48 protein-coding genes (1 of these 48 running past the window's edge) are annotated in these 57,671 nt (G+C 67.3%); 25 read left to right on the top strand and 23 right to left on the bottom strand.

Annotated elements, in window-relative coordinates:
- The 3 genes in view from AAF430_21555 to AAF430_21545 are tightly spaced (at most 3 nt apart) and all read left to right on the top strand, a layout consistent with a single transcriptional unit that may run on beyond the window.
- Positions 1-196: the 3' portion of a hypothetical protein gene (locus tag AAF430_21555; protein MEM7412834.1), read on the top strand. It extends 872 nt beyond the left edge of the window; the window shows 196 of its 1,068 coding nt (coding positions 873-1,068); its start codon lies off the left edge, out of view; its stop codon occupies positions 194-196.
- Between the two features lie 2 nt (positions 197-198).
- Positions 199-3,069 carry a hypothetical protein gene (locus AAF430_21550; GenBank protein ID MEM7412833.1) on the top strand — a complete coding sequence of 957 codons (2,871 nt, stop codon included), beginning with the start codon at positions 199-201 and terminating at the stop codon, positions 3,067-3,069.
- A 3-nt stretch (positions 3,070-3,072) separates the two neighbouring features.
- Positions 3,073-3,603 (top strand): hypothetical protein, encoded by a 531-nt coding sequence (locus AAF430_21545; protein ID MEM7412832.1) that lies wholly within the window; start codon positions 3,073-3,075, stop codon positions 3,601-3,603.
- A 516-nt stretch (positions 3,604-4,119) separates the two neighbouring features.
- Here the strand turns inward: AAF430_21545 and AAF430_21540 are convergent.
- The 4 genes from AAF430_21540 to AAF430_21525 form a co-directional block, all read right to left on the bottom strand.
- Entirely contained in the window at positions 4,120-5,427 is a 1,308-nt protein-coding gene (locus tag AAF430_21540; protein ID MEM7412831.1) for an HlyD family type I secretion periplasmic adaptor subunit, read from the bottom strand.
- A complete protein-coding gene (locus AAF430_21535) occupies positions 5,424-7,154 on the bottom strand; it encodes a type I secretion system permease/ATPase (GenBank protein MEM7412830.1) in 1,731 nt (576 codons plus the stop codon). The genes AAF430_21540 and AAF430_21535 overlap by 4 nt, the downstream gene beginning before the upstream one ends.
- A gap of 102 nt (positions 7,155-7,256) precedes the next feature.
- Positions 7,257-10,520 carry a calcium-binding protein gene (locus AAF430_21530; GenBank protein ID MEM7412829.1) on the bottom strand — a complete coding sequence of 1,088 codons (3,264 nt, stop codon included), beginning with the start codon at positions 10,518-10,520 and terminating at the stop codon, positions 7,257-7,259.
- A 60-nt stretch (positions 10,521-10,580) separates the two neighbouring features.
- On the bottom strand, positions 10,581-11,522 hold the full coding sequence (locus tag AAF430_21525; protein ID MEM7412828.1) for a pyridoxamine 5'-phosphate oxidase family protein: 942 nt from the start codon (positions 11,520-11,522) through the stop codon (positions 10,581-10,583).
- 142 nt (positions 11,523-11,664) lie between these two features.
- Between AAF430_21525 and AAF430_21520 the strand changes: the two genes are divergently transcribed.
- The 3 genes from AAF430_21520 to AAF430_21510 all read left to right on the top strand — a co-directional run bounded on the left by AAF430_21520 (position 11,665) and on the right by AAF430_21510 (position 14,373).
- Positions 11,665-12,564, top strand: a complete 900-nt coding sequence (locus AAF430_21520; GenBank protein ID MEM7412827.1) for a LysR family transcriptional regulator — start codon at positions 11,665-11,667, stop codon at positions 12,562-12,564.
- Between the two features lie 238 nt (positions 12,565-12,802).
- Positions 12,803-13,360 (top strand): SRPBCC family protein, encoded by a 558-nt coding sequence (locus tag AAF430_21515; protein MEM7412826.1) that lies wholly within the window; start codon positions 12,803-12,805, stop codon positions 13,358-13,360.
- A complete protein-coding gene (locus AAF430_21510) occupies positions 13,258-14,373 on the top strand; it encodes an alpha/beta hydrolase (protein MEM7412825.1) in 1,116 nt (371 codons plus the stop codon). The genes AAF430_21515 and AAF430_21510 overlap by 103 nt, the downstream gene beginning before the upstream one ends.
- Positions 14,374-14,415: 42 nt before the next feature.
- Here AAF430_21510 and AAF430_21505 read toward each other — a convergent pair whose 3' ends face one another.
- Complete coding sequence (locus AAF430_21505; GenBank protein MEM7412824.1) at positions 14,416-14,829, bottom strand: cytidine deaminase; 414 nt, start codon at positions 14,827-14,829, stop codon at positions 14,416-14,418.
- Positions 14,830-14,923: 94 nt separating this feature from the next.
- Here AAF430_21505 and AAF430_21500 point away from each other — a divergent pair, with 94 nt between their 5' ends.
- The 12 genes from AAF430_21500 to zigA all read left to right on the top strand — a co-directional run bounded on the left by AAF430_21500 (position 14,924) and on the right by zigA (position 28,463).
- Positions 14,924-16,222 (top strand): Glu/Leu/Phe/Val dehydrogenase, encoded by a 1,299-nt coding sequence (locus AAF430_21500; protein ID MEM7412823.1) that lies wholly within the window; start codon positions 14,924-14,926, stop codon positions 16,220-16,222.
- 205 nt (positions 16,223-16,427) lie between these two features.
- Positions 16,428-17,069 (top strand): TetR/AcrR family transcriptional regulator, encoded by a 642-nt coding sequence (locus tag AAF430_21495; GenBank protein ID MEM7412822.1) that lies wholly within the window; start codon positions 16,428-16,430, stop codon positions 17,067-17,069.
- Positions 17,070-17,100: 31 nt separating this feature from the next.
- Entirely contained in the window at positions 17,101-18,900 is a 1,800-nt protein-coding gene (locus AAF430_21490; GenBank protein ID MEM7412821.1) for an NAD(P)/FAD-dependent oxidoreductase, read from the top strand.
- A gap of 73 nt (positions 18,901-18,973) precedes the next feature.
- Positions 18,974-19,435: a cupin domain-containing protein gene (locus tag AAF430_21485; protein ID MEM7412820.1), complete on the top strand. Its 462-nt coding sequence runs from the start codon at positions 18,974-18,976 to the stop codon at positions 19,433-19,435.
- A 90-nt stretch (positions 19,436-19,525) separates the two neighbouring features.
- A complete protein-coding gene (locus AAF430_21480; GenBank protein MEM7412819.1) occupies positions 19,526-20,695 on the top strand; it encodes an amidohydrolase family protein in 1,170 nt (389 codons plus the stop codon).
- 19 nt (positions 20,696-20,714) lie between these two features.
- Positions 20,715-21,131 (top strand): nuclear transport factor 2 family protein, encoded by a 417-nt coding sequence (locus tag AAF430_21475; GenBank protein ID MEM7412818.1) that lies wholly within the window; start codon positions 20,715-20,717, stop codon positions 21,129-21,131.
- Positions 21,128-22,507: a phosphotransferase family protein gene (locus AAF430_21470; protein ID MEM7412817.1), complete on the top strand. Its 1,380-nt coding sequence runs from the start codon at positions 21,128-21,130 to the stop codon at positions 22,505-22,507. Before AAF430_21475 ends, AAF430_21470 begins: the two co-directional genes overlap by 4 nt.
- A 187-nt stretch (positions 22,508-22,694) precedes the next feature.
- Entirely contained in the window at positions 22,695-23,762 is a 1,068-nt protein-coding gene (locus AAF430_21465) for a GTP-binding protein (GenBank protein ID MEM7412816.1), read from the top strand.
- Entirely contained in the window at positions 23,762-24,982 is a 1,221-nt protein-coding gene (locus tag AAF430_21460; protein ID MEM7412815.1) for an FAD/NAD(P)-binding protein, read from the top strand. Before AAF430_21465 ends, AAF430_21460 begins: the two co-directional genes overlap by 1 nt.
- Positions 24,983-25,141: 159 nt before the next feature.
- Entirely contained in the window at positions 25,142-25,954 is an 813-nt protein-coding gene (locus AAF430_21455) for a coniferyl-alcohol dehydrogenase (GenBank protein ID MEM7412814.1), read from the top strand.
- Between the two features lie 16 nt (positions 25,955-25,970).
- On the top strand, positions 25,971-27,158 hold the full coding sequence (locus AAF430_21450) for an iron-containing alcohol dehydrogenase (GenBank protein MEM7412813.1): 1,188 nt from the start codon (positions 25,971-25,973) through the stop codon (positions 27,156-27,158).
- A 72-nt stretch (positions 27,159-27,230) separates the two neighbouring features.
- On the top strand, positions 27,231-28,463 hold the full coding sequence (gene zigA, locus AAF430_21445; protein ID MEM7412812.1) for a zinc metallochaperone GTPase ZigA: 1,233 nt from the start codon (positions 27,231-27,233) through the stop codon (positions 28,461-28,463).
- 42 nt (positions 28,464-28,505) lie between these two features.
- On the opposite strand, the gene AAF430_21440 is transcribed toward zigA, so the two are convergent.
- The 7 genes from AAF430_21440 to AAF430_21410 form a co-directional block, all read right to left on the bottom strand.
- Positions 28,506-29,762 carry an FtsX-like permease family protein gene (locus AAF430_21440; protein MEM7412811.1) on the bottom strand — a complete coding sequence of 419 codons (1,257 nt, stop codon included), beginning with the start codon at positions 29,760-29,762 and terminating at the stop codon, positions 28,506-28,508.
- Positions 29,759-30,436, bottom strand: a complete 678-nt coding sequence (locus tag AAF430_21435; protein ID MEM7412810.1) for an ABC transporter ATP-binding protein — start codon at positions 30,434-30,436, stop codon at positions 29,759-29,761. The genes AAF430_21440 and AAF430_21435 overlap by 4 nt, the downstream gene beginning before the upstream one ends.
- Positions 30,433-31,044, bottom strand: a complete 612-nt coding sequence (locus tag AAF430_21430) for a hypothetical protein (protein MEM7412809.1) — start codon at positions 31,042-31,044, stop codon at positions 30,433-30,435. Before AAF430_21430 ends, AAF430_21435 begins: the two co-directional genes overlap by 4 nt.
- On the bottom strand, positions 31,041-31,514 hold the full coding sequence (locus AAF430_21425; GenBank protein ID MEM7412808.1) for a hypothetical protein: 474 nt from the start codon (positions 31,512-31,514) through the stop codon (positions 31,041-31,043). Before AAF430_21425 ends, AAF430_21430 begins: the two co-directional genes overlap by 4 nt.
- A 236-nt stretch (positions 31,515-31,750) precedes the next feature.
- Positions 31,751-32,305, bottom strand: a complete 555-nt coding sequence (locus AAF430_21420) for an FABP family protein (GenBank protein ID MEM7412807.1) — start codon at positions 32,303-32,305, stop codon at positions 31,751-31,753.
- A gap of 70 nt (positions 32,306-32,375) precedes the next feature.
- Positions 32,376-32,801 (bottom strand): VOC family protein, encoded by a 426-nt coding sequence (locus AAF430_21415; GenBank protein MEM7412806.1) that lies wholly within the window; start codon positions 32,799-32,801, stop codon positions 32,376-32,378.
- A gap of 35 nt (positions 32,802-32,836) precedes the next feature.
- Complete coding sequence (locus tag AAF430_21410; protein MEM7412805.1) at positions 32,837-34,501, bottom strand: NAD(P)/FAD-dependent oxidoreductase; 1,665 nt, start codon at positions 34,499-34,501, stop codon at positions 32,837-32,839.
- Positions 34,502-34,653: 152 nt separating this feature from the next.
- Here AAF430_21410 and AAF430_21405 point away from each other — a divergent pair, with 152 nt between their 5' ends.
- The 3 genes from AAF430_21405 (at position 34,654) to AAF430_21395 (ending at position 37,679) form a co-directional block, all read left to right on the top strand.
- Entirely contained in the window at positions 34,654-35,703 is a 1,050-nt protein-coding gene (locus tag AAF430_21405; GenBank protein MEM7412804.1) for a zinc-binding dehydrogenase, read from the top strand.
- Positions 35,704-35,768: 65 nt separating this feature from the next.
- On the top strand, positions 35,769-36,191 hold the full coding sequence (locus AAF430_21400; GenBank protein ID MEM7412803.1) for a PaaI family thioesterase: 423 nt from the start codon (positions 35,769-35,771) through the stop codon (positions 36,189-36,191).
- 60 nt (positions 36,192-36,251) lie between these two features.
- Entirely contained in the window at positions 36,252-37,679 is a 1,428-nt protein-coding gene (locus tag AAF430_21395) for a wax ester/triacylglycerol synthase domain-containing protein (GenBank protein MEM7412802.1), read from the top strand.
- A gap of 63 nt (positions 37,680-37,742) precedes the next feature.
- Here the strand turns inward: AAF430_21395 and gloB are convergent, their stop codons facing one another.
- From gloB to AAF430_21355, 8 genes are all read right to left on the bottom strand, one after another.
- Positions 37,743-38,513 (bottom strand): hydroxyacylglutathione hydrolase, encoded by a 771-nt coding sequence (gene gloB, locus AAF430_21390; GenBank protein MEM7412801.1) that lies wholly within the window; start codon positions 38,511-38,513, stop codon positions 37,743-37,745.
- Positions 38,514-38,595: 82 nt separating this feature from the next.
- Positions 38,596-39,465 carry a hypothetical protein gene (locus AAF430_21385; GenBank protein ID MEM7412800.1) on the bottom strand — a complete coding sequence of 290 codons (870 nt, stop codon included), beginning with the start codon at positions 39,463-39,465 and terminating at the stop codon, positions 38,596-38,598.
- Positions 39,466-39,549: 84 nt separating this feature from the next.
- Entirely contained in the window at positions 39,550-40,740 is a 1,191-nt protein-coding gene (locus AAF430_21380; protein ID MEM7412799.1) for a thiolase family protein, read from the bottom strand.
- A 3-nt stretch (positions 40,741-40,743) separates the two neighbouring features.
- Positions 40,744-41,190 (bottom strand): zinc ribbon domain-containing protein, encoded by a 447-nt coding sequence (locus tag AAF430_21375; protein ID MEM7412798.1) that lies wholly within the window; start codon positions 41,188-41,190, stop codon positions 40,744-40,746.
- Between the two features lie 201 nt (positions 41,191-41,391).
- Positions 41,392-43,314: a hypothetical protein gene (locus AAF430_21370; GenBank protein ID MEM7412797.1), complete on the bottom strand. Its 1,923-nt coding sequence runs from the start codon at positions 43,312-43,314 to the stop codon at positions 41,392-41,394.
- A gap of 111 nt (positions 43,315-43,425) precedes the next feature.
- Positions 43,426-45,240, bottom strand: a complete 1,815-nt coding sequence (locus AAF430_21365; protein ID MEM7412796.1) for a hypothetical protein — start codon at positions 45,238-45,240, stop codon at positions 43,426-43,428.
- Positions 45,241-45,725: 485 nt separating this feature from the next.
- Positions 45,726-47,018 (bottom strand): zinc-dependent metalloprotease, encoded by a 1,293-nt coding sequence (locus AAF430_21360; protein MEM7412795.1) that lies wholly within the window; start codon positions 47,016-47,018, stop codon positions 45,726-45,728.
- Between the two features lie 211 nt (positions 47,019-47,229).
- Positions 47,230-48,423 (bottom strand): D-alanyl-D-alanine carboxypeptidase, encoded by a 1,194-nt coding sequence (locus tag AAF430_21355; GenBank protein MEM7412794.1) that lies wholly within the window; start codon positions 48,421-48,423, stop codon positions 47,230-47,232.
- A 58-nt stretch (positions 48,424-48,481) separates the two neighbouring features.
- Between AAF430_21355 and AAF430_21350 the strand changes: the two genes are divergently transcribed.
- Positions 48,482-49,267, top strand: coding sequence for an SDR family oxidoreductase (locus AAF430_21350; protein MEM7412793.1), 786 nt, complete (start codon positions 48,482-48,484; stop codon positions 49,265-49,267).
- 97 nt (positions 49,268-49,364) lie between these two features.
- Here AAF430_21350 and AAF430_21345 read toward each other — a convergent pair whose 3' ends face one another.
- On the bottom strand, positions 49,365-51,074 hold the full coding sequence (locus AAF430_21345; protein MEM7412792.1) for an amidohydrolase family protein: 1,710 nt from the start codon (positions 51,072-51,074) through the stop codon (positions 49,365-49,367).
- Between the two features lie 178 nt (positions 51,075-51,252).
- Between AAF430_21345 and AAF430_21340 the strand changes: the two genes are divergently transcribed.
- The 3 genes from AAF430_21340 (at position 51,253) to AAF430_21330 (ending at position 54,673) form a co-directional block, all read left to right on the top strand.
- Positions 51,253-51,882, top strand: coding sequence for a TetR/AcrR family transcriptional regulator (locus AAF430_21340; protein ID MEM7412791.1), 630 nt, complete (start codon positions 51,253-51,255; stop codon positions 51,880-51,882).
- A gap of 69 nt (positions 51,883-51,951) precedes the next feature.
- The gene (locus AAF430_21335) at positions 51,952-53,163 is read left to right on the top strand and encodes an acetyl-CoA acetyltransferase (protein ID MEM7412790.1); all 1,212 of its coding nucleotides are present in this window, start codon (positions 51,952-51,954) and stop codon (positions 53,161-53,163) included.
- Positions 53,164-53,200: 37 nt separating this feature from the next.
- A complete protein-coding gene (locus AAF430_21330) occupies positions 53,201-54,673 on the top strand; it encodes a carotenoid oxygenase family protein (protein ID MEM7412789.1) in 1,473 nt (490 codons plus the stop codon).
- Here AAF430_21330 and AAF430_21325 read toward each other — a convergent pair.
- Entirely contained in the window at positions 54,670-55,296 is a 627-nt protein-coding gene (locus AAF430_21325; GenBank protein MEM7412788.1) for a PEP-CTERM sorting domain-containing protein, read from the bottom strand. The genes AAF430_21330 and AAF430_21325 overlap by 4 nt on opposite strands.
- A gap of 183 nt (positions 55,297-55,479) precedes the next feature.
- Positions 55,480-57,450 carry a DNA/RNA helicase domain-containing protein gene (locus tag AAF430_21320; GenBank protein ID MEM7412787.1) on the bottom strand — a complete coding sequence of 657 codons (1,971 nt, stop codon included), beginning with the start codon at positions 57,448-57,450 and terminating at the stop codon, positions 55,480-55,482.
- Between the last annotated feature and the right edge of the window lie 221 nt (positions 57,451-57,671).

The raw sequence follows: 57,671 nt of genomic DNA, 5'->3' as shown, positions 1-57,671 counted from the left end.
CGCGCAATGGGACCGCAAAGCCCGACTTCTCTTGACTCTCTACGGTGCGACTTCGGGAAGACACCCCACTGCCGAGTCGGCTCGACTGGGGGTGACCGAGCGAACCTACCAGGGCTACCTCAAAGCTCTGGCGCGCATTTCTATCGACGAGATGGCCGGAATGCCGGCCATCAAGCAGTACATGCGGAGCAGCTAGCCATGACCACATCAACCGTGTTCGGACGTATCCTTCGCCTCTCCCGCTCAGAAGACTTGATCCGATGGGTCATCATTGCGGACGTGGCGGACCGCAGCCTTGTCGCAGTGGCCCCGATGGACACGCTTCCTCTGGTGCGCCCATCCGACGTCCACGTCGACAGTGGAACGGACAGGCCTACGCATCTACGGGTGAGCGACGTAGCTTGGCTCCCTCGGAAGCCGGTTGCGGCGCTCGTGTCGACGACACGAGCCCCCGAGCAAGCGCTTGCCGCCGCACTTGGGAGATTGTGTGAGGAGCAAGCGGGCCTTACGCAGATTCGCGCTACGGGCGTTTTCTCAGACTCGTTCGCCTCAAACGCTCCCTGGCTCAACGCGATCTATCAGTCCCGCCAGAGCCTCCTCCATGAACTCCGTATCGAGGACCGCACGGCTTCAAGCGAACACAACCTCGCCGCGTCCATCTCCGCGGCCCTCGCCTCGCCATTCGATGACACATCCTCGGCCCTCATCGCAGGGTGCGCGCCTGAAATGGTGGTGTCTCTCGCGATCGACCAACTTTCTGACGCGGTGGAACGAGCGCGTATCGTGAAGGCCGTACTCGCGGGAATCAGCGAGGGGCTTCCGTCCACAGCAAGCCCGGCGATCCATGGTGACCCCCTCCGACAAGCCCGAGTGATTTCCAGGATCGGAGGTCAAGTGGCTGGGTTCGCGGACCTCGAAGCGCTGTTCAAGAATTGGTACGCGTCGCTTCTCGAGCATTCGTTCGTAGAATCCGACACGTTTCACTTGGCGCTCGCTCTGTCGTTCATGACCGACAGTCCGCGTCCCAACGTCGTAGACCTTGCGGCTTCTGTCTGTTCCGCCGCGGCACGCAAACGAACGCTTCCCGAACACGCCCATGCTGCGCTCTGGGCTCTAGGACAGACGCACGCTCAACTTCGCGTTGGCCTGATCGAGGCAAACTACGACTCGCGCGGTTCGGGAGTAGATCGCGCCGATCGGATCGAACGCATCTTCTCATCTGCACACGACTCGTTCTCCTTGTGCTGGTCGCGAGCAACCGATGCGGACAGACCGATCTCCGAAGGAATAGCTGCCAAGATCCTCAGCGACGTCGAAGAGACAAAGGATGTATTCGCGCTAGTTCGTGAGTGCAACGCTGGAGAGTCCATGGCGTCATTGCTCGCGTCTTGCCTCTTTCGGCTGTTGCTGTTCAAGGTGCGAACTGCTCTGGAGCGAACCGGTGAGGCGTTCGACCCGGTAGCGGCCGCTCTCTCGCAGCGCATCTATTCAGAGGACGGAGGCTCCCGGTTGTCTGAGTGTCTACTCATGGAGTCGGTGTACAGAGAGGTCTCGGATTCGGCCGGCGCGACCTTCATGGAATCAGAAGTGGCTAAGCGAGCCGGACTCGCGCTGGCGATCCCTGCCAGCATGTCACCGACCCGGAGCTCCCCAATCCGACTCGACGAGCCGACAGCGCTTCGGATCCCTTCGGCGATCGCGCTGTTCTTGGACGAGCGGGCGAAATCGCGGACGCAGCCGAAGAAGAGACGTGGAAACTCTGTGGTCGCGCGGAGTGAGCGTACGAGCCTGATCGCGGACCTTCGCACCGCCGAACGCAACACAGATCGGAATCTCCAACCGCGGCTGTGGAGCCAACGCGCTCTAGCGCTCGGACGAGCCGCTCGCGCCGAGGGTTGGCGATGCGGAAACCGCGCAATGCTTGAAGGAGCACTGCAACTTAACGAGTGGTGCCTTGAGACACTTAGCGCCATCGAAGCGCCCACACCGATGGCGTTGCGCGAACTTGGTTCCACCCGGGTCTCGCTCGGAGAACTCACCGGAGATGCCGATCATCTAGGTCCTGCCGACCGGCTCTTGGTGACAGCGGGCAACAAGTTCCTCGAGACTGGCGAGACCGATTTCGCAGCGGATTGCTTCGTCCGGTCTGCTCGAGCGATGCAGCTTCAATGGGAGCTCGCGATGACTGACTCCTTTGGCCGTCTGTCTCGCGGTGCCATGCGGAGCCCGTGGGCGACTCGCAAGGAGCCGGATGCGAAGCTTGCAGATGCGACTACTAGAATGGCGGAAAGAGCTCTCTCATTCGTCGAGCGAGCACGGGGCCTCGTCAGCGCCGAAGAGAGCCCCGGCATTTCTATCGCGTGTGATCTCGTTGCCGGCGATGTGTACCGGCTGATTGGACTGGTCTCTGACGAGCGAGAGTGCTTTGCGCATGCACGACAGGAACTCGCCAGGGCGTTGTCCAGGTCTGGAAGGGCTGGACAGTCGGCGCGATGGGCACTTGCCATTCTTGGCCTGGCGCGCGTGGAGTTCGCAGTCGGAGAGACGGGAGCCGACGTCTTCGCGTATCGAGCTGGGATTACCTACACGAACAAGGCCGTAGAGGGCTTTGGTGTCCGAAGACGTCCCCTTGAGCTGGCGCGGTCGATTCACCTCATGGGTCAGTGTCAGTTGGCGCTCGGCGAGATGACCCAGACGTCGGAGCACCTTAGGCACGCGAAGAGATCGTTGAGGAGAGCGGGAAGGCTGTTCAGCCGTATCGACGCCCCCAGAGATCGGATTCATACGTTGATTGACTCTGCCAGAGCGCGGGGAACGCTGGGCAGCATCGAACTCTCGATCGATGAGGCCGGCAAGAGTCTCCGCGAGGCGATCGAAGCGACCGCGATCGCTTCAAGTGCGTCGCCCGCGAACAAGGCGATTGCCGAGGGGGCGGCGCTACATGCTCGCCGACTTATTGAGCGGCGTTTTGGGCGTGAGCAGCTCGAAGCCCTCGGCGACGACTTGAAGGACCTAGCGTGCAGCGCAGGGCTGCTGCCAGTGCACACGGGATCAAAGGTCAGGAGGTGAACCTTGGCTGAATTTCTGAACGTCGAGACTGTTTCGATCTGGGGAGGCCTCTCGAGCTTTCTAGGGTTAGTAGTGGGTGCAGTCGCCTTGCTGGTTGGCGTGCTTTCGTTGGTCTGTGGGTTCTGGCTCAACCAGAAAGCGGCCGTTGCGCTTTCGGAGATGCGGGCACTTCTTGATGAGAGAAGCTCTCATGAGGAAGAGGTCTTTGCGATGATGCGAGACGTAGTCATGAGAGTGCTTCAGCCTCCGCACCCCTCGAATCGCGCCCTCCGCGGTCAGACCGATGTGCGAGTGGGGTCGAGTCGCGGCGCTTCTGCTCGAACCGAGTCCGTTTGTGACGCGATCTTGGAGGCGACCATCGCTGCGTCTAGCGACGACCGCGACCCCACGGCGGCTCAGGTTTGGTCGCTGGTACACCGCTCGTTTGGGTTCCACGAGTTCATCGAGCAGATCTATCGGCTTCGGAACGATGGGCGAGTTTGGTTGTCTGATGTTGAGGTTGCCGCAACGACGCACGTTGCGATCTGTGCGTAGCGTCGGTTCTACGCTCAAGATAACCACGGCTCTGGGCCGGTCTGGGTGATCCGAGCGCTGCCCGAGATCGCACTACGTCGAGGTGGGATCAGCGAGAAGGGAAGGCGTTGACCACCCGGCCGGTAAGCCATTGGACTGATCGATCTCTTCTTTTTGAAAGCCCCCGAAGAGCTCCTGCGGTGCCTCGTACTTACATCGGCCGCGACACAATGGCGATCCCAGTTCTCGGCCATTCTCGTCTCCGGCCGACACAAGGACGCGATGGTCGCGCGCTCGTCTTCTCGACTCCGGCGGGACAGCCGGCCGACCCAGAACGCGATCGGCAGCTCCAGTAGATCGCCCACACCCAGCAGCAGTCGAGCGCCTTGCTCCTCGCACGCCACGGACCCCGCGCTCGCGGCAAGCCGACGCAGCTTCCTGGCGACATCAGTCGCAGACGAGGGCGACTGCATGGTCCTCTACCGTTCCCAACCGTTTAGCACGCGGAGTTCGTGCGAACGGGCCCGAGTGACTCCACTACCCGTCGGTGAAGGCCCGTTCCCAGCTGCTCGTGAGCGGCTCCATCAGGTATCGAACCGCGCTCTTCTGCCCGGTCCGAATCCAGGTTTCCGCGGGCATGCCCGCGCGGAGTTCGACACTCGACAGGTTCGCCACCGCGTGTTCGATGCGGATGCGAGCGACGTAGAAGCCCGTGCGAAGCGCGGGATCCTCGACACGGTCTGCCGAGATCGACTCGACCGTGCCCTCGACCGGCGCGACCGTCTCCACATCGAACGCGGTCAACTGCACGCGCGCCGACTGTCCCTGGGAGATGCGATCGACTTCGTGCACCGGGATCCGCGCTTCGACGATCAACGGAGCCTCGTCGGGCACGATCTGAAGCAGCTCCTGCCCTTCGCGCACCACGCCCCCCTCCGTGTGGACGGCGAGTCCGAAGACATGGCCCGTGGTCGGGGCGCGCACGGCGGTGTAGTGGAGACCGCGCTCGGCCTCGACCAGCGCCCGTCGCGCGTCGAGGAGCGCCCGCCGCGTCGTCTCGAGCTCGCTGGTCACCCGCTCGCGCCACTGGCTTTCGGCGTGGGCCAGCTCCAGGCGCGCTTCCTCGATCTCCTGCGCGGTGCTGTTCGCCTCGGCGAGGCTGCTCGCGGCCTGGCCTCTGGCACGCGCGTGGTCTCGCTCGAGGGCGCGCAGCCGGGTCTTCGAGAGATAGCCGCGATCGAACAGCGCCCGGGCACTCTCGAGATCTTCCTGCACCGCGCTCGCTTCGATGCGGGCCGCTTCCCAGCGCGCCCGGTGACCGCCTCGGGTCGCTTCGAGTCGTGGAATCCGCGCCTCGATCGCCCGGTGGGCCGCCCGACGCTCCTCGCGCCGCGCATGGAATCGCGCCTCCTCCGTCTCGATCGCGCGCTGTGCGCTGGGCTCGCCACTCGATAGCTCCTCTCCGAATGTGATCGTGGTGGCGTCCGAGCGCTCCGCGTCGAGTCGACTCTGGGCTGCGAGCAGTGCTTCGAAGCGCGCGCGCGCGTTCTCGTGGACGGCGCGACTGACCGTGTGGTCGATACGCACGAGCACCTGACCCTCTGTGACGTGCTCGCCGTCGCGAACGAGCAGTTCGCTCACCACGCCGCTGCCCGTGGCTTGCACCGTCTTCCGGCTGCCCTCCACGGCCACCTTCCCCGGCGCGATGACGGCGCCGTCGAGCTCGGCGAGCGTCGCCCAGCCGATGAACGCTGCCGCGAGTCCGAGCAGACCCAGCAGGCCGCCCTTCACGTACGGCTTCGTGTCCGTCGAGACCTCGATCCGATCCGAGTTCTCTGCGTTCATGCCTGGGCCCTCTCCAGCTGGCGGACGTTCGATCGAGTTCGGACCGTGGAAGCCTTGGCGCCGCGCGGGCTCATGATCTCGTCCCGCGGTCCGAATGCGGCCACCTTGCCGCTCTCCAACACGAGCACGCGGTCGACCGCAGCCACCGCGCTGGGGCGGTGTGCGATCACGACGACGGTGCTGCCCTGTTCCTTGAGCGCCTCGATGGCGCGCGTCAGGGCGCGGTCGCCCTCGGCGTCGAGGCTCGAGTTCGGCTCATCGAGGATCACGACTGAGGGGGAGCCATAGAGGGCGCGCGCGAGCGCGATGCGCTGTCGCTGTCCTCCCGAGAGGCTCATTCCGTCTCGGCCGATCTCGGTCTCGTAGCCGTCGGGGAGGTGAGCGATCAGCTCGTGAGCGCCGGCCAGCTTTGCGGCCCGCAGGATCTCCTCGTCGCGCGCGTCGGGGTCGAGGCGCGCAATGTTGTCGCGCACCGTGCCTTCGAAGAGCTCGATCTGCTGCGGGAGGTACCCCACCGCGCGGGATACGTCGTCGGGGTGCCAGTGGGCGAGCGAGGTCTCGTCCAGGCGGACCTCACCTTGCTGCGGTGTCCAGATACCCGCCAGGATCTTCGCGAGCGTGGACTTCCCGGCCCCGCTCTTGCCGATGATCCCGAGCACCTCTCCCTTCTCGAGTGCGAACCGCACCTGCTTCAGGGTCGCGCGGCGCGCACCCGGCGGTCCGGCAGTGACGCCTTCGACCGCGAGATGCCCCGACGGTGCAGGCAGTCGCAGCGCGCCGTTCTCTTCGGCGGCCTCGCCGACGAGGGCCGCCAACCGGCGATGCGCTCGGCGCGCCGCAAGGAAACTCTTCCAGTGCGCGATCGCCTGCTCGACGGGAGACAGCGCTCGACCCAGCAGGATCGAACCGGCCACCATGGCGCCCGCGCTGACGCTGCCCTGGATCGCCAGCGCCGCCCCGGTCCCCAACATGGCGGACTGCAGCAGCAGACGAGACGAGCGCGAGACCGCGGCGAGCAGACCTGCGCGATCCGACGCGAACGCCTGCCCTTGCAGGGTCTCCTCGCGCTCGCGGTGCCAGCGCGTCTTCGCGCCGGAGGTCATGCCCATCGCGATCAGGGTGTCCGCGCCGCGCCGTACGCTCTCGACCCACGCGGACTCGCGATCCTGTGCTTCGGCCGCGGCTTCGAGGGGCTTCCGCGTCCATCGCTCGCTCGCGAGCGCCAACCCGAAGAGCCAGACCGCGCCGGCGAGCGCGATCGCGCCGAGAAGCGGATGCAGGAGCGTGATCACCAATAGGTAGATAGGGACCCAGGGCGCGTCGAAGAAGGTGAAGAGGCCGGGCCCGGTCAGAAACCCGCGAAGCTGTGCGAGGTCCTGTAGGGGCAGGTCGCGATGCTGCGCCCCCGACCGCGGCTCGCGCTCGACGATCTCCTCGAAGACGCGGCTCGCCACGCGCTGGTCCAGGCCGAGTCCCAACCGCACCATCACACGGGATCGCAGGAACTCGAAGACGCCGACCACGGCGACGACGCCCACGAGCAAGAGAGACAACGCGATCAGCGTCGGAACGCTCTGACTCGGGAGGACCCGATCGTAGAGCTGCATCATGTACAGCGGGCTCGCGAGCATCAGGACGTTCACGACGCAGCTGAAGGCGGCCACGCCCAGGAGGGCCGGCCTGGCGTCGCGGAGCATCGCTCCGAGAGAAGCGTCTTTGGCGTTCATCGGGTGGTTCCTTTTCTCTTGGCCGGGCCGTCGAGTGAATCGCGGAAGATCCGGCGAGTGGGGTGGAGGGGCTGCCGAAGCCCCTCCACCCCGGGGCCTCCGCTAGACGAGGAACACGTCCGCGTCGAGGTCGTCAGCCTGCACGCCGACGAGCGTGACACGGTCGCCGGACCCCAGGTCCACGACCGTGTTGGCGCCAACCTGACGCGCCGCTGTCAACGCGTCCTCCGCGGAGTCGAACAGGTCACTCACGTCGAGGCGGTCTCCCTCCTCGAAGTCGGTCACCACGTCTCGGCCGGCGTTGGCCCGGAAGACGAAGGTGTCTTCCCCGTCACCGCCGGTGAGCACGTTGTTCCCTTCGTCGCCTGCCAGAGAGTCGGCGTTGCTCGAGCCGACCAGGTTCTCGATGGAGACCAGCTGGTCCGTCACCGTGTTGCCGTTCGGTGCCGCGTAGCTCGCCTCTCCTTCCGAGAGGTCCGCCGTGACGCTGCTCCCGATGTCGGCGAACGACGCGGTGTCGTTCCCCGAGCCGCCGTCGGTCAGGTCGCTGCCACCGCCTCCCTGCAGGAAGTCGTCGCCGCCGCCTCCGCGGAGCTCGTCGTTTCCGGCGCCTCCGAAGAGACGGTCGCCGAAGCGCCCCCCCTCGATGCGGTCGTCGCCCGCACCGCCGAGGACGTCGCCGTGGATGCGGCCGAAACCGTCGTTCACGAAGACGTCGTCGAAGGCACTGAGCAGGGCGTCGCCGTCGATCCGACCCCGGTTCAGGACCTCGACTCCGGCTTCGGCCTCGGAGGCATCGATGGCGGCGCGGCCGCCCGCGATGATGCCGTGGTTGCGAATCACTCCGTCCACGGCTCCCGTGATCTCGATGCCCGTGTCGTCGCCCACCAGACGACCCGTATTCACGATGTCGCCGTCGAGGGTCACGCCCGCGCGGATGTCGATGGCGTCATCCGAGCCGAGGATGTCGCGGTAGTTCTCCAGATCCCCCTGGAAGATCACGCCATCGGGTGCCTCGCTCGCGCCCGAGAAGATCCGGACGCCGTCGCCCTCGAGGTTCCCTTCGCCGTCCCCGCGCCCGACGATGCGGCCCGAGTTCCGGACCGAAGCCGAGACGATGTCGCCGTTCTCGTCCCCCGTCTGGAGCGAGATCCCCGCGCCGTCGTTGCCATGGCCCGCGTCCACCAGCCCCCGGCGCTCGTTCACGACCTGGTAGTCCTCGGCGGTTGCGTCGGAGTAGATCGTGCCGTTGCGCTGATTCCCGGTGCCGACGATGTCGCCCCGGTTCACGAGCTCGACGCCCGAGCCGTCGATGTTCACGGCGCGGGAGTCCGAACGGATCGTGCCGTCGTTGATCACCCGGGCGTCGTGGGCGGCATCACCGAAGTAGAGGCCGTTGTTGGCCCCTTCGATCAAGCCACCGCGCCGGTTCGCGATCGTGCCGTCGAAGCCGACGCCGTTCGCGATCCGCACCCCGGAGGTCGGCCCCTGGGTGCTCTCCGAGGAGATGCGGCCCGAGTTGATCAGATAGCCCTCGAAGGTCTCGTCTTCTCCCCCGGGCGTGCCCGAGAAGATGCGAATCCCGTCGCCGGCGAGTCCGCTGTCCGCGGCCCCCTGCCCCCGGCCGTCGATCTCGCCGCGGTTCACGATCTGCGCATGCACCGTGTCGCCATCGACGTCGCCGGTCTGCAATGCGATTCCCGCGCCCTGGTTCCCTTCGCCGGCATCCACGTCCCCGCGGCGCTCGTTCCGGATCGAGTAGTCGTCCGCCGTCGCGTCCGAATAGATCGTGCCGTTGCGCTGGTTGTCCGTGCCGAGGATGTCACCGCGGTTCACCAGGTCGACGCCGGTGCCGTCGATGTTGACGGCCCGCGAATCCGACTGGATCGTCCCGTCGTTCACGACGCGCGCGTCGTGCTCGGCGTTGCCGAAGTAGAGACCGTTGTTCGCGCCCTCGATGAGACCGCCGCGCTGATTGGCGATCGTGCCGTCGAAGCCGACGCCATCGGCGACGCGCACGCCCGCGGTCGTGCCCTGGTTGCTCTCCGAGGAGATGCGACCCGAGTTCACGAGGTGACCCTCGAAGGTCTCGTTTTCACCTCCCGGCGTGCCCGAGAAGATCCGGACACCATCGCCCGCAAGGCCGACGTTCGAAGCGGCCTGGCCGCGACCGTCGATCTCTCCGCGGTTCACGATCGAAGCCTCGACCGTGTCGCCGTCGACGTCCCCGGTCTGAAGCGCGATCCCGGCGCCCTGGTTGCCTTCTCCGGCGTCCACGGTCGCGTGGCGCTCGTTCACGATCGAGTAGTCGTCCGCGGTGGCGTCCGAGTAGATCGTGCCGTTGCGCTGGTTGCCCGTGCCGAGGATCTCGCCGCGGTTCACCAGGTCGACGCCGGTGCCGTCGATGTTGACGGCCCGCGAGTCCGACTGGATCGTCCCGTCGTTCAGCACACGCGCATCGTGCTCGGCGTTGCCGAAGTAGAGGCCGTTGTTGGCCCCCTCGATCACACCGCCGTGCTGATTGGCGATCGTGCCGTCGAACCCGACGCCGTCGGCGACGCGCACGCCCGCCGTCGTGCCCTGGTTGCTCTCCGAGGAGATGCGACCCGAGTTCACGAGGTTGCCGCGGAAGCTCTCGTCCTCACCGCCGGGTGTGCCCGAGAAGATGCGGATCCCGTCGCCAGCAAGCCCCACGTTGGAAGCGGCCTGCCCGCGACCGTCGATCTCGCCGCGGTTGACGATCGATGCGCGCACGCTCTCGCCGTCTTCGTCGCCCGTCTGGAGAGCGATGCCCGCGCCCTGATTGCCTTCCCCGGCGTCGATCGTGGCGCCGTGGTCGTTCACGATGGCGTAGCGCTCGGCGCTCGCGTCGGAGTAGATGGTGCCGTTGCGCTGATCTCCGGTACCGATGATGTCGCCCTGATTCACGACGAGGATGTTCTCGCCGCCGATGTTCACGGCGCGACTGTCGCTCTCGATGACACCGCGATTCACGAGCGTCCCGGAGGACTCGCCACCGTTGACGAAGTTCACGCCGTTGACATCACCCTCGAGGCGCCCGTCGTTCGCGACGAAGGCGCGCTCGCCGGTGATCTCGACGGCCGTGTCCTCGGCCTCGATCGCGCCATGTGACGTGTTCTTCACGGCGACGCGATCCGCGTCGACACGCACCGTCTCCGTGTCACCCGTCGTCGCGATTGTTCCCTCGTTGCGGAGCGAGCTCCGATCGTCGTCGAGGACGACGGCGGGTGCGCCGTCGACTTCGACGCGATCACCCTTGTCGACGCGGATCTGCTCCCCGCGTCGACTCGTGGTGACCGTGATGTTGGTTCCGTCGGGAATGTTCGTTCGGTTTCTTCGAGACATGGTTTCTGCTCCAGCGGTTGAATGCCCGCGTTGTGGTTGTTTTGCTGCTTACGTTCTGAGTCACCGTTCGGTGACAAACTTTTTTGCGTAGTTCGTCGATTTCATCGACGCACCCTTCATTCGCACCCGGGCGATCACACCGGGGCGACACACGAAGTTGTCGATATGGATACGGATTCGGCGCGTTGCTCCGTCGCTCGGAGCAGAGGCAGCGCGCCATTCGATCGCCGCCGTTCCGCTGAGCTGCACGAGATCGCCCGTCTCGAGCGACACGAACACCAACCCTGCCATTGGGTCCTTGACCAGGTTTCCGATCGAAGAGAAGAGATCGTTCCCCGTGTAGTCCGGGAAGCTCAGATCGCGCGGACCTTCGATGCGAACGAAACCCCGCTCGCCACCGCGATGAGACACGTCCATGCCGTAGGGGGCTCCGGCATCACACGCGCCATACCCGGTCGCGAGGAAGAACGAGCGCGCCGAAGCGATCCACGCGATCGCGGGGTCGTGAAGATCGGTGACAGCGTGCACGCCAGGCGCGAGCGACGGGCTCGCCCAGAGTTCGCGCAATGAGACGAAGCGCGGACAGTTCGGGAACACCTGGGTGATCGCCACGTCGAAGCCGACTTCCGTGGCGCGGGCGAGACCGTTGACCCGCAGCCGTCGGCCACTGCGGGGATCGATCGCGAGGAGCCCGACATCACCGGAGGAGCTCAGCGTTCGATAGGCCGGATCACGGGGGTCGCGGTGCGTCGTCACCGCGAGCGCGTCCGGGGCCGTCGTGAAGGCGAAGCCAGGTTTGCCGAAGACGAGCGTGGCCCAGGGTCGGTCGGCGGCGTCGCGTGCGGCCACCGCGAGAAAGGAGACCCGGCCGAGGAACGCGGCCTGGGCGCGGGTGAGGGAGGCGCGGAACATCTCGCGCGCGCGGGAGGACGCCTCCGACCTCGTACCGAGCGCCCGCTGGGTCTCGAACTCCCCGAGATGAAAGAGATTTCGACCGTCCATGACACGCTCCGAGGTCACTCCCACCAGAATCCGGTGAGCAGCTGTGGAGCAACTTATCGGTCTCGTATGTGGATATAAACGAGCATGTATGGATATGATTACTGCGCTAATCGCATGAATCGTTTTTGGGGTCTCGGACGAAATGGACAAGCTCGCGGCGATGCAGACCTTCGTGGAGGTCGTCGATCAGGGCAGTCTCACCGCGGCGGCCCGATCGCTCGGGCGGTCCCAGACGACGGTGGTTCGGGGCCTGGCCCAGCTCGAGAGCGAGCTCGGGGTCCGGCTGATCCAGCGGACGACCCGCCGGCACGCCCTGACCGGAGAAGGCAGGACCTTCCTCGAAGCCTGCCGCCGCATCCTCGCGGACCTCGATGAAGCAGAGGCCGCGCTCACCGACGCGGCCGCCGAACCGCGAGGTCAGCTCCGCGTCACCGCCCCGGTCGTCTTCGGCAGCTGGCACGTGGCGCCTCTCGTCGCCGAGTTCGCAAAGCGGTACCCGAACGTTCAAGTGGACGTCGTGCTCAGCGACGGCGTGGTCGATCTCGTCGAGGAATCGGTGGACGTCGCCGTGCGGATCGGCAGCCTCGCCGACTCCTCGATGATCGCGGTCCCGGTCGCGCGGATGCGGCGCGTCGTATGCGCGAGCCCAGGCCTGCTCGAAGAGGTCGGAACCCCGCTGCGGCCTGCGGACCTCGAGACGCGTCCGAGCATCGACTTCAAGCCGCTGACAGCGAGCGGCACCTGGCACTTCGATGCCGAGGGAGACGATGCGACGGTCCAACCTCCGGCGGCGTTCACCTGCAATCAAGCGCTCGTCGCCGCCGAAGCGTGCGCGCAAGGCCTCGGCTTCTGCCTCCTCCTCGGCTACCAGGCCGCCCCCATGGTGCGATCGGGCGACCTGGAGGTGGTGCTCGCCGACTTCGAACCCACGCCGCGACCGGTCAGCCTCGTGTATCCCGGATCGCGTCTCGTCACGGCGCGCGTGCGGGTGTTTCTGGAGTGGATGCGAGAGCAGCTTCGGTCGCGACAGGTGTCCGTCTAGTCACCTCGCTCTGGTCCGCCCGGCTCCGGCCGGCCCGTGAGGGCGCGGTGGCCAGCGATCCGAGGGCAGGGGATCGGAGCGGACCTCGCACCTCCACGCTCAACTGGCCGGCTCCGCTGCGTCTTCTCTCGAAGAGCCGATCGCCGCTCGGGAGCCTGGCTCGAGCGCTCCGGGGAAAAATGGACGAAACCCGCAGGCTGCCTAGCGTAGGGGCTCAGCCCAGCGGGAGGTGCCGAACATGGCCCGATACGTCGACGCGATCGATCTTCCCATCCCGATCGAAGAGGCCTTCGACTACCTGGCCGACTTCAGCAAGACCGCCGAATGGGACCCGGGGGTCGCCCGGGCGCGGCGCATCACCCGTGGCAAGGTCCGAAAAGGCAGCCGCTTCGAGGTGACCGTCTCGTTCCTCGGGCGCCGGGTTCCGTTCGAGTACGAGATCACCGAGTACGAACGACCGTCCCGGCTCGTGCTGACCGGCGGCGACGCCTCCCTTCGCTCGATCGACGAGATCACCTTCGTCGCGAGACCCGATGGCACCCGCGTCACCTATGAGGCGCAGGTCGAGCTCCTGGGCATTCGGCAACTGGCCGAGCCGGTGCTCCAGGTCTTGTTCCAGCGCGTCGGTCGGCTCGCGGTGCGCGGACTGCGCGAACGGTGGGCAAACGTCGACGCACGGGAGTCCGGGCCGCGATGCGTTTCGATAGCGAAGCGCGCTTCGCGTGTGAAACGAACGACGAACACGAAGCGGCGCCCCGCTTCGCCGGGCCCGAAGCGGGCGGCGAGCTCCTCATGAACGCCACTTCTTCTTCTCAGCCGCCGACCGCCCTGTCGACGCTGGCCGTCACGGGCTTGCGCGTCATCGCCACCGCCCTCGGCTTTGCACGAAGCGAAGCTGGCCGTGCAACGCGCGCGGCGCGCTCGCGGTGGCTCCTGCTCGGCGCCCTCCCGTTCCTCGCGGGCTGTGCCGCGCTACCCGAGACGACGCGCCAAACGTTGATCGTCGAGCGCGACCTCGTCTTCGCCGTACGCCAGGGGGGTGCGCTCCGCGCGGACGTGTACCGCCTTCCCGGCCGCGACCGTCCCGCGGTGGTGGTGGTGCACCCCGGAGGCTGGGTCAGCGGCGACAAGTCGAACGTCGGGCGTCTTGCGCGTCGTCTGGCCGAGGCCGGCTACGTAGCGGTCGCGCCGCGCTATCGATTGGCGCCCACGCATCGCTTCCCGGCGCAGCTCCACGACCTGAAGGAAGTCGTGCGGTGGATGCGCGTGCACGCCGAGGAGCTGGGCATCGACGAGCGGCGCGTTGCGGCCTTCGGGTACTCATCGGGTGGACACCTGGCGGCCTTGCTCGCGACGAGCGATCCGGAAGACGGCCTCGAAGGCCCGACCGCATTCCCGGGTGTCTCCAGCGAAGTGCAGGCCCTGGTTGCCGGAGGTTCCCCCACCGATCTCTCGAACCTCGGACCCAACCCGGTCGTGCCCCAGCTACTCGGTGGGTCTGCCGACGAACTGCCCGACCTCGCGGCTGCGGCCTCCCCGGTCTCGTTCGTCACGCCCGACGATCCCCCGGCGTTCCTCTACCACGGACGCTTCGACCTCTTCATCCCGGCGGACCAGTCGCGTCGCCTGCAGCAGGCCTTTGCCCGTGAGGGCGTCCCCAGTCAGCTCGACCTCGGGTTCTTCGGACATTTCAGCACGTGGCTCTTCGGAACCGATCAGGAACGGCAAGCGATCGCCTTCCTCGACCGCTGGATCGGAAAGGACGCCCCCCTGCTCTCGGTGCGCGAGACGCCCGCGCCGGCGCTCTAGGAACCCCCGGCCGGACCCGCGAATCGGCGCTGCGCAGCGCGGCTAGCGCGCTCCCTTGAAGGGCAACTGCACGGCCAGCTCGTGGAGCCGGGCCTGCGCCGAGGTTCCCTTGCCATCCGAAACGAGAATGAGCAGGTCTCGACCGCCGAGCTCGAGGCCCACCTGGAGACACGCGCCGCAGGGCCAGGTGAGTTCGCCCGAGGTGCGGGGCGCCGCCAGCGCCAAGACCTCCGGCCGGCCGAGCCCCTGCGCGACGACCGAGAACAACGCGGTCCGCTCCGCGCACATGGCGAGCCCGAGCGACACGTTCTCGACCAGGGCCCCGGGAACGACCTCGTTCCGCTCGGTCACCACCGCGGCGCCCATCTTGAAGCGCGAATAGGGTGCGTAGGCACGCTGGCGTGCGTGCTCGGCGTCCTCGAGTGCTCCGGCTGCGCGCGGATCGTCGAATTGCATCGAACCGACCCTATCCGAGCGGGAGAGAGTGGCGACACACCCATCCTCTCGTCTGGCCCGGTGCGGCATGCTCCCGAACACACAAGGAGGGGACATGGACGAGACGGCAGACCGCACGGCGACGGCACCCAACCCCCCGGCGGAATGGGCCTCGGGCATGCACGACCTCGCGGTCGCCCAGCTCGATCGCACCGCGGGGCGCATGCAGCTCGACGACAACATCTGGGAGCGACTGCGCTCGCCCCAGCGAGCCCTGGTCGTCTCGTTCCCGTTCCGACGCGACAACTACGACACCGTCGAGACGGTGTACGGGTACCGGGTGCAACACCTGCTCACCATGGGTCCGACGAAGGGAGGTCTTCGGTACGACCTCGACGTCGGACTCGGGCAGGTCACGGCACTTGCCATGTGGATGACCTGGAAGTGTGGCCTGATGGGGCTGCCCTTCGGCGGGGCGAAGGGCGGGGTGCGCATCAATCCGCGCGATCTCTCGCGGACCGAGCTCCAGCGCATCACGCGTCGCTACACGTCCGAGATCATCGACATGATCGGTCCCGATCGCGACATCCCCGCCCCGGACCTCGGCACCGACCAGCAGACGATGGCGTGGATCCTCGACACCTACTCCCAACAGAAAGGGCACGCGGTGCCGGGCGTCGTGACCGGCAAGCCCATCGAGGTGGGGGGCTCCCATGGGCGAGCCGAGGCGACGGGCCGAGGGGTCGTGAGCTGCGTGGTCGAGACGTGTCGAGCGCTCTCGATTCCGCTCGAGGGTGCACGGGTGGTGATCCAGGGGTTCGGCCAGGTCGGACGCGCCGCCGCTCGCATCGCGTGGCACCTCGGCGCAACCATCATCGGGATCTCCGACGTCAAAGGGGGTCTGGTTCGCGAGGCGGGTCTGGACATCGAGCAAGTGGAACGCTGGGTGGAAGAGCACCAGTACCTGGAGGGCTTCCCGGGCGCAGAGCCGATCGACAACGACGCGCTGCTCGAGCTGCCGTGCGAGATCCTGATCCCCGCCGCCGTGCAGAACCAGATCACCGAACAGAACGCCGACCGGCTGCGGTGTCGGGCCGTCGTCGAAGCCGCGAATGGCCCGACGAGTCTCGAAGCCGAAGCCATCCTGAACGCACGCGGCGTGATGATGGTGCCCGACATCCTCGCCAACGCCGGCGGTGTCACGGTTTCCTACTTCGAATGGGTTCAGGGGGTGCAGCAGTTCTTCTGGAGCGAGGAGGAGGTGAACGACCGCCTGATCACGCTCATGCAGCGCGCCTTCCACAGCGTGTTGGAGCGATCGAAGAGCGAAGGGGTCGATCTGCGCACGGCCGCCATGATGCTCGGCATTGGCAGGGTGGCCGAGGCGAAACGCCGGCGCGGCGTGTTCCCGTGAGAAGTCGAGCCGCGCCGCGACCGCGAGGAGCACCACGATCGCGGTCGCGGACGCCTCGAATCGGGGCGGCGTGGCGTCCGCCGGGCCCACTCTGGAACCCGGGCCTCTCGAGCAAGCCCTCGACCTGGCTCGTCTTTTCCGACCCTTGGGAGCCAGGGCCCGTTTCTTTCTTGCAAGATTTTGAAAATCGGTTCAATATTCACCCGTGAGCCAAGCCTCGTCTCTGCCCCCGTCCGAGACCGTCGAAGCCGAAGCCCCGACTTCGGGGTACGCGAAGTCGCGGACTACCCGGGAACGCATCCTGGCGGCCGCCCTCGAGGAGGCCGGCGAGTCGGGCTTCCAGAAGACATCGGTGGCGCGGATCGCGGCGCGCGCCGGCGTCGCCATCGGCAGCCTGAACTACCACTTCGGGTCACGCGCGGAGCTGATCCGCGAGCTGATGCGCCAGCTCATGACGGATTACCAGGCTCGCGTCCAAGCCGCCGAGGCCCAGAGCGCCGGTGACTACTTCGCCCGCGAGCGGGCCGTGCTGCTCGCCTATGTGGCCCACGTGCGTCGCAACCCGGCCTATGTGCGACTCGCCGACGAGATCAAGCTCCACGAACCCGAGCTCTATCGTCGGGGCGCGGCGCTCTGGACGGAGCGCATGGCCGAGCGCATTCGCGCAGGGATCGCCGAAGGGTCCCTGCGCCCGATGGATGCGGGCGAGATCGCGCGCAAGGCGAACTTCATCGTCGGAGCCCGACACTCGCTCGAACAGCTCGTCGACAGCGACGCGAGTCTGAGCGACGAGGAGGTCGTCGACTCCTTCCTCGACCTATTGCGTGACGGCCTGGGTGCGCGATGAGCCCGGCCCACGAGAACAGGGGAGCGGCCCGATGACCGACCGAAGAGAAGAGCTCGGCTTCGATCCCGACGCACTGCGCGCGAAGTACCGCGAGGAGCGCGACAAGCGGCTGCGCACCGACGGGCTCGGGCAGTACGTCGAGATGAAGGGCCAGCTCGACCACTTCGAGCACGACCCTTGGGTCGAGCCGGGCTTCACGCGCGAGCCCCTCACCGACGAGATCGACGTCGCGATCATCGGCGGTGGCTTCTCGGGGCTGCTGACCGGCGCGCGACTCCGCCAGCTCGGCGTGGAAGGCGTCCGTGTCATCGAGAAGGGCGGCGACTTCGGTGGTACCTGGTACTGGAACCGCTATCCGGGTCTGGCGTGCGATGTCGAGTCCTACGTCTACCTGCCGATGCTCGAAGAGATCGGCACGGTGCCTGCCGAGAAGTACAGCCGTGGCGCCGAGATCTTCGAGCACTGCCGCGCGATCGCCCAGAAGTACGACCTCTACCGCGACGCCTGCTTCCAGACCGAGGTGACCGAGGTCCGCTGGGACGAGAGCACGGCGCGCTGGACGATCGAGACGAACCGCGGCGATCGCATGCGCGCACGCTTCGTCTGCCTGGCGAACGGCTACCTGCAAAAGCCGAAGCTACCCGGCGTCCCCGGCTTGGACAGTTTCGAAGGCAAGAGCTTCCACACGAGCCGTTGGGACTACGGCTACACCGGCGGTGACGCGGACGGGAACCTCGAGGGTCTCCGCGACAAACGCGTCGGCATCATCGGAACGGGCGCGACCGCGGTGCAGTGCATTCCCTACCTGGGCGAGAGCGCGGGCGAACTCTTCGTGTTCCAGCGGACGCCTTCCTCGATCGGTGTGCGCGCGAACCGCGCCACCGACCCCGATTGGTGGAAGAACCTCGAACCCGGCTGGCAAGAGACGCGCATCGACAACTTCCAGACGCTGACGGCCGGCGGCTACGCCGAGGAAGACCTCGTCGACGACGGCTGGACCGAAGTGGTCCGGAAGATCCTGAACCTGATGCTCGGCCAGACGAACCCCGATGCCTCCCCCGAAGCCATCGCAGAGATGGCCGAACTCGCCGACTTCATGCAGATGGAAGAGATCCGGGCGCGCGTCGACTCCCTGGTCGACGATCCCCAGGCCGCCGAAGCGTTGAAGCCGTGGTATCGCCAGTTCTGCAAGCGACCCTGCTTCCACGACGGCTACCTGCAGACATTCAACCGCCCGAACGTCACGCTCGTCGACACACTCGGCCAAGGGGTCGAGCGCATCACGCCGAAGGGAGTCGTCGCCAACGGCGCCCTGTACGAGCTCGACTGCCTGATCTTCGCCACCGGCTTCGAGGTTGGCACGGACTTCTCGAGCCGCTCGGGCTACGCCGTCCTGGGGCGCGAAGGGCGCGCGCTCACCGACGCCTGGGCCGACGGCGTGCGCACCCTCCACGGAATCCACATCCACGGCTTCCCGAATTGCTTCATGATGAGCATCGCCCAGTCGGGGTTCACCGTGAACTTCCCCTACACCTTCGACCTCCAGGCCCAGCACATCGCTTGGATCATCGAGCGCGCCCAGGGCGCCGGCTGGAAGCGGCTCGAAGTGACCGCCGAGGCCGAGGCCGCCTGGGTGGACGAGATCGTCGCGCGCGGTGGGCAGACCACCGAGTTCTCCGAGAACTGCACGCCCGGCTACTACAACAACGAGGGCAGCGCGGATGCGCGGAGCCGTCAGGGCGGTTTCTTCTTCGGCGGCCCCACCGAGTTTGCCGAACGACTCGAGGCCTGGCGCGAGGCCGGAGAGTTCGAGGGAATCGAACGACGCTAGACACACGAACGCCGACTCGTCCCACCGGGTGCGCTCATCCGCACACGGGAGTCGGTTCACAAGGAGCTCGACCATGAACCCCGCCTACCAGTTCGACTGTGACAAGATCGATTGGACCGAGATCGACGATCCGACCCAGGACTACCCCTGCAAGTACTGGATGTCGGTCCTCGGGGCCGATCCCGAGACCGGCCGCCTCGACCTGATCGTGAAGTGGCCGCCGAATTCGTACTGCCACTTCCACCGCCATGTCGCCGACACCGCGATTCTCGTGCTCGAGGGGGAACAGCACGTGATCGAGGTCCATGACGACGGGAGCCACGGCGAGCACAAGGTGCGCCCGGCGGGCACCTACCTGATGAGCCCCGGCGGCGAAGCCCACATGGAACACGGCGGCCCCGAGGGCGCCCTCGTCTTCTTCTCACTCTACGCCGGGGACGGGCCCGTCTTCGAGACCCTCGACAAGGACATGAACGTCCTGGACGCAGCGACCGTCGCCGAGATGGCCACGACGCCGACCCTCGGCACGCGCTGAACGCGCAGCCCGCCGCATCTCCCACTCTCTAGAGCGCCAGGCCCCCTGTCGTGGGCCAGCGCATCACCGAACGATCAAGGAGCCCAACCCATGAGCCAGAAGCTCTTCGAGAAGTACAAGGTCATCGACGTCGACACCCATATCACCGAGCCGGCGAACGTCTGGACCGACCGCGTCGCCAGCAAGTGGGGCAACAAGATCCCGCACATCCGCCAGATCGAGGGCCGCGACATGTGGTTCATCGGTGACGACCCCGCCGGTGGCCCCGGCTTCTACACCATGGCCGGCCACGACGACACGTACCCGAACGTTCCGATGGGATATGCCGACATTCCCGCGGCCTCCTACGACGCGAAGGCCCGGCTCGCGCTGATGGACGAAGAGAACATCCACGGGATGGTCCTCTACCCGAACCTGGGCGGCTTCGGCTCGGGCGGCTTCCTCAAGCTCGAGGAACCCGAGCTGATGCTCGAGTGCGTGACGGCCTACAACGACTTCCTGGTGGACTGGTCGAGCGAAGACCTGAACCGGCTGTTGCCGGTGATGGCGCTGCCCTTCTGGGACATCGAGGCTTCCGTGAAGGAAATCCATCGCTCCGCCGCGAAAGGCCACCGCGCCGTGCTCTTCGGCAGCCGGCCCGAGACCTTCGGCGAGCCGCCCCTCGCCCACAAGCACTGGGACCCGATCTGGGCGGCCAGCCAGGAAGCCGGCCTCCCGATCAGCTTCCACATCGGCTCGGGCGACATCAGCGACATCATGAACGACGCCTCTGAAATGGGCATGAAGGCGAACTTCGCCCGCGGCGGCTCGCTGGCGCTGCTCGACAATCAGAACTGCCTGGCGAACCTGCTCTTCGGCGGCGTCTGCGCGCGCTTCCCGAAGCTCGACTTCGTTTCGGTGGAGAGCGGTGTGGGTTGGATCTCCTGCGTGCTCGAGATGTTCGACTGGCAGTGGACCAATGGCGACGTCGCGAAGGAACACCCCGAGTACGACCTGCTGCCCTCCGAGTACTTCAAGCGCCAGGTCTACGGCTCGTTCTGGTTCGAGCGGCGCGAGGTCGAGTCGGCGCTCGAGGCGTTCCCGAACAACCTGATGTGGGAGACCGATTACCCGCACCCGACCAGCCAGTACCCGAGCCCCAATAGCTCGGCCATCCGACCCGCGGACTACGCCGAGGAAGCGCTCGCGGGCGTCGATGAGGCCGTGGTGCGCGGCGTCCTCCAGGACACCCCGGCCCGGCTCTACAACGTGGAGATCTAGTCCGGGAGGGCAGAGCGTCATGACGGGCAGCGAAGCGACGACGGATCGGAACAAGACCGCGGTCCACGCGTTCTTCGCCGCGCTCGGCCGGGGCGATCGCAAGGCGTTGGGGGAGCTCTGCACCCCCGACCTCGCCTGGGTGGTCCCGGCCGGTGCAGCCCTTCACGCGGGAACCCACCGCGGGGCGGAGCGGGTCTTCGACACGATGCTCTCGGCCGTCGGTAACACCTTCGTCCCGGGGAGCCAGCGAGTGAGCCTCGGCTTGCTCGTCGCGGAGAGCAATGCGGTCATGGCGGAGGCGCGCGTGACCGCGAAAGGCGTCGACGGACGCGCCTACGAGAACGTCTACGTGTTCGTCTTCGAGTTCGAGGGCGAGAAGATCCGCGAGCTGCGCGAGCACGTCGACACCCGCTACGCGGCCGAGTTCTTCGCTTGAGCGGCTCGGTCGACGCGCAGCATCAGGGACTGCTGCCGTGGATCGAGGATTTGCTCGGTGGGCGCGTGACCTCGTGCGATCGCCAGGGGGACCGCCGGAGCGGGGGTCGTCCCGCCTATTTCGTAGAAGTCGAGACACCCGGCGGCGAAGCGAAGCGCCTCTACGCCCGCATGAGCCGCGGCATGGGGAGCGGCGGGCCGTTTTCGCTCTCGGCCGAACACGCGGTACTGCAGGAGCTCCACGCCGCCGGGATCGCGGTTCCCGAGCCACTCGGGCTCTGCCCCGATCCGGAGTGCCTCCTGCTCGAGTGTCTCCCCGGCGACTTCGACTACGCCGCGATCGACGACGAAGCGCGGCGAGATGCCATCGACCGCGCCTTCGTGGCCGAGATCGCGAAGGTGCATGCACTCGACGTCGGTCGCTTCGAATCGCGGGGACTCCGGGCTCCGAAGACGCAGGACGAGTTCGCGCTGAATGATCTCGCCCACTGGGAGAAGGCGTTCCAGTACGGCGCCAAGCGCCCGGTGCCGCTGGTGCGCTTCGCACTGCGTTGGCTGCACGGGCACGTTCCCGCGATGCCCGAGCGCGCGGTGCTGATCCAGGGGGATACCGGCCCGGGGCAGTTTCTCTTCGAAGGTGGCGCACTGACGGGCATCATCGATTGGGAGTTCGCCCACCTGGGCGACCCGATGCTCGACCTCGCTCAGATCCGGACTCGCGACTGGTACAACCCGGGCGCAGATCTGAAGAAGTGGTTCGCGTACTACGCGGAGTACAGCGGGTTGCCGGTCGATCTACCGCGGCTCCGCTACTACACCGTCAAAGCGATGCTGATCACGCCGCTAGCGCTGGCCGGCCCGGTCCACAGCATGCACCCGTCCCTCGACCACGCCGAGTGGTACGCCCAGGACGTGAGCTACCAGCGCGGCGTCGCCGAGGCGCTCGCCGAGGCGGCGGGAATCGAGCTCGAACCCTACGCGCCCGAGGAGCCACCGGCGAGTCTGCGCGCACCGGTCTTCGAGATCCTCGAGCACGAGCTCGAGAATGCGATCCCCGGCATGGTGGAAGACGCGTTCCACAGCTACCGCGTCGGCCTGACGCGGCGGCTGGCGACCTACGCCAGGAATATCGAGCGGCTCGGGCCCGCCTTCGAGGCGGCCGAGCTTAAGGAGATGGGGGCACTCCTGGGCCAGCGTCCCGCAGACGTGGCGACGGGCAATGCCCAGCTCGAGGAGTTCGTGGAGTCGCCTTCCCTCTCCGACCACCAGGAAGAGCGGCTGGTTCGCTACTTCCACCGGCACGCCGTACGCGAGGAGCGCTTGATGCAGGGAGCGCTCGGCGCAGGCGAGCACGCCGTGCGCCAACCGATCGCATAGCGCTCGCTCCCACCCCCTCCGATCCAATCCGCAAAATGCCGCGCTCCGCGGAACCCGGAGGGCGCCATCGGCACCTCTCTCACGATACGGGTGAGCGGATTCGGCCGAACGAGCGGGTTCTCCCGTCGATCGATTCACCGTGTCCACGCATCTTTCGCGTGCCTCGGCATTCGGGCGGAGCCAGCGGATGGATCGTTCCACGAAATTCCAGGCGGGTTCGGCCGCCGAGGCCCCCGCCACGGCTTCTCTTGGCGTCCACCTGCTCGTCGGCCTGCCCACGGCCGCCGTGCAACGCGGCTTCGAGCAGGCACGCGCATTCCTGCCGGTCCACGGGCTGGACACTCTGGCCCAGCTCGATGCGCAGAACGCCACCCGCATCGGCGTTCTGCTCCCACCCTTTGCCGAACCCTCGCTGATCGTCGAGAACTGGATCGACTGCGACTTCCTCTCGAATCGCTTTGGTCGCCCCGCCCACATCGAGGGCGTCTCGACCTTCGTCGACGCGGATCGCGCGGCGGAGCAGCTGGCCTCCGCCGTGCCGCTGTCGCAGCTCGGCTGGGGGCAGAGCCCGTTCGACGGGCGCACCGTCGCCGACATCCTCGTCGGGCAGATCGAGTCCGCAACCCACCTCGTGCTCGTGGGTGCGGCTCCGCTCCCCGACGCGGTCGCGCGCTCTCTCGCGTTGCTGAACCCGGAGGCCGCGCGGTTTCCTTCCCACCGAATCGACTTCGAGCCGAGTGCGTCGGAGACGCATCACGCGCCGGTCGTCCCGCCCTGGCTGGAGGTCCTGCAAGGCGAGCGTGTACCGACGCGCGGATCGGATCTCTTCGTCTACCACCGCGCGCGCCCATTCGATCCGATCCGCTTCGGAAACTGGCTCGAGGACCCGCCGAAGGAGCTCGTGCGCGGCAAGGGAAACGTGTGGATGGCGACCGAACCGGATCTGAGCTTCGGGTATTCGTGTGCCGGTGCGGTCCACCGGATCTTTCCGGCGGGCCGCTGGTGGGCGAGTCGGCCCGAGGGCACCTGGCCGCGCTGTGCCTCGCAGCGCAAGCGGCTTCTCGAACGCTGGCACCCGCGCTTCGGCGATCGACGCCAGGAGCTGGTGTTCTCGGGCATCGACCTGGACCCCGATCGCCTCTGTGCGGGACTCGACGCGTGCCTGGTCGCCGAGGACGATGTCGCCGTGGCGCTCGCCACGGCGCCCGGAACTGACGCCGAAGCGCTGGCGAACCCCGTCACCCGGTTGCAGTGATGCTCGATTGGCTCGTGGTCGGCGGCGGCCCGCACGGCGTCCACGTGGCGCTCCGGTTGCTCGAGGACGGGGGTGTCCCCCGCGACTCGATCCGCATCGTCGACGACGAAGAGCGGCTGCTGGCGCGGTGGCGTCGCTCCACCCGGAACACGGGGATGCAGTTCCTGCGCTCGCCGAGCGTCCACCACATCGACGTGTCCTCGACCTCGCTCTCGCACTTCGCGAGCCGCGGGGGCCGACGCGTCGGGAAACCCTTCACGCGGCCCTACGCGCGCCCGGCGCTCGAACTCTTCGATCTCCATTGCGACGACGTGATCGAGCGGAACGAGCTCCACTCGCTCCACGTGCGGGGTCGGGCCCGACATCTCGATCTCTCGGAACCGAGCGTCCGGGTAGGGTTCGAGGACCCGACAGGCGCCGGACAGGATGGAGAGCTGCGGGCGCGCAACGTCATCCTGGCGATCGGCGCACCACAGGAGCCGGCGTGGCCCGACTGGGCGCGGCGCGCACTCGACTCCGACACCGAGGCTCGGGGCCGCATTCGACACCTGTTCGACCCGGGCTTCGAGCTGGAGGACGCGCCGGGCGACACCGCGATCGCCGTCGTCGGGGCCGGCATCTCGGGAGCCCAACTGGCGCTCCGGCTCGTCCAGAAGGGCCGGCGCGTGATCCTCGTCTCGCGACACGCGCTGCGCATTCACCAGTTCGACAGCGACCCGGGTTGGCTCGGGCCGAAGAACATGGCGGCATTCGCCCGGATCCAGGATCCCAACGAACGTCGCGCGCAGATCCGGGCGGCACGGCATCGTGGATCGATGCCGCGAGACGTGCACCTCGCGCTGCGCGGCGCTCAGAACGAGGGGACCCTCGAGCTCATCGAGGGAAGCGAGGTCTCGGCCGCGCGCATCACGGAGCAGGGCGTCGCGCTCGAGCTCGAGGGGAAGGAAGTCCCCGTGGACCGGGTCGTTCTCGCGACGGGCTTCCCGTTCCGGCGCCCCGGTGGCGGCTGGCTCGATGAAGCCATCGAGGCCTTCGACCTGCCCTGCGCAGACTGCGGCTACCCGATCCTCGACCGGGAGCTGCGCTGGCACCGCCAGCTCTTCGTGACCGGCCCGCTCGCAGAGCTCGAGCTCGGACCCGTCTCGCGAAACCTCTCCGGCGCTCAGCGGGCCGGCGAGCGGCTCGCAGCGGTGGCGATCGAGGCGCGCTCGGCCGCCTGACCCCGTCCCTCGTCGGGATCGGAACTCCGCAGCCCCGGACGGCACCGAGTCTCGGGGCCGAAGGCACGAGGCGGCCTGGCGACAGCCAGATCCCGTCGTGCCAGGTTCCCACGGGTCCACATTGGCCGGAGACGGCCCACGACGGGAGTCCAGATCCTCATGTCTCATTGCTTCGACTACTCCAACAAGCGCGTCGTGATCACCGGCGCCTACTCCGGCGTCGGTGCGGCGCTCCTCGACGTGCTTGCGGAGCTCGGCCGCCCCGAGGTGATCGCGCTCGACATCAAGTCGCCCGACGGACCCGTCGACCGATTCATCGAAACGAACATGGGCGACGCCGCGTCGGTGGATGCGGCCATCGCAGCCATCGACGGCCCGGTCGACGCGCTCTTCAACAACGCCGGGATCGCAGCGACGAACCCGGTGGAGGACGTGATGGCCGTGAACTGGCTGGGGCTCCGCCAGCTCTCCGAGGGCCTCCTGCCAAAGATCAGCAGGGACGGCGCGATCGCGAACACGGCGTCGATCGCCGGCGGTCAGTGGCCGGGCCACCTCCAGGACGTCCTCGACTGCATCGCCATCGAAGGCCGGGACGAGCTCTTCGGCTGGTGCCGGGATCACGCGGACCTCGTCGGCGACGGCTACGCGTTCTCGAAGGAGTGCGTCCAGGTCTACACGATGAAGAGCGCAAAGGACACGCTCGCCCGACACGTGCGCACGAACAGCGTGTGCCCTGCGCCCATCGACACGCCGCTGCTCCCGGACTTCAACAAGACGATGACCGAGAAGACGATGAACTGGACCATCGATCAGATCGGCGGAACGATCGCGACGCCGCGCGACATCGCGATGACGTTGGCCTTCATCGGCTCGGACGCGTCGCGCTACGTGAACGGCGTGAACCTGAATGTCGACATGGGCTTCAACGCCTTCATGACGACCGGCCAGCTCGACTTCTCGGGCCTCGCCTGAACCAGGAGTCTTCGACATGACCCCCTTCGAACTCGAACCCATGGGTGTGACCGCGGTCGGAGCGGGAAGCATCTCGAGCCTCGCCCAGCACGTGGGCGCCCGCGGAAGCCGAGCCTTCGTCGTGAGCGACTCGGGCGTCCAAGGTGCCGGCATCCTCGACACGGTCACCGACGCGCTGACGGGCGCGAACCTCGAATGGACGAGCTTCGTGGACGTCGACCCGAACCCGACGGACGTGAACGTCGCCGCTGGCGTCGCGGCGCTGCGGGAGTTCGGCACCGAAGGGGTCGTCATGGTGCTCGTCGGCGGCGGATCGGTGATGGACTGTGGCAAGTACATCGCCATGGCCGCGCCGTCGGGCGTCGACGACACCGCGCTCGCCTTCTCGCCCGAGCTCGACGCGTCGGATCGCATCGACTTCTCCACCCTGGCCCCGGCTGTCCGCGTGAGTGCGCCCTGCGTGCCCACGGTCGCCGTACCCACCACCTCGGGGACCGCCTCCGAGACCAACGGCGGGGGGCTGATCACGCGGAGCGCGGACCACCGCAAGCTGACCTTCAGCCACCCGGACGTGAAGCCGCGGGCCATCGTGCTGGATCCGCTGCTGACGGTGGGCCTTCCGGCTGGCGCGACGGCCGCCTGCGGCATGGACGTCCTGACTCACGCGATCGAGGCCTACACCTCGACGGCGGCCAACCCCTATGCGGACGGCCTCGCCCTGCAGGCGATCCGGCTCACCGGAAAGTGGCTCCCGCGCGTGATCGCCGACGGCACGGATGTCGAGGCGCGCGCATCGATGCAGATGGCCTCCCATCTCGCCGGCCGCGCGTTCTCGTCGGGCCCGCTCCTGGGCCTCGTCCACGCCACCGGGCACCCGGTTTCGGGCACCTTCGGCGTCGCTCACGGTCAGACCCTCGCCACCATGCTTCCCCACGTCATGCGTTTCAATCTCGAGACCGTCACGGAGCGCTACGCCGACATCGGTCTCGCGCTCGGTGCGGCCTCCGACGCGCACGCCGCGATCGAAGCGGTGGAGAAGCTCTCGTCCAGCGTCGGAACGGATCGCCGCCTGAGCGACCTCGGTGCGTCACCGGCCGACGTCGACGCCCTGACCACGGATGCGCTGCGGGACATGATCATCTTGAACACGCCGCGCTACCCGAACCGCGAAGACGTGCAGGCGCTCTACGAGCGCGCGATGTGAACGGGTCGTCCGGTCGGGAACTCGAGGGAGCCAGATGGCACTGAGTTGCCAAGCCACGCCGACGAGGACTCGATGACGACGACACAAGACACCGCCGAAGCGCCGCGCCTTCCGGTCACCGTTCTTTCCGGTTTCCTCGGAGCCGGCAAGACCACGCTGCTCAATCAGGTCCTCAACAACCGAGAGGGGCGGCGCGTCGCGGTGATCGTGAACGACATGAGCGAGGTCAATATCGACGCCGCTCTCGTCGAGCGCGGCGGCGCAGCGCTCTCGCGGACCGAAGAGAAGCTCGTCGAGATGTCGAACGGCTGCATCTGCTGCACGTTGCGCGACGATCTGCTGGCCGAGGTCTCACGGCTCGCGCAGGAAGGCCGCTTCGACTACCTCCTCATCGAGTCCACCGGCATCTCGGAGCCGATCCCAGTCGCCCAGACCTTCACCTTCGAAGACGAAGACGGCGTGAGCCTGGGAGAGGTGTCGCGGCTCGACACGATGGTCACCGTCGTGGACGTCGCGTCGTTCCTCCGCGACTACAACGCCGCCGAGGCGCTCCAGGACCGCGGTGAGTCGCTCGGCGAGGACGATCACCGCACCGTGACCGATCTGCTCATCGACCAGATCGAGTTCGCCGACGTCATCGTGCTCAACAAGCTCGATCTCGTGACCCCGGAGCAGGCCCGCGAAGTCGAGGCCATCGTGAAGGCACTCAACCCGGGCGCGAAACGCCTCCGGGCGACACAGGGACAAGTGCCGCTCGGATCCGTGCTGGACACGGGCCTGTTCGACTACGACAAGGCGGCGAGCTCTGCGGGCTGGATTCGTGAGCTCCAGGGCGAGCACACGCCGGAGACCGAGGAGTACGGGATTTCGAGCTTCACCTATCGGACGTCGCACCCCTTCGACGCCGAGAAGTTCTGGGCATTCCTCCACGACGACGAGAACTGGCGCGGGGTGCTCCGTTCGAAGGGCTTCTTCTGGGTCGCCGCGGACCACCGGGTCGCCTACGAGTGGGCGCAGGCCGGTGGCGTCAGCAACGTGAACCCGGCCGGGGTGTGGTGGGCGTCGGTGCCTCGAGAGCACTGGAGCCACCCCGAGGGCCAACGTCCGGACGAGCAGCCGGGCTGGCACCCGCGCTACGGCGATCGTGCCCAGGAGATCGTCTTCATCGGCCAGGAGATGCCCGAAGCCGCGATTCGCGCGCGCCTGGACGCTTGCCTCCTCGAGGATCGGCTCGCGAACGCGGACGGCATGGCCTGGGCCGAGCTTCCGAACCCGTTCCCGGAGTTCGAGGTGCCCGCTGAATAGGGTGCCGCCCGGTGCGCTGCGAGGTGTGCGGCGCCGTGCAGGTCAGCTCGGCGGCTGCAGGTGGGTGGCGACGTCGGTGCGATAGGCGAGCCGGGCGGGAATCGCGCCGGCGAGAGCCGCGACGATCACCACGGCGACAGGCGCGATCGCGAAGACCGGGTGCCACGCCCAGGGGTCGAGTACGACACCGGTCTGACTGCGCACCACCCCGCGTGCCAATGCGAAGATCGCCGCGTAGACGAAGAATCCGAGCACCGCGCCGAGCGCCCCGATGCTGGCGGCCTCGCCGACGATCGCCGCGGAAACGGTTCTCCGGCGGGCTCCTAGGGCCCGCAGCACGGCGAAGTCACGACGTCGCTCCTGCATCGTGTTCACGATGCTCGCGAGAATAGAGCCGGCCGAGACGAGCACGACCAGATAGGCGACGAGCCCGAGCACCCGGACCGCCCATCCCAGCTTGTCGAAGAGCTCGGCCATCACGCCGCCGATCGGCCAGGCCAGGGTCGCTGCCTTCCCCTGCTTGTTGATCGTCTGGTCGAGGAAGAAGCCGGCCTGGGGAGCGGCGAGGTCGAGCATCACCGCGCTCAGCTCCTTGTGCTCGTCGGGGATCTCGGCGTTCGGCGCGGCTTCGTAGGCGTCGCCCGCACCACGGAGCACGTGGCCCGCCATGCGATAGATCCCGTCCAGCGGGATCCAGATCACGCGATCCGCAGGCGTGTTGCTCGACTCCAGGATGCCCGCCACGACGTACTCCTCGTTGTGGCGCGCGGTCTCGTCGAAGACGAGCCCGTGATAGGGATGGAAGCGGTCGCCCAGCGCGAGCCCGGTCTCTCGTGCCGCGCTGCTCCCGATCAAGGCTTCGCGCTGCTTCGGATCGAAGAGTCGCCCGCCGGGAGCGATCTGCAGGGAAGCGCTGCCGTCGGGCGGGTCGCTGAAGAGTTCGGGGACCGTGCCGACGATGCGAAACCCGCGGTAGTTGTCGCCGACGGCGTAGGGGATCGCCCGCTCGACCTGCGGATCGTCGGAGACGGCCTCGTAGAGCGCCCACGGGATGTTTCCGGGAGATGTCTCGAGATGGAACACTGCGTTCAGGACGAGCTGGAGCTGGCTACCGCGCGCCCCGAGGACCGCGTCGAAACCCAGCGGGCCTCCCGCGAAGGCGCGCAGGCTCTGTTCCTGGATCGCGAAGACGGCGAGGACGAGACCGGTCGCGAGCCCGACGGACGCGACGGTGATCGCGCTCGAGAAGGCGTGCTCGCGCAGGCCGCGACGCACGAGCAGCGCCAGGCCCGCCTTCACGGTGTTTCCCTCGTGCGCGCGATCTCGTCGAACCGCTCGCAGCGCTCGAAGGCGCCCAGGATCTCGCGGTCGTGGCTCACGAGCAGCATCGCCGCGCCCATCTCGGCCGCCGTCTCCTGCAGCAATGCGAGTGCCGAGGCAGCGTTCGCGGGGTCGAGGTTTCCCGTCGGTTCGTCTGCGAGCACGAGCGCGGGCCGGTTCGCGAGCGCGCGGGCGACGGCCACCCGTTGTCGCTGGCCCAGGGACAGCTGGCCCGGCCGGTAGTGCATGCGATCCGCGAGTCCGACGCGCTCGAGCAGATGCCGAGCGCGTTCCTCGTCTTCGCCGGCGCCGAAGTGCATGGCCAGGAGGACGTTCTCGAGGGCCGAGTAGGCGGGCAACAGGTTGAAGCTCTGGAAGACGTAGCCCACCAGCCGGCCGCGCAGACGGTCGCGGTCGGCCTCGCCGTAGGCGGTGATCTCCTCGCCTGCCACGCGGATCCGACCGGCGTCGGGGCGGAGGATGCCGGCAATGAGATGCAGGAGCGTGGTCTTGCCGCAGCCGCTCCGGCCGTGCAGCGCGACGTGCTCGCCCTCGGCGATCGCGAGGTTCGGCAGGTCGATGATCGACTGGGAAGGGCCCTCGGGTGTCGCGTAGCTCTTGCGGAGCCCTTCGATGTGCAGCGCGTCGCTCACCAGGAGCGCACCGTCGCGTCGTGCATGCGGTAGAGGCTCATGACGGTGCCTTCCAGCACCTCCTCGCCCACCTCGAGCACGCCGAGCACGGTCGCGAGCTTCGGCTTGCCGAACTCGACCTTCTCCCCCTCGGGCACGGCGACGCGCACCCACTGGTTCATGGCGAGACCGTCCCCGAAACAGCAGCCGAGCTCGTTCTTCGCAGCGAGGATGAACTCGGTGACGCGACCCCGCTCGATCACCATCGGGATCACGTACCCGCGCAGCGCCACCGTGCGGCGATCGAGCGCGCGCACGTGCGATGGAATCAAGCGCTCGTGGCGTTCGGTGAGGGCCGCGGGCGTCATGTTGTCGAGGGTGCCCGGCACCTCGAACTCGTAGGGGAAGCCGCCGAGCGTTTCCCAGGAGATCGGCGGGTAGCGCTCGGCCTCGCTCTGCTCGAGCGTCGCCTCCTCGGCCACGGGCCCACTCCGGAAACCGAGGAAGGCCCACTCGGGCACGAACACGAGCCACCCCAGATAGGTGGCGACGAGCGCGTACTTGAACCCGCGTCGGACGAGCGGACGTTCCTGCCGCGTCTGCGCGGCGGGAGGAGCCTCCCCCGTCACCTGGCATCCTCCCCGTCTTCGTTGCCTTCCGGGAACCGGAACGCGACGGCTTCGAAGCGCTGCCCGCGGACCTCGATCTGGCGGACTTCGCCCTCGAAGCGACGTAGCGTCTTCAGCGGGTCCGCCTCTCCGGCGAACTGGGAGGTGTTGCCGCTCGTCTCGCCGGTGAGGACGTTCTCGACCGGCGCCAGCTGCACGGTGAAGGGATCCCCACCGCTCGGCGCCGCATCGATCTCGAGCAGGGTCTGCGAAATGGCCACGCCGCGCTCGGCCTCGCCGTCCAGGACGTAGGCCGTCATGGCTCCGGTCTTCCGATCCACGACCAACTCGAGATGGGCGAACTCCTCGCCCAGCACGACCAATGTGCCGCCGTGCGGTGCGACGTGGTGGTGGTGGTGGTCGTGGTGGCCGTGCGCCCCGCTGGCCGCCGCAGCAGCGGCCCACAGCGCGGCAGCCGCAGCTTGTGCCACCAGCGCCGTGGCGAGCCGGGGCTTTCTCCGTGTCCGAGGATTCATGGCGATCGTCGAGCCCATGGGCGGAAAACCGGGAGGACGCGGAGACCCTGGGGAGCGGGTCTCGAAGGTTTCATCGGCACGAGAACGGCGGGACTCGAGCCCCTGGCGATCGCTGGCAGCATTCCTCGAACGTTCGACCGTGGCGCGAATCGGGACGCAGCACCCCGGGAAGGCGTGGCGCTGCGACGCGCTCAGCAGCGGGTGAGCGTGTTCCGGTCGGTGTGGTCCATCGACTTGCCGCCGAGGGACTTCATGTCCATGACCGTGTTCTCCTCATAGGAGAAGGTATCGCCGTCGAGCGTGTAGCTCGACTCGTAGCGGGTGCATTTCGCGTTCTCGATGAGATAGGGGTTCGAGAGCACGCCCCAGTCACCGGCGCCGGCCTTGGCGCTCATCGAGAACGTCTTCGCGTCGGGCTCGCAGGTGCCGCCGGCGAGGATGGTCGACATGCGCGGCACCATGAAGCAGCGCATCACCTCCTTGCGGACCGGGTCCCACCCCCAGAAACCGAGCTCGGTGTGGAAGACCTCGTCCGAGCCCGTGCGCTTCGCGGCCGTGATGTAGTCGATCACCCAGATCTTCTGGGCACCGTTGTCGACGTCGCCAACGACCTTGAAGGTCATCTCCTCCGTGTAGGTCTCCTCGATGATCTTCTCCTGGGCGTAGTCGTAGGAGACGTTCACGCCCTGATCGCCGCGCCAGGTGCCGACGAGACCGGCGAGCGGTCCGAGTTCTTCGTGAGCCATGGGTTCCTCTCCTCTCGTGGTTGGGACGGCACCGGGCGAACGCTCCGGGTGGCCGAGGCAGGGAGCGCGATCAGCTCGGCGCGTTCGCGTCGAGGTCCATTCCCTGGATCAGCTCGATCTGGTAGCCATCCGGATCCTCGACGAAGGCGACCCACACGTCCCACTCCTCGAGATGGGTGGGCTCTGTGACGCTCTTCGCGCCCGCCGCGATCGCTTTGTCGTAGAGCCCCTTGCAGTCGTCCGTGTTGAGGTAGAGCTTCCAGAGGGCGCCGACCTTCTTGAACCCCTCGCCGGCCGGATCGATCTTGTCGTCCCGGTCCAGGTGCTGGGCCAGCTGGAGCGCCGAACCTGTTCCCCGGCCCCAGACGATCGCCTCACGGGTGCCCGGGATGTCCGTACGGCTGTGCTCCTCCAGACCGAGGACCTCGGTGTAGAAGCGAACCGATCGGTCGAGGTCGCTCACGTTGATGCAGAACTGGGCCAGGGTGTTTCCCACGTCGTGGTTCCTTTCTGGGTGAATCAGGCCGCTGGTCAATCGGCCGTAGAAGCGTTTCGCTCGGGTTCGAACACGAAGCCCTCGTAGCCTTTCTCGGCGATCTGGGCGATGCGATGGAAATAGGCCGGACCGCCGAGATGCACCGCGAAATGCCGGGACTTCCCCTCGATGTTCGCGCCCGTGTACCAGGAATCGGTGCGAGGGAAGAGCGTCCTGTTGGCGAGCTCGGTGACTTCTCGATCCCAGGCGGCTTCGGCCGCCACCGTCGGCTCGACCGTCCCCAAACCCTGCGCTCGCAAGTGACGTACGCAGTTCGCGATCCACTCGGTCTCGAGCTCGGCGCCGAGGGGCATGAGGTAGAGCACGCCCGGCGTCCCCGGACCGTGGATCATGAAGAGGTTGGGGAACCCGCTCACCATCAGACCGAGATAGTTGTGAAACTGGCTCTTCCACCGTTCCTTCAGACAAACGCCCCCGCGACCCTCGGGGTCGAGGCGCAGCATCGATCCGCTGATCGCATCGAAGCCCGTCGCGAGCACGAGCACGTCGATCGGGTGCTCGCCACTCGCCGTGCGCACCGCGTCCGCGGTCATCGCTTCGATCGGGTCTTCGCGCAGATCGACGAGGGTCACGTTGTCGCGGTTGTACGTTTCGTAGTAGCCAGCGTCGAGGATCGGCCGCTTCGTACCGTAGAAATGGTCGGGCAGGAGCTTCTCGGCCGTCTCAGGGTCGCGGACGGTGTCGCGGATCTTGCCGCGAATGAAGGCACCGACCTCGCGGTTGATCTCCTCATTCACGAGCAGCTCTGGATAGTTGCCGTATACGAAAGCCAGGGTGCCCTGCGTCCAGAGATCTTCGTAGAGCGCCTGGCGTTGCTCGGGGGTTTCGTCGAACGCCGAGCGCCCGTTGCCCGGCGCCATGGGGAGATGCGCGTCCGGCGACGGGAGGGCCACCATCCCACCGCGGATCTTCTCCCAGTTCTCGCGGACGGCGGCGAGCTCCTCGTCCGCCAGCGGGCGGTTGCGCGCGGGCACGGTGTACTGGGGCGTGCGCTGGAAGACCGTGACATGGTCGGCCTCCTTCGCGATCTCAGGAATTGCCTGCACGCCCGAAGAGCCGGTACCGATCACACCGACGCGCTTCCCGGCGAACGAAATCGGCTCCTCGGGCCAGTGACCCGTGTGGACCCATTCTCCTGCGAACTCGGTGATCCCCGGGATGTCGGGTGTGTTCGGCGTGGAGAGAGCCCCGACGGCGCAGATCAGGAACTCCGCCGAGATCCGAGCGCCCGTGTGAGTCTCGACCGTCCAGCGCTGTACCGCCTCGTCGTAGCGTGCGTTCTCGATCCAGGTCTCGAGCTGGATGTCGCGACGCAGGTCGAAACGGTCTGCGAAGTGCTCGAGGTACGAAAGCACTTCCGGCTGAGACGACTGGGTCTCGGTCCAGTCCCAGTCCTTCACGAGCTCGTCGGAGAAGGTGTAGCCGTAGAGAGGTGCGCTCGGGCCATCGACGCGCGCCCCCGGATAGCGGTTGTACCACCAGGTGCCGCCGACGGTGGGCGCCCCGTCGTAGGCACGCACCGAGAGACCCATCCCGCGCAAGTGGTGAAGGGCATAGAGACCACTCACCCCGGCACCGATGACGACGGCGTCGTAATGCTCCGCTGCGCCGCCTTCCGACGGATCCGTCGTGCTGGTCATGCAGTCCTTCCTAGACGGGGGAGAGCCATTCTACGTCGAAGGCGGAACGAAGTGAACTTCTGCCGCGTGCGTGGCGGTAGCGAACTCGCAAAAGACGCCGATATCGTTGCGCTGAACTCCCGACGTCGATGGACGCAGCTGGAGACCGTGCGATGAAGGCTTGGATCGTCCGAGGAAAGGGAGACCCGTGGGACGTCTTCGAGATGGGAGACTTTCCCGCCCCGACCCACGAGGCCCTGACGGGGTACACGGTCGACCTGGCCGGTCTCCGGACCCGAAACGAGGGAGAGCCGCCCGCCGACGACTATGTGTTCATGCGCGTTCGGGCCGCGACCCTCGCGACGCCCGACATCACGATGGCCACGGGCGAGTATCCGATTCCGATCGAGCGGCCCTACGTGTCGGGGCAAGAGGCCGTCGGGATCGTCGAGGAGGCGACCGAGAACCTGCGCCATCTGATCGGGAAGCGCGTGGTCGGGTTCACACCACAGCCCTGGGGATGCTTCGCCGAGCAGTGCGTCGCGCTCGGCAGTGCGCTGTACGAGGCGCCCGAGTCCATGAGTGACGAGGAAGCCGCGGCGTTCGTCATCGCCGGACACACCGCCTACCAGGCAGTCCATCGACGCGGGAAGGTCCAACCCGGAGAGCGGGTGCTCGTGCTCGGGGCGGCCGGCGGCGTACCGTCGTCCGCGGTGCAGCTCTGCGTGGCCGCGGGAGCGGAGGTCGTCGCGGTGGCGGGCGGGCCCGAGAAAGCCGAGTTCTGCCGCAAGCTCGGCGCAACGCTCGTCATCGATCACCGCGCCGAGGACTTCGTCGCCGCGGTACACCGAGCGTGTGGCCCGAACTCCATCGACATGATCGTGGATTTCGTCCAGGGCGAAGCCGGCGCGCGCGCGCGGCCCCTGCTGGCGGTCGAAGGTCGGCACGTCATGGCCGGGCATGCGGGCGGCCTGATCCCGATCCACCCGAACGAGTTCTACGTGCAGAACTGGACGCTGATCGGCTGCTGTATGGGAAGCGGCTACGGCGACCGTCTGCCCGAGATCGAGGACACGGCCCACCGGCACCTCCTGTCGCTAGTCGAGGACGGGCGATACCAGCCGCAGGTGGGTCGCGTCATCGGGTTCGACGACATTCCCGAAGGCCTGCGCGCGCTCGCGGGGCGTCGCGTCTCGGGGCGGATCGTCGCCAGAGTGGAGTAGGCGCTTCGTCGATTCCCGGTTGAAGCGCGCGTGCGATCTCTGGCGGGTGCTGCGAAGATCGCGCGATGAGCACGTTCTCCCTCACGCCCCAGACCGTCGACGAAGCCGTCCAGCAAGGCTGGACCGAGCGGCCCAACCGCTGCATCGAGATCTCCCCTACCCACGCGGTCGCGGCCCAGGCGATCGATCAGACCCAGCTGCGTCCCGGCAACTTCGTCCCGGGCCCGACCCTGTTCGCGCTCGCGGATCTCGCCCTCTGGTACCTCACCTTCGGGGCCATCGACCGCATCGAACCGATGGCGCTGACCTCGGACCTGTCGATCCGCTTCTTGCGCCCCGCGCAGGGCAACACCGCCTACGCCCGGGCCGACCTGGACAAGGCCGGGCGCCTGATGGTCGTGGGAACCGTGAAGATCTGGATGGACGACGCGCCCGAGCGCCCCGTCGCGACGGCGCAGGGCACCTACGTGCTGCCGCGGAGCAGCTAGACCCGCGGCTCGCCGACGCTGCACCGGCTTCGCGCCCACCCCTCACGCTACACTTTCGCGATGTCCCCCTCCCCCGACGCTCCGCTCTCCTGGTCCGAGTCGCGCGAGATGAACCCGCTCGAAGCGCTGATGTGGCGCGCCGAGGTGGACCCGCGCCTGCGCTCGACGATCTGCGGCCTCGAGATCCTCGACTGCGTGCCCGACTGGGAGCGCTTTGTCGCGGCGGTCGACTGGGGCTCCCGCATGGCGCCGCGCTTCCGACAGAAGGTGGTGGAGCCCGCCTTCGGGCTGGGCAGCCCCGCATGGGTGAACGATCCCGATTTCGACCTGCACTACCACGTGAGGCGCGTCGCGCTCCCGGCCGGGAGCACCTACCAGGAGCTGCTGCGCGCGGCCGAGCAGGCGGCCATGCCTCCCTTCGACCGCGCACGCTCACCCTGGGAGGCGATCCTCTTCGAAGGCCTCCCCGACGGACGCGGTGCCTTCTTCTTGAAGATGCACCACTCGACGACGGACGGGATGGGCAGCGTCCAGCTCTTCTCTCAGCTGCACTCCCGCACCCGCGAGCACAACCCGCGCAAACCCCAGCCGCCCCCGCCGCCGCCCGAGCAGGCGACCCCCTTCGAGGTGCTCCGCGATCGCGTTGCGCGCGACCTGCAGGCATTGCCTGATCTGTTGGGACTCGCCGGCAAGGCCGCGCGCGCAGCGGCCGATCCGGTCGCGAGCACGAACGAGGCGCTGGAGTTCGCGTCGTCGCTGCGCCGCATGCTGGCCGAGCCCGATGGCGAGGGCTCCCCGCTGCTAGGGAAGCGAAGCCTGTCCTGGCGTTTCGCCGCCCTCGACGTCGCCTTCGCTGACCTGCGCGGAGCTTCGAAGCAGGCCGGCGCCTCGCTCAACGATGCGTTCCTCGCCGCCTTGCTCGGCGCGTTCCGTCTCTACCACGAGAAGCTCGGAACACCGATCGAGACCATGCCGATCGCGATTCCTATCTCGGTGCGTTCCGACGACGACGACGCCGGCGGGAATCGCTTCGCGGGCGCCCGCTTTGCTGCACCCGTGGGCATCGTCGATCCCCGCGAGCGCATGCACGCCGTGGGAAGAACCGTGCGCCGCTTCCGCGACGAGCCGGCAATCGACGGCGCTTCACTCCTCGCGCCCGCCCTCGTGCGTCTCCCGTCGCCACTCCTCACCGCGTTCACCGGGAGCCTCACGAAGAGCAACGATCTCCAGGCGAGCAACGTGCCGGGGATTCGCGAGGACGTGTACCTCGCGGGCGCAAAGATCCTGCGCTCCTACGGCTTCGGCCCGCTGCCCGGATGCGCGTCGATGATCACGCTCGTCACCCACGGCGACACCTGCTGCATCGCCGCGAACGTCGATCCCGCGGCGGTCACCGACCAGGCGCTCTTCACCGAGTGTCTGAGCGCGGGCTTCTCGGAGGTGCTGGCGCTCGAGCCGGGCTCCCAGCCGCCGGTGGCGTTGGTCTGACCAGCGGGCCGCGTCGCGGTCGCAGTGCCGCGCTCGAGCCTCGACCGTGGCCTAGCGCTGGGCTCAGAAGTTGTCCTTGCGCTTGCGCGTTTCGGCGAACACGGACACGGGGTCCGCACCCTCCATGCCGAGCGCACGCTGCAAGCCGGAGTCTTCCGCACGCAGGAACGGGTTCGTCGCCAGCTCGGCGCCGATCGTCGTGGGCACCGTCGCGACACCCTGATCGCGAAGTGCGTCGATCTCCTTGGAGCGCTCGGCCAGGGCTTCGTTCTCGGGGTCGACACTGAGCGCAAACCGCGCGTTCGCCTGGGTGTACTCGTGGGCGCAGTACACGACGGTCTCGGGCGGAAGTGCCATCAGTTTTCCGAGCGAATGCCACATCTGTTCGGCGGTACCCTCGAAGAGGCGCCCACAACCCAGCGCGAAGAGGGTGTCGCCCACGAAGGCGACGGCGTCGTCCGGTAGGTAGTAGGCGATGTGACCCGACGTGTGGCCGGGAACATCGAAGACGCGAACGGGGTGCGCACCGAAATCGAAGCGGCTGCCCTCGGTGAGCTCGGTCTGGATCCCCGGAATCCGCTCGCTCTCGTTGCGCGGGCCGAGGATCGCGCAGCCCGTCTTCTCCCGGAGCTCGAGGTTCCCGCCGGTGTGATCGGGGTGCCAGTGGGTGTTCCAGATGTGCGTGAGCGACCAGCCCTTGGCGTCGAGCGCCGCGAGGGTCGGACCGGCGTCGGGCGTGTCGATGCAGGCCGTCAGTCCGGCGTCCGCGTCATGGACCAGGAATCCGTAGTTGTCGGAGAGGCATCCGAACTGGTGGATCTCGAGCATGGACACGTTCTCCTCGAAGGGGGCGAGCGGGAGAAGCCTAGCATCGACGAGCCCCGAGCCTGCGGATCGGCCGGGGGGACGCCGAGGGTCAGCGCGCCACCGTGATCTCCGTCGCGAGATTGAGATCTTCCCGAGGATCCGTCAGCAGCCCGGCCGGGAAGGTGACGCGAACGGCGGGCGCCTCCGTATCGAGACACAGCTCATGGTTGTTGTCTCCGTCGCCGAGATCGCCCATCGCGAAAGGAGTGACTTCACCCGCCTCTCCATCGCCGCCGTCGACGAACACCTGATACGCGCGCCTCTCGACGTCGTCGATCTCGCTGCCGCCTGGCTTGGTGACGCCGCCGTTCCACACGACGCGAACGACCTGCCGCGTCGCCTCGGGGCAACCACTCCCGCCGCCGAAGGGGAAGCGGGTGGCCGCCTTGCCGAGTTCCCACTCCTCTGTCGGAACGATCTCTGACAGCACCAGGCTCGGTCCGCTCTCCAACGGAACCGCGTCGACCCGAGCGCCACGAAAGTTGGATTGCTGGTCCAGGGACAGGACGTTGCCCCGGATCTCGACACGCGCCGGCTGGTTCGCCGCGGACCCGAAATCTCCGATCATCAGGATGGTGCGAAACTCCCCGACGTCGTTCGCCGGTGCGGGCGTGACGCAGACGATCTCTCCCGCGCTCCCATCGGCTAGGACTACGCCGAAGTCGCCCGCCTGCACCGTCTCGAGGTCGAGTTCCTCGGAGAAGACGACCGGCATCCCGTCGCTCCCCACCGACCCGTCACAAACGAGGAAGCGGGCGAGCAACGGCAGCGCATCGTCCAGGCCGTAGAACGCAGAGAGCAGGGACGCATCGCTGCCGGCGGAAGCGCCGACGGGCGCGACGGTCGTTTCCGTCGTGTCCTTCGGATCCGAGTTCGACTGGCCGAGGATGCCCGTGCAGCCAGCGAGCAGAAGCGGCAACAGGACGTAGGAGCTCCGGAGACTTCTGGACGCCCGCATTCTATTGCGCACGGTGGATCCTCGTCGGGTGGCCTCGATCCCAGCCTAGAGCCGTTTCAGGATCGCACCCTGGGAGTTGAAGAAGAAGCCGCCACAGCCGATCAGGGCGGTCTTCGCGTCGGCCACCTGGCGTTCGCCGGCGTCGCCACGCAGCTGGGTCACCGCTTCCCGGAGATGCCCCGTCCCCCGCGACGCCCCTTCCGAGAGGGACCCGCCGTGCGGATTCATCGGCACCCGGCCGTCGATCATCACGCTGCCGCGCTCGTCGTCCCAGTTCTCCTGCATCCAGCGACCGGCCTGGCCGGGTTTGGCGAAACCCATGTTCTCGATCCAGCCGAGGGTGATGATGCTGAAGCCGTCGTAGGGGAAGAAGACGTCGATGTCGTCGATCCAGACGTCGCTGCGCGCCTTCAGCGCCTCGACGACGACGTGCTGGCCGTGTCGATCGAGGGACGGCAGCTGATCCTCGACGTTCCGGCCGACCATGCCCGCCGTCGCGGCGTGCACCACCACCGGGTTCTTCGTGAGCTCCCTCGCCTTCTCGGTCGTCGTGAGCACGAACGCGTCCGCGCCATCGACCGGGATGTCCATGTCGAGCATGCACAGCGGGTCGCGGATCATCCGCGCCTGGAGATAGCCCTCCATCGTGAGCGGCTTCTTCATGGCGGCCTTGGGGTTGCGGGCTGCGTTCGCCCGCATGTTCATCGCCACGCGGCCGAAGGCCTCGCGCGACACGTCGTAGTCGTGCATGTAGCGCGCGGCCCAGGCGGTGTACGCCATCGACGGGTCGATCCACTCGGGGACGGGGGGCGCCTTGAGGCCGCCGCCCATCATCCCGGCGAGGTAGCTCCGGAATGGATCCTGCGCGGCCGAACGCGAGTTCCAGGGCGCACGGGTGAACGCGTAGTAGACCAGGACCGTGTCGCACTGTCCCGAGAAGATCGCCGTCATCGCGTCGATCAGCCCGAACATCGCCACCGGCATCGGGCTCGAGTGGTGGGTGATGTCGGAGAGGCCCAGGATCGAGGACATCTCGTTCGAGCGGGGCGCGCCCGGCTCGAGCACACCGACGACGCCGTCGATGGCGTCGCGGTCGATCCCCGCGTCGTGGATCGCGGCCATGCAGGCGCGAGCGCCGAGCTTCGCGGGCGAGATCCCGCCTGCGTCGCGCGAGAACTCGGTCGAGCCCACGCCGACGATCGCGATCTCGTCTCGCATCGGGTTTCGGCTGGCCATGGCTCAGGCCTCCCGCTTGCGGAAGACGGGGAAGGGCTGGCCGTAGCGCTCGATCCAGTCGAGTTTCACCGGCAACCCGATCACGACTTCTTCGACGGGGAGATCGACCACGGTGCTGCTGAAGCGAACGCCGTCCGTCCCATCGAGATCGACCGTCACCACCGGGTGGGGGCCCTTCGCGTAGTCGACGTCCGGCGCCGGCGCACCCTGATGCAGGTGCATCGCGAGATGCACGGTGCCCGTCCCCTCGACCTCGGTCGGCACGAGGTTCTCGGACCAGCAGACGTGGCAGATCGGCTTCGGCGGATGGTGGAACGCGCTGCAGTCGCTGCAGCGATTGATCAGGAGACGCTTGTCGAGCCAACCACGGAAGTGGTGCTTCGAATCGTGGGACAAGACGACCCACGGGAAGCGCTCGACCAGCTCGGTATCGGACACGGTCTCGCTCATGGTTCCTCGCTCGCGGTTGCCGCGGCTACGCGCGACAGCAAGCTACCGCGTTCCAGCGGCGGTTCCATGCGGCGTGCACGTCCAAGCGCGCCGAGAAATCGGTCAAGGAGAGCTGTGTACCCGCGGGCCGGCCGGGGCCGACGGACTAGCACCGGCCCTCCGATCCTCCGCCAGCCGATTGTCGCGCTGGGCTACGCGGGGCTATTCCGCCACCAGGCCGGTCGAGAGGGCGTTCGCGAGCAGATTCGTATCGATCGTGAACCCCACGATGCCGCGCACTTCGGTCTCGCGCTCCTGCACGAGCTCGGTCCGGTTGGCGACCGAGACGCTGATGGGCACCTTGATGCCACCCGCGATGGGGATCTCCAGCTTCGCCTGACCGACATAGCTGTCGCCCATGTTCCGCTGCCATTTCGCCAGACCGCTGAGGCTGAACATCGGATCGTTCTGACCCACCGTGGGGGAGTACTCCGTGCCGTACCAGATCGAATCGAGCGACACCGGGATCTGCATCTCGACGCCCGCGAAGCCGCCGACCGAGTCGTCGTCGCGCGATTGCTCGATGTAGTCGACCCCTGCGTTGAGCGTGAAGTTGAGGTAGCGGAAGTAGTTGCAGTTCGACGAAAAGGCGAGCCCGAGGTGGGTATCGCAGTCTTTCAACGGGGAAGCCTCGAGGATCATCTTGACCGAGAACTCGTCGTCCCCTCCGTTTCGGAGCTTCGAATCGAAGTCGATCGAGAGCTCCGTGCGCTTGTTCATCTCACCGACAAGGCTGCCCCCCACGGCCTTGAGCCTGTCCTTGCGCTTCGGTCCCAGCTGCTCGGAGTGCTGCTCGATGTACTTCTTCAGCAGCTCCAGGCTCTCGCGCTTCTTCCCCAGCGCCCAGAGCCGAACCGCTCGGCCGAAGGTCGTCAGGACCTTCCCCGCAAGCTTGTCATCCTCGAGGCGATCGAGGGTTCGAAAAGCCTCTTCGTTGCCCCAGACGTCGGGCTGGGGAGGAGCGGTGTTCGCCATCGGCACCTCGGGCTCGGGCTCTTCCTCCGACGCCTGAGCCGCTCGATCGAGCAGCAGGTTGAAGGCCAGGCCGAGGCGCGCCGGCTTTGGGGCGCCCTTCAACTTCGTCTCGACTTCTCCGATCTCGGACTTCAGCAGTGCCTCTAGCTGCTCGCGATCCTCCTCCTTCATGTCCGGCTTCAGGAGTGCGACGAAACCCGCAGGCTTCGCCTCGCCGCTCGCGCGTGTCCGCGAGTCGGGGTCCTGACAGAGGAGCCAGCTCATGTAGTTCGTGGCGAATTCCAATGGCTGTTCGAGGCGCTCCTGAGACGCTGAGCTCCGGAAGAAGAAACCCACGAAGCCGAGATCACGTTCCTGTTGCGCCCGCGACGTGTTGCCGACGCCCCAGTTGCAGACCCGGTTGCCCCAGTCGAAACTCCGGCCTTGCGCGACCAGTTGATCCAGCGCCTTCTTCTCCGCGGCGATCTCGTCTTTGAAGTACGCGTCGGCCGCCCACCAGGAGCCGAGATTGACATCTTGGGGTCGGAACACGGCGCGGGCCGGCGCATCGAGCAGCACGGCCGGTGCGAACTGGAACGGATCCTTCCCCCACCAGGTCTGGCCATCGGAGATCAGACGCACCTCGACCCCGAGAATCGTGGCGTCTTCGATGTCGTTGTCCTCGGGATCGTCGTATCCGATCGTGAACGCGACGTTTCGCCAGAAGCTGCGCTCGTCGAACCAGGCGTCGTCGAACGAACGTCCCAGTGGAATCGAACCGAGGGCCGCCGCGCTGATCGTTGCAGACGCGGAGGTCGCGCGTTCCTCGTCACCGCTTTGCGCCTGCAACCCGGCCAGCGCGAGCCCCACGCCGATGAAGTCGGAGACCGAGCTCCGCTCGACCACGGCGGTCGAGGCGTCCGCCACCACGGCGTTCTCGGACTGGTTGCGCGCTGACTCGCGCTCGGCTTCTCGGCGGACGAAGGTGTCGACCATGTCGACGGTCGCTTTGGCGACGCTCGCCGGCACGACCTCTCCCGGTTTCGCTTTGGCCTCGGTGTCCTCCTGTTCCGAGCTTTCGAGTGCCACGGCGGACGAGAACGCCATCATCAGAAGTAGGCCAACGCTCACGGCTACAGGATTCACGCGCATCGCTTCGATCTCCGCTTCTTCGGGTGGTGGGTACGCGCCGACCCCACGGATCGGCGGTGGAGTTTGGTTCGCGCTTCGCCGCGTCGGCGCCTACGGAGCGGTGGCTTCCTCGCTCGTGGCCGGGCAGTCGAAGCCTTCCCAATAGCGATAGGAGTCGCCGGGTTCCGGGGGATCGTTGAGCTGGCCGTGCTCCCGGGGCCCGTCCTTCAGGCCGAACCCGCGAATGCACAGCCGCTCTCGAGAGCTCGACTCCATGAATCGAATCTGAGGAAGCAGGTCGGCCACGTTGTTCCAGCTGCCGAACGTCCGGTCGACCTTCGACCGCGGTTCGGTCAGGTAGAGGTCGATCCACTCCAGGAGGCTCCCCCGCGGCAGGAACCCGAAGAACCCGTACCAACGCCACCATTCGTGCGCTTCGTTGGTCGGATGGAGCGTGCGGGCGGAGAAGCGGGTGCTCGGGTTGTTGACGAGATAGGGGAGGGCCTGCTCGGAGAAGTCCTTGATCGTGGAAGCGGCGCCGAGGTACACGACTTCCGAGAAGTAGAGGTCGTCGTGCCGGTCGAGGAGACGATCGGCGACGATCGCGCCCATGCTGTGTGCCACGAGGCGGATCGAAAGGCGATCCTCGCGGGTCTTCGTTTGCTGGCGACGCGGCTCCTTCTCGCGCGCCGAATTCGCCTCGCGGTCTCCGGTGGACACGCGCGCCTGATCCTCGAGGGGATCACACGACGGAGTGCGATTCGGCGTCGGCCGCCATGGGCGGGAACACCGTTTCTCCTCGCCCGAAGTCAGCGGGCCCCGTTCGATGGCCGCGATGCACTCGGCGAGGCGACGCTCCTCGCAGCGATCACCCTCTGACGCTTCCTCCAGAGAACGGCGTGCGACTTCGAGCACCCGCATCCGCGTGACGGCGTCCACACCCCGGTTGCGGCTGTGCCGGTCTACGGGTTTCCGATCGAGGAGCTGGGTTTCCTCGAAGCGGCGCAGTCGCGCCATCAGCTGGTTCAGCACCCCGCACTCACCGAAGGTCGTGCCTTCGGTGTCCGAGTCGAGCTGGATGAGCAGGTGCGTTCGACGCAGCATGTTCTGATACGCCCCTTGCCCGAGCAGATCGAGCAGCGGCGTACTGACGAGGAGGAACGGGAAGGTCAGGACTCGAACCCCGTTCGACAGGTTCAAGTTTGCCGTCAAGTCTGCCGACGGGAGCTCCACATCCTCGATGTGTTCCCAGCCATCGGGTGACTCTTCGATCTCGCCGAAGCGACTCGCCCGGAGCGCAGCCCCCATTTGCCGCTCGACGAGCTGAGGCGTCCTCGCGATGGCGCGCCCGGTGTCCGCGAGCAGGAGGAATGGGAAGGTGAGGAGTGCGTACGCGCGGTTCTCTTCGCCGTTGCGAATCGAGAACGCGTAGTCCGAGTAGGAACTCCAGAACTCGGTGCTGGAACCGACGAAGATCGGGTAGAAATCGAGGGCTCGGTGAACCTCCTCCGGTTTCAGCTCGCTGAGCCAATCCCGCGGCTCCGAACGCCTGTCGTTCTGGTTCCCTAGCTTCTCGTCGAGCAGGGCGTTCAAGCTGTCCCGAGAAGCGGCGGCCGAGGCGTCCAGGCTCACGAGGCCGCCGTGGAGAAAGAGCCCGACGTGAGGCTTCTCTTCGCGGGCGTAGTAGGCCTCGAAACCCTGCATGACCCGGTCGACCTGCGCGCGGATCCCGGTACAGCGCCCGGTCGCCGCAGGAAGTCTCTGGGTGTCGACGGGGTGTGCGGCCCCGTTCGCCGCGACCCGGAGCATGTACGGAGCCATCTCGGGACGGATCGGGCGGGTACTGCACCCCGAGGCGCCGAGCAGGGCCCCGGCCAGCAAGAGCGCCGCGACCCGAACAGAGCTGCGTCGAACGAGAAACCGCATCGTGTTGCCTCCTCTGCGTTGCCGACTCGGCCTCGCGCTAGAGGAGAGCCCCTCCGCTGGCCTCCACGACGCGTTGGGTCGACGTCGTGGAAGCGGGGTTCGGTTTCGGGAGGGCGTGATCCCGCCCTGCCCGGGCTGGTGCTGCCACCAGCCGCGGCCAGCCTATTCGCGCTATGTGCCCCGCGCCGTAAAGCCGTATACACGGGGCGGCCGGGCCGACCCAGCGCCGAAAGCGTCCGATCTCGCAGCGCGGGGCCACGCCGCTGGGCGCCGTTCGACCCTCCGGAAGGCCCGCCCGGCCCAGCGCGCGACCCCATCGGGCACCGTTCGGATTCGAGTGGGTGTCGTGAACGACGGGCAGCAGAGGCCGCCTCGCGAATCCCAGTGAGGCCCAGCGTACGTCGGGGGTTCGGCAGGGCGCGTCGAGTCGTGCGCCTGGGCGCGCGCTCGGGGGGGGGGGCGATCCGCGCGATGTTACCCGCGCGCTAGGCGCGGCGGGAGCGCGCCAGGAAGCCCAGCGCGGCAGCGCCGAGCGCCAGTGAGATCACGCCCGGGGGCTCGGGGAGCGGCACCACACAGCTGGCGCCCGCGATCTCCGGCGCCATCTGCTGCAGGCTGCAGCTCGAGAAGTCGTCGCTGCCGTTGAGGCTCGGGTTCATCAGGAAGTTCCCCGGCGTCCCGGCGCAGGGCGAGCCCGACTGGTTGTCGTGGGGCGCATCGAAGTTGTGGCCGATCTCGTGGGCGATGGTGAGGGAACCGCTGGTGCCGCCGAAGCGCGTCTCGCTCAAGCCGACGCCGAAGGCGCGGCTGCAGAGCGTCCCCAGGTAGGCGATCCCGACGGTGGAGCCGGAGAGGTTCCGTCCCGTGAACAGATGCGCGAGGCCCGGGTTCGAGACGTTCCCCTGGTTGGTGAAGATCGAGAACTGGCTGAGGAGGGCGCTCGCGCCGGTGGCCGTGAGGCTGCCGTTCGAAGCCAGGGTCTGGATCTCGGCGAGGCGCAGCGTCACGTCGACCTGCTCGGCGAAGATCCCGTCCACGATGTTCATGCGGGCCACGACCGCAGCGGCGCTCTCACTGCCGTGGATCGCCACGTAGTCGGCGTCCGCGACCACGGACACTTCGAGCAGGGAGCCGGCCGTCGCGGTCAACGCCTGGAGCGAAGACAGCTCCTCGCGCAGCGCGCCATACCGACTCGGGCGCTCGTCGCCCTCTTCCATCCGCGGCGCGTCGGGATCCACGCCGCAGTGGGTGGGCTCCGCGTGCTCGACGTCGGCCATGCGGTAGACGACGTTGGCTTCGCCTTCGGTGACGTCGGCGAGGGTGTCACCGAGATCGCGGGTGCGATCGATCGCATAGAGCTCGACACCGTCCCAGATCATGCCGGTCCAGCCGCCGTCTCGTTCGACCAGGCGAACCCAGGACCCGGGTGTTCCCGCGAGCTCCCCGCGATAGACACGCACACCCTCGAGCTGGGATCGGGCGGCTTCGCTCCAGCCCGCGAGGAGCTGGTCGTTCGGCTCGAGGACGACCTCGAAGCGCCGCTGGAAGGCGTTGAAGGCGAGCGCCGTCGGCGGGGCGGGGTCCGCCGCGGAAGAACGTCCGGGGCGGGCGCGCTCGGAAATCAGCGGGCGCATCGGTTCGTGACGCAAGATGCGCCGTTCGTTCGGTCCCTGATGCACCGAGGTCGGTTCGTCCGCACGCGCGGTTGCGGCAGCCGCGAGCGTGAACGCCAGGGCAGCGCCCGACAGGAAGGCGATCGCGACGCACCGCTGCGGCACCTCGCACCGGATCCATGAAGTAGACGGTCGTCGACCGCGCAGCCCCTGCATCGTACCCCTCGCTGGCCCACCGCCCGGGCGCATTGCAGGGGAAGTCGCGCGATCCGGCTGTGACGCGGGGCACATTCGGGGACCGCCGCACCGCGGATTCGACGGAAACGCTCGGTTGGACGCGGCGCCCACCGTCGGTGGCGCGGCCGGTGTCCCCTGCCTAGAGCGCCTTGCGCAGCACGTCGACGATCTTCCAGCGCCGTGCAGCGCCGCCACCCCCGAGGCTGATCACGTAGCGCACGGTTCCGTGTTCTCGGGTGTCGAGGTAGCCCGCGACGGTTTTCGTGACCTTCAGGGTGCCGGTCTTGTTGGGGCTCCCGTGCTTCTCGCGCAGCAGGTGCTTGTAAGGAGTGAAGAGGCTCAGCGCTCCCGCGAGGGCGGGACCTGTCACCCGGTTGTCGTAGGAGATCCCGGAGCCCTCGGTCATCACGATGCCCGAGAGTTCGGAGTGCCGGTCGAGGAACTCGTTCGCCACCGCCACGCCTTTCGCGAGCGTGGCAGGTGCCCCTCTCTCCTGGGCACCGATCGCCAGGAACACCTGGTTGGCGACGTAGTTGTTCGAGTAGTAGAGCATCGCGCCGACGCAGTCGCCGACGCTCTTGCTGCTCGCGTGCACGACCCGAGCGGGTCGGCCCGGGGCACGGCGCGTCTCGAAGTGATCGCCGACGGAGACGCCGACGCCTCGGAGCTTGGCGGCGATCAGCTCCGCGGCGTAACGGCGCACGTCTTCCGGACGGCTCGAGAGGTTGATGCGCTCCTTCCCCTTCACTCCGCGTTGCCGGGCCACGCGCCGCGCCAGAGGCGTCAGTGGGGTCTGGGGCTCGGCGCTCGTGATCTTCCCCTTCGAGCGCTGGACGTGGACGGTGTTGAAGTTCACCGCAACGGCGGAGTTGAGCGCGTCGTAGGGATTGTCGGAACGCCCGACACCGGGGATCGTGATGTCCGGAGCGAAGTAGCTGTCGTCGATCGCCACACCGGCCAGCGTCTGACCCTGGGGCAGCGAAGCCTTCACCGCCTCGGCCACCCGGTCGAGCTCTTCCGAGACCAGGAAGGGGTCCCCGAAGCCCTTGACCACCAGCAGGTCACCGGCATTGCTGGGCTCGATCCAGAAGTGGGTCTCGAAGTGGGAATCGAGGCCGAGGTACTCGGCGGCGAGCAACCCGGTCACGATCTTCAGCGTCGAGGCGGGGATGAAGGGCTCCCGCGTTCCCAGCTGCAACAGCGGCTGGCCCGAGCCACTGAGCACGTAGACCACGCCCTTGCTGCCGGCGAGGGAGCGGACCTCGTCCTCCCAGGAGGCAGCGCCGGCGGGCGCGCTCAGCGAGGCGATGCTGCAGGCGATGAGCAGAGCCATCCGGGTGCGCATGAGGCGAGCTAGCTTACCACCGGACACTCGCTGGAGGTCGAAGGCAATGGGTGAGTTGGATGGCCGCGTCGCGATCGTGACGGGAGCGGCCCTCGGCATCGGTCGAGGGATTGCGCAGAGGTTCATCGAAGAGGGCGCGCGCGTCCTGGTCGCCGACATCGACGTCGACGCGGGCGAGATGGCCGCCAAGGAGCTGGGCGCGAACGCGGAGTTCGCGCGAACGGATGCGTCGTCGAAGAGCGACGTCGAGGCGATGGTGTCCCACGCGGTCGACCGCTGGGGACGCCTCGACATCCTCGTGAACAACGCGTGGGGCGGCGGGAAGCTGGGCCGCGTCGAATCGAAGCCGGTCGAGCTGATGCAGCACGGCGTGAACATGGGCTTCCTCGGCCCCTTCTGGGCGATGCTGGCGGCGCACCCGATCATGAAGGCCGCCGGATACGGCCGGATCATCAGCATCTGCTCGCTCAACGGCGTGAATGCGCACATGGGGACGGTCGAGTACAACGCGAGCAAGGAAGCGCTGCGCTCCGCGACGCGCACCGCCGCCCGCGAGTGGGCGAACACGGGAATCACGGCGAACATCATCTGTCCGGCCGCGAAGTCCGCCTCGTTCGCATCGACGATGGCGGCGCACCCGGAGCTCATCGCCGCTGCGGATGCCGCGAATCCGATGGGCCGGATCGGCGACTGCTACGAAGACATCGCGCCCGTGGCGCTCTTTCTCGCGAGTGAGGGCAGTCGCTACCTCACCGGGAACACGCTCTTCGTCGACGGCGGCAGCCACATCAACGGTTCGGCGTGGGCGCCGGACCTGGATGCGGCGTCGTAGGCCAGGCGAAGCCAGGCCAGGGCTCAGGAACCCAAGAGGGCCTGACGCGCGCCCCGGCCAGCATCGCACCCGCCGCAGGGGGCCGCGTTCGTGGGTCTCAGTGTCCGGCGGGCCGCTGCGCGCCGCCGTCGATCACGCGGCCCGGGTTCGCGCCAGTCAAGACGCCGTCGCGCGGGGTGATGACGCCGCCGACCGCCGTCAGCCGGTAGCCGCCCGGCGGCCGACGCAGGCGCGCGCCACCGCTCGGGAGATCGGAAACGAAAGTGTCCGGCTCCCAGGCCAGCTCGGCGAGATCGAAGACGGTGAGATCGCCCGCGTAGCCCGGCGCGAGGATGCCGCGATCCTTGAAGCCCAGCCGCTCGGATTGCGCGCCGGTCAACTCGTAGATCGCCTTTTCGAGGGTGAAGTCGCCGCGTTCGCGGACGTGTCGGGTGAGGAGCAGCGTCGTATCGCCCGCGGCGCACATCATCTGGACGTGCGCCCCCGCATCGCTGGCCGAGACGATGACGCGATCGTCCACGAGCATCTTCGCCACGCCCTCGACGTCGCTGTTGGACACGCCGGCAGCCACGACACCCGGCTCGAGATCGTTCTCGAGGATCCAGTCAGCGAAGACGTCGCTCGGGTGACCGCCTCGTTCGTCGACGAGGTCTTGCAGGCTCTTCGCGAGCCAGCGCTCGTTCTCGGGCTTCGTCACCGACGTGAACCGCGCGTACTCGGGCCGGGTATTCGGGAAGAGCGACTTGTCGACGCGGTCCCACTCTTCACGCGCGACCTTCCGCCACTCGGGATCCCGGAGCTTCGCGGCCCGCTCGTCGCCCTGGACGAGCATGATCTGGTTCCAACCTTCCGGGAGCATCATGAAGACCATGGTCTGCTCCCAGTTGACGTTGAAGTCCACGGTGCGCGGCGAAGCGATCGGCCAGATGTCGGCGCCGGCGTCGCGCAGACCCTGCGAATAGGCGATCAGCTCGTCGCTGCGCTCGGGCGCCAGTTCCGTATGAAGGAGCCCGTTCCAAACGGCCGTCACGCCGTCGTGGGGCGCGGTGGCGTCGGCGATCTGCTTCATCTCCTCGAGCGGCGTCTCGCCGGTGAAGTTCGGGATGAACTCGACGAGCCCGTGCCCGGCCTGGCCCATGGTCGCTGCGAGCGCGTCGAACTCCTTCTGCTCGGCGAACCGCGTGGGCACGAACCGCCCGGCGCGGTCCACGTCGAAGAACGAGGTCGAGATCCCGAAGCAGCCGGCCTCCAGGGCTTCCGACAACTCCGCGCACATGGAATCGACCTCCGCGTCGGTGGCGGCGCGTTTCCAGGCGTCGGCCCCCATCACGTAGATGCGCAGCATCGAGTGGCCGATCAGCGACGCCATGTTCACCGCCGCGCCGTTCGCGTTCATCGAGTCCCGGTACTCGCGCCAGGTCTCCCAGTTCCACGGGATTCCCTGACGGAAGTCCTCGATGGGCATGTCTTCGATGTAACAGAAGACGTCCATCACCTCGTCGAGGTGCTCGGGCTTGACCGGCGCAAGGGAGAGCGAGCAGTTCCCGATCAGCGCCGTCGTGACGCCGTGCTGCGGCATCGGATCGCAGCCGGGATCCCAGAACATCGAAGGGTCGAGATGCGTGTGGGAATCGATGAACCCAGGGCAGACGGTGGCGCCCGCCGCGTCGAACACCTCTTCTCCATCGGGCGCCAGGTCGGGGCCGACCTCGGCGACGATCCCGTTGCGGATGCGGACGTCGGCGCGACGTCCGGGGCTGCCCGTGCCGTCGATCAGCACGCCGTTCTTCACCAGTAGGTGGCTCATGCGTCTCCCTCGGAATCGCGTGTGGCGCGATGGCCGGACAGGGTACCGGGACGGCCCCGGCCTCGGCGGGGAACCCCGAAAGGCGCGATCGGCGGGGCCCGGGGCGCCACGGGGGTTGCCACGCGAGGTCCAATCTTGGTACAAATTTGGTTCCCGTTTCTGGAGTGCGACACCAGTTTTGGCCGCGATCGACCCTGCTGAGAATGGGCTCACCCGCATCGGGAAGGCCGAGCGGACCCGCCTGCGCCTGGTCGATGCGGTCCGCGCAGAGATCCAATCCGAGGGCAGCTTCTCCGCCCAGTCCGTCGCCGAGCGGACCGAGAGCTCGCCGGCGACCTTCTACAACCACTTCCCGTCGAAGAGTGACGCGATCCTCGCGGCCTTCGACGCGGTCATGGTCGATCTGGTCTCGTTCGTCGGCCGCACGCTGGACGTCGCTCGCGCTCTAGAGATGGGGCTTGCCGACTTCCTCGCGGACTGGACCTGGCAGAGCGCCGAGTTCTTCCACGACAACTCGGTGGTCTTCGCGGCGGCGCGGAGTCAGATGCCGGGCTCGCCCGAGTTCCGGACCGTCTACCGGACACGCGAAGCCGAAGCCCTGGTGCACTACGTGCGCTTCGTGCGCCTCGCTCAGCGCGCAGGGATCGCGCGGGATGGAGATCCCCAGGCCCTGGCCGAGGTCCTGATGTTGGTTTCAGAGGGTTGGAACCATCCCCTCGTCCTGCGGATGACCCGCGGCGACGCGTTTCATGTGGAGCTGGCTCGCTCGGTGCAGGCGATGCTGGCGCCGGAAACCGAATCGAAGTAGCCCGACTCGATTGAGCCTGGCGGTCCCGTCGGCAGCGACGGCGCGACCGTCGCAACACAGGAGCAAGTCATGAAGACAGCCATCATGGGCGGACACCAGACGGACTTCGCGCGGAACTGGCGGCGCGAGAGGCTCGACATCGGAGCTCTCGTCAAGGAGACGATCGAAGGAACGCTCGCCGATGCGGACGTCGACGCGAGTGAGATCGACACCATTCACGTCGGCAACGCGTTCGGCCAGCTCTACACCGGGCAGGGACACCTCGGCGCGATGCCCGCGAGCGTCGTGCCCGAGCTGTGGGGCGTCCCTGCGATGCGACACGAGGCGGCATGCGCGTCTAGCTCGATCGCGGCGTTGGCGGCGATGGCGGAGCTCGAAGCCGGTCGATACGACTGCGCCCTGGTATTGGGGGTCGAGCTCGAGAAGACGCTCCCGGGCCAGGAGGCTGCCGAGGTCCAGGCGGCGGCCGCCTGGGTGGGACACGAGACGCCGCCCCGCGCCGTCGTGTGGCCGGGCGTCTTCGACCGCGTCGCGCAGACCTACGCGGACCGCTTCGGACTCGACGAAGCGCACCTGCGGGCGGTCGGTGAACTCAATCTACGCAATGCGAAGGACAACCCGAACGCACAGACGCGCGACTGGAAGCTGAGCGACGCGTCCTTCCAGGCCGACGACGAGGCGAACCCGGTCGTCGCCGGCCGCCTCCGCCGCAACGACGTCTGCCAGATCACGGACGGTGGCGCGGGGGTGGTGCTGGTCTCGGACCGCTGGCTGGCGCGCAAGAACGGGCGCCAGCCCCGCGCGCACATCGCGGGCTGGGGTCACACGACGGTCGGCCTCTCGCTCGATCAGAAGTTGCAGCGTCCCGACGAGGGCAAGTTCGTGATGCCCCACGTGCGCCGGGCGATCACCGATGCGTGGCAGCGCGCCGGCATCGAGGGCGTGTCCGCGCTCGACGCGATCGAGACCCACGATTGCATGACGCCTTCCGAGTACATGGCCATCGACCACTTCGGAATCACGCCGCCCGGCGAGAGCTACCGCGCGATCGAGGCGGGCGAGCTCGAACGCAACGGCCGCATCCCCGTCAACGCGAGCGGCGGCCTGATCGGAGGGGGACACCCGGTCGGAGCGACCGGCGTGCGCATGCTGCTGGATGCGTCGGCGCAGGTGGCAGAGCGCGCGGGCGAGTATCAGGTCGGCGGCGCGCGCCGTGCGGCTACGCTGAACATCGGCGGCAGCACGGCGACCACCGTGAGCTTCATCGTCGAGCGACCGTAGCGTTCGCGGCCCCGCCACCCCGCATCGGAGAACCTTTGTGAAGACCCAGATCCACGCTCGCCACGAGAACCACCTCCCGGCCGACGACGACCATCCCTATCGAACCGGTGCCTGGCGCCCCCAGACCACGGAATACGACGCCTGGGATCTCGATGTCGAAGGCGAGATTCCTCGCGATCTGTCCGGCACCTACCTGCGGAACACCGAGAACCCGGTCTTCCTGCCGATCAAGCGCTACCACCCCTTCGACGGCGACGGGATGCTGCACGCCATGTCGTTCGCGGACGGCGAGGCGACCTACCGGAACCGCTTCGTTCCGACGGACGGCCTGCGGGAAGAGCGCGAAGCCGGCGAGGCGCTGTGGGCCGGCGTGGCCGAACCGCCCACCGCCGCCAAGCGCGAGCATGGCTGGGGCGCCCGGGAGCTGATGAAGGATACGTCGAGCACCGATGTGGTGGTCCACAACGGCGTGGCGCTCTCGAGCTTCTGGCAGTGCGGCGACCTCTACCGCACCGATCCGCGCACCCTCGAACCGCTCGGCAAGGAAGACTTCGACGGCCAGTTCCCGGCCGAGGGGATCTCGGCGCATCCGAAGATCGACGAGAACACGGGCGAGATGCTCTTCTTCAACTACGGGAAGCAGGCGCCCTACATGCACTACGGCGTCGTCGACGCCTCGGGAAAGCTGGCGCACTACACGGGCATCGAGCTCCCGGGCCCGCGCCTTCCCCATGACATGGCGTTCACCGAGAACTACGCGATCGTGAACGACTGCCCGATGTTCTGGGACCCGGCCGCCCTGGAGAAGGGCGTTCACGCCACGCGCTATTTCCCCGAGCTTCCGACGCGGTTCGGCATCCTGCCGCGACGCGGTGAGGGCCATGAGGTCCGCTGGTTCGAAGCAGCGCCCACCTACGTCCTGCACTGGATGAACGCGTACGAAGAGGGGGACGAGATCATTCTCGACGGGTTCTTCCAGGAGAACCCCGCGCCCGAACCGATCCCCGAGAAGGGGGTGAACTTCAACCTCTTCCGGTTCCTCGACCTCCACGAGATGAAGGCCAGAGCGCACCGCTGGCGGTTCAATCTGCGTACGGGCGATTGCAAGGAAGAACGGCTCTCGGACCGGATCATGGAGTTCGGGATGATCAACGGCCGCTACGGCGGCCGCCGCTACCGCTACTCCTTCAACGCCCTGCCCTGTGCGGGTTGGTTCGGTTTCGAGGGCTTCGTTCGACAGGACCTCGAGACCGGTCGCGAAGACGTGGTCCGGTTGCCCGAAGGAGTCTTCGCGAGCGAGTCCGTCGTGGCTCCGCGCGATGGCGCGACGGGAGAGACCGACGGGTACGTTCTCACCTACACGATGGATATGAACCGGGACCGTTCCGAGTGCTGGATCTTCGATGCGGACCACCCGACCGGCGGACCGCTCGCGCGGGTCTCACTGCCGGAGCGCATCTGTTCCGGGACCCATGCCTTCTGGCACGGGGACGAAGCAGCCCGCGCCTAGGCGTTCCCCAACTGCGTGCGGCGACGCGCGGCCAACACGACGACGCCGAGCGTGAGCAGCGCACCGGTCGCGGGCTCCGGCACGATGGTCACCGTGAGCGAGTCCGCGTTGCCGCCGCTGCCCCAGCTGTAGACGTAGGCGCCCGGCGTCAGCTCGAGCGAGGCGATGGTGGCGTTGGCGAATGTCGCGGAGGCCGGGCCCAGGGGCGCACCGGACACGTAACCGGTGGGGACGACCAGGAACTGACCACTGCTCACGCCGACCAGCGGCCCGAGGCTCGACGCAGCGTTCGACGGGCTGGTGGGCGGCCCCCACGAGGACGGCCCGGTGATGGCCACGTAGCGGTCGAAGCCGGCGGGTGCGCCCAACACGATCTCCGCGAACACGGGCCACAGCGTGGGGCCGCTGGCAGGCTCGTTCCCCGAGAAGGACAGACCCGACGTGTTCAGCGTGCCGCCGAGCGTCGACGCCACCACATCGTTCCCCACCGGGGCGATGGTGATGAACATCGCGGCCGCAGAGGGTCGAGGCAGCAGCGCGACCGCGAGCGCCGCCGCGAAGAGCCACGCGGAGGCCATTCGTCGGCTCCCGAGGTGTTGTCGGAAGTCGCGCACGGGGATCATGAAACCTCCTCTGCCTCTCAGCCTTCGGAGATCGTCCCGCCAACCCGCACGGCGATGGTGGGCGATCCCCCTCTCCATAGAGCGTGGGCAGCGACCACCCTACCAGGAATCGGGATCGCTCCGCGCGTCACTCTCCTGCCGTGCGAAACCAGGGAAACTCTAGCCAGGCGAGCCGCTACGTCGTCACTGTTCGTTTTCTTGATCCTCGCTCGGCAACTTGCGGACGCCACAGGCCAGGAGGTGCATCGCGATCCCATCGTAGAAGCGCGGATGGCGGGTGCCGTCGTGCCCGCTCCTATCCCCTTCGGGTACGAACACGACCATTCCCTTCCGAGCCCGCGTGAGAAGGACTCGATAGCTGTTCTTCGCTACGTCCAGTGCCTTGTTTTTCTGCCAGCCACCTCCCCTGATCCTCCAAGCCTCCCAGCCCGCCTTGCCCCGCCGCAGATCGGCATCCCAGCACACGACCGTATAGTCCAGCTCGAGGCCCTGGATCTGAAACTGGTTCTGCACAGTCTCCAGCATATTCGACGATCGAATATCGCCACTCGGAGCCAGCATCCACTGAGCAATGGATGGTTTCTGATCGACGAACAGCCCTTCTGCGGCGAGACGCCTTGCTTGGCCAGAGGCGATTAGCCCGACGCGCTCATCACCCACGCGGTGATTGCGAGCCCAGCTTCGCGCCACATGCAAATCTCGCGTGATCCAGATCTGGTGTCCCTCAGTTGCCAGTCTCTCACTCAGCACGCGCGCGCCGATCTGGTCATCCTCCATCACGCAGTGAACCCACTCCTCCACGAAGCGGTTGCGATAGAAGCGAAGGGAATGGGGCAGGTGACCTGCATCGAGCACCGTTCGCAGCGGGTGATCTCGCCAATGCGCCAGATCGTCGAACTCCCCTAGCTCCAGGGATGGGTCCGAGATCGCGTAGTTCCAGCCACGCCGCTCCGCAGCCTCCAGCCACGCGATCGCACCCCGCTCGCCACGATTTATCGCTTGGTTGTGCCCGAGCAGGGCGACAACGACGGCGCCTTCATCGTAGGACTGCTCCAACGAGTGCAGGATCAGATCCGCCTCGTGATCCTCAAGGGGGTGACCGACAACTACTCGCCCTTTCTCGTAGGTGCGCTGAGCCTCATCGAAGATCACGATGCTGCCATCAGACGAGGCAGTTTCCTTTCCTCGCTCGCCAAGAAAGTTGTGAGCCTTGACGATCTTGAACACGGCGTTCTCGATCACCAGGCGTGCGTTCTCACGCGGGTATCCAGAGATCGAGCCTACGGTGCGCGAAGCACTCCTCTTGTAGGACCTCCTAAGCGCCTCTGTGAGAACGTCGACAAGGGGCGCGTTTCCCGTCACGAAGACTGCGTCATCGCGGAACCGCTCGTCGAACGCGAGCCGCAGTCCGACCAGCGTTTTCCCGGCACCCGGGGCGCCCGACACGAAGACGACCGTGTTCCGCTTTCCCGCCCGAGCCTGTTCGATCTGAACCGCCACGTCGACGATGGTGGACTCGATCTGCTCGATTGAGCCGGCGTGCTCATGGATCGCGCTGACGTCGTGATCCCCAAAGAGGGAGATCGCCGCGTCGAGAATCGACGACGATGGAGAGAACCGCGACGACAGCCAGGCTTCACGGCTTAGCGCCGTCGCCCCCTTCCTCAACCCGAGAACATCACGAAGAGCCTTTCCAAGGTCTGCGCCCCCGCATCGAATCGGCTCTCGCAATACGGGCGCCCATGGCTCCGAAAGAAACTCGCCGCGGATGGGACCCCGATACTCAAACTCTCCATTGGTCTGCACAAGAACCGGAACGACGATGGCGCACTCTTCGTCGCAGGTTCTTCGCGTCTCCTGATGGAACTCTACGAGGTTCACGCAGTAGTTCGTCACCTGATCCGCGTCCGCCGCAGAGAGTTTTGATCGCTTGAACTCCAAGACCGCGATCATGCCGGGGGCCAGGAGGACGCAATCGATTCGAAGACCCCGGCGCCTGAAGTCGTACTCGAGAATCACATCGGAGTAGGCGGCAAGCCCGGATTCCTCGAGCGCATCCCGGAGAATCTCAATCTCGTCAGGTATATCTTGACGGATCTCACTCTGCAGAATGCCGACGCTGGCGCTCCACTCTTGGTGTTGCTGACTCTCCACGTGCCAGCCCTGCGAAGCGGCTGAGCTGGCTAGCTCTGCGACGATCGAGCCCTGGTCCGTGCCCAGGAATCTCGAACGGTCAGCCGCGTACCAGGCGCGACCCGCAGCGATTGAGCTAGGTCGCCGCATGGCCACTAGAGGCGACCAGAGGGAGCTCCAGGATGCCCGTGTCGACAGCCAAGCCCGAATCCGTTCTTCCCGTCTGCGGGCTGGTTGACGGC

The sequence above is a fragment of the Myxococcota bacterium genome (assembly GCA_039030075.1).
GTDB lineage: Bacteria > Myxococcota_A > UBA9160 > UBA9160 > SMWR01 > JAHEJV01.
This window is presented reverse-complemented; position numbering and strand designations above follow the sequence as displayed.

What these genes read in the sequence shown, in the direction of transcription:
- AAF430_21325 (MEM7412788.1), bottom strand. Translation starts at nt 55,296, where the DNA reads ATGATCCCCGTGCGCGACTTCCGACAACACCTCGGGAGCCGACGAATG.
- AAF430_21465 (MEM7412816.1), top strand. Translation starts at nt 22,695, where the DNA reads ATGGATCGTTCCACGAAATTCCAGGCGGGTTCGGCCGCCGAGGCCCCC.
- AAF430_21350 (MEM7412793.1), top strand. Translation starts at nt 48,482, where the DNA reads ATGGGTGAGTTGGATGGCCGCGTCGCGATCGTGACGGGAGCGGCCCTC.
- AAF430_21510 (MEM7412825.1), top strand. Translation starts at nt 13,258, where the DNA reads ATGCGTTTCGATAGCGAAGCGCGCTTCGCGTGTGAAACGAACGACGAA.
- AAF430_21345 (MEM7412792.1), bottom strand. Translation starts at nt 51,074, where the DNA reads ATGAGCCACCTACTGGTGAAGAACGGCGTGCTGATCGACGGCACGGGC.
- AAF430_21365 (MEM7412796.1), bottom strand. Translation starts at nt 45,240, where the DNA reads ATGCGGTTTCTCGTTCGACGCAGCTCTGTTCGGGTCGCGGCGCTCTTG.
- AAF430_21450 (MEM7412813.1), top strand. Translation starts at nt 25,971, where the DNA reads ATGACCCCCTTCGAACTCGAACCCATGGGTGTGACCGCGGTCGGAGCG.
- zigA (MEM7412812.1), top strand. Translation starts at nt 27,231, where the DNA reads ATGACGACGACACAAGACACCGCCGAAGCGCCGCGCCTTCCGGTCACC.
- AAF430_21410 (MEM7412805.1), bottom strand. Translation starts at nt 34,501, where the DNA reads ATGACCAGCACGACGGATCCGTCGGAAGGCGGCGCAGCGGAGCATTAC.
- AAF430_21485 (MEM7412820.1), top strand. Translation starts at nt 18,974, where the DNA reads ATGAACCCCGCCTACCAGTTCGACTGTGACAAGATCGATTGGACCGAG.
- AAF430_21525 (MEM7412828.1), bottom strand. Translation starts at nt 11,522, where the DNA reads ATGGACGGTCGAAATCTCTTTCATCTCGGGGAGTTCGAGACCCAGCGG.
- AAF430_21490 (MEM7412821.1), top strand. Translation starts at nt 17,101, where the DNA reads ATGACCGACCGAAGAGAAGAGCTCGGCTTCGATCCCGACGCACTGCGC.
- AAF430_21400 (MEM7412803.1), top strand. Translation starts at nt 35,769, where the DNA reads ATGAGCACGTTCTCCCTCACGCCCCAGACCGTCGACGAAGCCGTCCAG.
- AAF430_21355 (MEM7412794.1), bottom strand. Translation starts at nt 48,423, where the DNA reads ATGGCTCTGCTCATCGCCTGCAGCATCGCCTCGCTGAGCGCGCCCGCC.
- AAF430_21380 (MEM7412799.1), bottom strand. Translation starts at nt 40,740, where the DNA reads ATGGCCAGCCGAAACCCGATGCGAGACGAGATCGCGATCGTCGGCGTG.
- AAF430_21375 (MEM7412798.1), bottom strand. Translation starts at nt 41,190, where the DNA reads ATGAGCGAGACCGTGTCCGATACCGAGCTGGTCGAGCGCTTCCCGTGG.
- AAF430_21550 (MEM7412833.1), top strand. Translation starts at nt 199, where the DNA reads ATGACCACATCAACCGTGTTCGGACGTATCCTTCGCCTCTCCCGCTCA.
- AAF430_21500 (MEM7412823.1), top strand. Translation starts at nt 14,924, where the DNA reads ATGGACGAGACGGCAGACCGCACGGCGACGGCACCCAACCCCCCGGCG.
- AAF430_21535 (MEM7412830.1), bottom strand. Translation starts at nt 7,154, where the DNA reads ATGAACGCCAAAGACGCTTCTCTCGGAGCGATGCTCCGCGACGCCAGG.
- AAF430_21530 (MEM7412829.1), bottom strand. Translation starts at nt 10,520, where the DNA reads ATGTCTCGAAGAAACCGAACGAACATTCCCGACGGAACCAACATCACG.
- AAF430_21335 (MEM7412790.1), top strand. Translation starts at nt 51,952, where the DNA reads ATGAAGACAGCCATCATGGGCGGACACCAGACGGACTTCGCGCGGAAC.
- AAF430_21515 (MEM7412826.1), top strand. Translation starts at nt 12,803, where the DNA reads ATGGCCCGATACGTCGACGCGATCGATCTTCCCATCCCGATCGAAGAG.
- AAF430_21460 (MEM7412815.1), top strand. Translation starts at nt 23,762, where the DNA reads ATGCTCGATTGGCTCGTGGTCGGCGGCGGCCCGCACGGCGTCCACGTG.
- AAF430_21405 (MEM7412804.1), top strand. Translation starts at nt 34,654, where the DNA reads ATGAAGGCTTGGATCGTCCGAGGAAAGGGAGACCCGTGGGACGTCTTC.
- AAF430_21505 (MEM7412824.1), bottom strand. Translation starts at nt 14,829, where the DNA reads ATGCAATTCGACGATCCGCGCGCAGCCGGAGCACTCGAGGACGCCGAG.
- AAF430_21395 (MEM7412802.1), top strand. Translation starts at nt 36,252, where the DNA reads ATGTCCCCCTCCCCCGACGCTCCGCTCTCCTGGTCCGAGTCGCGCGAG.
- AAF430_21455 (MEM7412814.1), top strand. Translation starts at nt 25,142, where the DNA reads ATGTCTCATTGCTTCGACTACTCCAACAAGCGCGTCGTGATCACCGGC.
- AAF430_21420 (MEM7412807.1), bottom strand. Translation starts at nt 32,305, where the DNA reads ATGGCTCACGAAGAACTCGGACCGCTCGCCGGTCTCGTCGGCACCTGG.
- AAF430_21475 (MEM7412818.1), top strand. Translation starts at nt 20,715, where the DNA reads ATGACGGGCAGCGAAGCGACGACGGATCGGAACAAGACCGCGGTCCAC.
- AAF430_21520 (MEM7412827.1), top strand. Translation starts at nt 11,665, where the DNA reads ATGGACAAGCTCGCGGCGATGCAGACCTTCGTGGAGGTCGTCGATCAG.
- AAF430_21480 (MEM7412819.1), top strand. Translation starts at nt 19,526, where the DNA reads ATGAGCCAGAAGCTCTTCGAGAAGTACAAGGTCATCGACGTCGACACC.
- AAF430_21540 (MEM7412831.1), bottom strand. Translation starts at nt 5,427, where the DNA reads ATGAACGCAGAGAACTCGGATCGGATCGAGGTCTCGACGGACACGAAG.